The 53866-nt window shown below is 66.5% G+C and carries 66 protein-coding genes and 2 pseudogenes (1 of these 68 cut by a window edge); 54 read left to right on the plus strand and 14 right to left on the minus strand.

Annotation, left to right across the window (positions count from 1 at the left end):
- The 32 genes and pseudogenes from tuf to rplQ form a co-directional block, all read left to right on the plus strand.
- A pseudogene (gene tuf, locus Q0053_RS06795) lies at window positions 1-150 on the plus strand (elongation factor Tu); the annotation flags it as partial.
- A gap of 260 nt (window positions 151-410) precedes the next feature.
- Window positions 411-1559: a GNAT family N-acetyltransferase gene (locus Q0053_RS06800; protein WP_298097822.1), complete on the plus strand. Its 1149-nt coding sequence runs from the start codon at window positions 411-413 to the stop codon at window positions 1557-1559.
- 5 nt (window positions 1560-1564) lie between these two features.
- The gene (locus tag Q0053_RS06805; protein WP_298097825.1) at window positions 1565-2482 is read left to right on the plus strand and encodes a cupin-like domain-containing protein; all 918 of its coding nucleotides are present in this window, start codon (window positions 1565-1567) and stop codon (window positions 2480-2482) included.
- Between the two features lie 108 nt (window positions 2483-2590).
- Window positions 2591-3478, plus strand: a complete 888-nt coding sequence (locus Q0053_RS06810; protein ID WP_298097828.1) for a DUF2807 domain-containing protein — start codon at window positions 2591-2593, stop codon at window positions 3476-3478.
- 382 nt (window positions 3479-3860) lie between these two features.
- On the plus strand, window positions 3861-4166 hold the full coding sequence (gene rpsJ / locus Q0053_RS06815) for a 30S ribosomal protein S10 (RefSeq protein WP_003164367.1): 306 nt from the start codon (window positions 3861-3863) through the stop codon (window positions 4164-4166).
- 20 nt (window positions 4167-4186) lie between these two features.
- Window positions 4187-4948 carry a 50S ribosomal protein L3 gene (rplC, locus tag Q0053_RS06820; protein ID WP_298097831.1) on the plus strand — a complete coding sequence of 254 codons (762 nt, stop codon included), beginning with the start codon at window positions 4187-4189 and terminating at the stop codon, window positions 4946-4948.
- Complete coding sequence (gene rplD, locus Q0053_RS06825) at window positions 4948-5628, plus strand: 50S ribosomal protein L4 (RefSeq protein ID WP_298097834.1); 681 nt, start codon at window positions 4948-4950, stop codon at window positions 5626-5628. Before rplC ends, rplD begins: the two co-directional genes overlap by 1 nt.
- Window positions 5628-5933, plus strand: coding sequence for a 50S ribosomal protein L23 (locus Q0053_RS06830; RefSeq protein ID WP_298097836.1), 306 nt, complete (start codon window positions 5628-5630; stop codon window positions 5931-5933). The genes rplD and Q0053_RS06830 overlap by 1 nt, the downstream gene beginning before the upstream one ends.
- Before the next feature lie 4 nt (window positions 5934-5937).
- Complete coding sequence (gene rplB, locus Q0053_RS06835; protein WP_284223194.1) at window positions 5938-6771, plus strand: 50S ribosomal protein L2; 834 nt, start codon at window positions 5938-5940, stop codon at window positions 6769-6771.
- Window positions 6772-6773: 2 nt separating this feature from the next.
- Window positions 6774-7052 (plus strand): 30S ribosomal protein S19, encoded by a 279-nt coding sequence (gene rpsS, locus Q0053_RS06840; RefSeq protein ID WP_298097839.1) that lies wholly within the window; start codon window positions 6774-6776, stop codon window positions 7050-7052.
- 3 nt (window positions 7053-7055) lie between these two features.
- Window positions 7056-7436: a 50S ribosomal protein L22 gene (gene rplV / locus Q0053_RS06845; RefSeq protein ID WP_056450358.1), complete on the plus strand. Its 381-nt coding sequence runs from the start codon at window positions 7056-7058 to the stop codon at window positions 7434-7436.
- Entirely contained in the window at window positions 7436-8191 is a 756-nt protein-coding gene (gene rpsC / locus Q0053_RS06850) for a 30S ribosomal protein S3 (protein WP_298097842.1), read from the plus strand. The genes rplV and rpsC overlap by 1 nt, the downstream gene beginning before the upstream one ends.
- Window positions 8192-8194: 3 nt before the next feature.
- Window positions 8195-8638: a 50S ribosomal protein L16 gene (rplP, locus tag Q0053_RS06855; protein WP_298097845.1), complete on the plus strand. Its 444-nt coding sequence runs from the start codon at window positions 8195-8197 to the stop codon at window positions 8636-8638.
- The gene (rpmC, locus tag Q0053_RS06860; protein WP_298097848.1) at window positions 8635-8832 is read left to right on the plus strand and encodes a 50S ribosomal protein L29; all 198 of its coding nucleotides are present in this window, start codon (window positions 8635-8637) and stop codon (window positions 8830-8832) included. Before rplP ends, rpmC begins: the two co-directional genes overlap by 4 nt.
- Before the next feature lie 10 nt (window positions 8833-8842).
- The gene (rpsQ, locus tag Q0053_RS06865; RefSeq protein ID WP_055832150.1) at window positions 8843-9091 is read left to right on the plus strand and encodes a 30S ribosomal protein S17; all 249 of its coding nucleotides are present in this window, start codon (window positions 8843-8845) and stop codon (window positions 9089-9091) included.
- An 18-nt stretch (window positions 9092-9109) separates the two neighbouring features.
- Window positions 9110-9478: a 50S ribosomal protein L14 gene (rplN, locus tag Q0053_RS06870; RefSeq protein ID WP_055832151.1), complete on the plus strand. Its 369-nt coding sequence runs from the start codon at window positions 9110-9112 to the stop codon at window positions 9476-9478.
- 2 nt (window positions 9479-9480) lie between these two features.
- Window positions 9481-9789, plus strand: a complete 309-nt coding sequence (rplX, locus tag Q0053_RS06875; RefSeq protein ID WP_298097852.1) for a 50S ribosomal protein L24 — start codon at window positions 9481-9483, stop codon at window positions 9787-9789.
- The gene (gene rplE, locus Q0053_RS06880) at window positions 9789-10349 is read left to right on the plus strand and encodes a 50S ribosomal protein L5 (protein WP_298097855.1); all 561 of its coding nucleotides are present in this window, start codon (window positions 9789-9791) and stop codon (window positions 10347-10349) included. Before rplX ends, rplE begins: the two co-directional genes overlap by 1 nt.
- A 19-nt stretch (window positions 10350-10368) precedes the next feature.
- Window positions 10369-10674 carry a 30S ribosomal protein S14 gene (rpsN, locus tag Q0053_RS06885; protein ID WP_055832157.1) on the plus strand — a complete coding sequence of 102 codons (306 nt, stop codon included), beginning with the start codon at window positions 10369-10371 and terminating at the stop codon, window positions 10672-10674.
- A 14-nt stretch (window positions 10675-10688) separates the two neighbouring features.
- Window positions 10689-11087 (plus strand): 30S ribosomal protein S8, encoded by a 399-nt coding sequence (gene rpsH, locus Q0053_RS06890; RefSeq protein ID WP_292030131.1) that lies wholly within the window; start codon window positions 10689-10691, stop codon window positions 11085-11087.
- Window position 11088: 1 nt separating this feature from the next.
- On the plus strand, window positions 11089-11622 hold the full coding sequence (rplF, locus tag Q0053_RS06895) for a 50S ribosomal protein L6 (RefSeq protein WP_298097857.1): 534 nt from the start codon (window positions 11089-11091) through the stop codon (window positions 11620-11622).
- A gap of 3 nt (window positions 11623-11625) precedes the next feature.
- Window positions 11626-11988: a 50S ribosomal protein L18 gene (gene rplR, locus Q0053_RS06900; RefSeq protein WP_298097859.1), complete on the plus strand. Its 363-nt coding sequence runs from the start codon at window positions 11626-11628 to the stop codon at window positions 11986-11988.
- Window positions 11989-12000: 12 nt separating this feature from the next.
- On the plus strand, window positions 12001-12618 hold the full coding sequence (gene rpsE, locus Q0053_RS06905) for a 30S ribosomal protein S5 (protein ID WP_298097862.1): 618 nt from the start codon (window positions 12001-12003) through the stop codon (window positions 12616-12618).
- 2 nt (window positions 12619-12620) lie between these two features.
- The gene (gene rpmD, locus Q0053_RS06910) at window positions 12621-12818 is read left to right on the plus strand and encodes a 50S ribosomal protein L30 (RefSeq protein ID WP_056615260.1); all 198 of its coding nucleotides are present in this window, start codon (window positions 12621-12623) and stop codon (window positions 12816-12818) included.
- Between the two features lie 189 nt (window positions 12819-13007).
- A pseudogene (gene rplO, locus Q0053_RS06915) lies at window positions 13008-13454 on the plus strand (50S ribosomal protein L15); the annotation flags it as partial.
- A gap of 251 nt (window positions 13455-13705) precedes the next feature.
- On the plus strand, window positions 13706-15097 hold the full coding sequence (gene secY, locus Q0053_RS06920; protein ID WP_298097865.1) for a preprotein translocase subunit SecY: 1392 nt from the start codon (window positions 13706-13708) through the stop codon (window positions 15095-15097).
- A gap of 21 nt (window positions 15098-15118) precedes the next feature.
- Window positions 15119-15691, plus strand: a complete 573-nt coding sequence (locus tag Q0053_RS06925; RefSeq protein ID WP_298097868.1) for an adenylate kinase — start codon at window positions 15119-15121, stop codon at window positions 15689-15691.
- Window positions 15692-15749: 58 nt separating this feature from the next.
- Complete coding sequence (locus tag Q0053_RS06930) at window positions 15750-16478, plus strand: TonB family protein (RefSeq protein WP_298097870.1); 729 nt, start codon at window positions 15750-15752, stop codon at window positions 16476-16478.
- Between the two features lie 139 nt (window positions 16479-16617).
- A complete protein-coding gene (rpsM, locus tag Q0053_RS06935) occupies window positions 16618-16986 on the plus strand; it encodes a 30S ribosomal protein S13 (RefSeq protein ID WP_298097873.1) in 369 nt (122 codons plus the stop codon).
- Window positions 16987-16995: 9 nt separating this feature from the next.
- Window positions 16996-17385 carry a 30S ribosomal protein S11 gene (gene rpsK, locus Q0053_RS06940; protein ID WP_114816470.1) on the plus strand — a complete coding sequence of 130 codons (390 nt, stop codon included), beginning with the start codon at window positions 16996-16998 and terminating at the stop codon, window positions 17383-17385.
- A gap of 90 nt (window positions 17386-17475) precedes the next feature.
- The gene (locus Q0053_RS06945; protein WP_292030112.1) at window positions 17476-18495 is read left to right on the plus strand and encodes a DNA-directed RNA polymerase subunit alpha; all 1020 of its coding nucleotides are present in this window, start codon (window positions 17476-17478) and stop codon (window positions 18493-18495) included.
- Window positions 18496-18597: 102 nt separating this feature from the next.
- On the plus strand, window positions 18598-19017 hold the full coding sequence (gene rplQ / locus Q0053_RS06950; RefSeq protein ID WP_298097876.1) for a 50S ribosomal protein L17: 420 nt from the start codon (window positions 18598-18600) through the stop codon (window positions 19015-19017).
- Between the two features lie 73 nt (window positions 19018-19090).
- On the opposite strand, the gene Q0053_RS06955 is transcribed toward rplQ, so the two are convergent.
- The 4 genes from Q0053_RS06955 to Q0053_RS06970 all read right to left on the minus strand — a co-directional run bounded on the left by Q0053_RS06955 (window position 19091) and on the right by Q0053_RS06970 (window position 22866).
- The gene (locus Q0053_RS06955; RefSeq protein ID WP_298097879.1) at window positions 19091-20587 is read right to left on the minus strand and encodes a hypothetical protein; all 1497 of its coding nucleotides are present in this window, start codon (window positions 20585-20587) and stop codon (window positions 19091-19093) included.
- A gap of 64 nt (window positions 20588-20651) precedes the next feature.
- Window positions 20652-21524 carry a hypothetical protein gene (locus tag Q0053_RS06960; RefSeq protein WP_298097882.1) on the minus strand — a complete coding sequence of 291 codons (873 nt, stop codon included), beginning with the start codon at window positions 21522-21524 and terminating at the stop codon, window positions 20652-20654.
- Window positions 21514-22425, minus strand: coding sequence for an ABC transporter ATP-binding protein (locus tag Q0053_RS06965; protein ID WP_298097884.1), 912 nt, complete (start codon window positions 22423-22425; stop codon window positions 21514-21516). The genes Q0053_RS06960 and Q0053_RS06965 overlap by 11 nt, the downstream gene beginning before the upstream one ends.
- A gap of 48 nt (window positions 22426-22473) precedes the next feature.
- Window positions 22474-22866 carry a VOC family protein gene (locus tag Q0053_RS06970; RefSeq protein WP_298097886.1) on the minus strand — a complete coding sequence of 131 codons (393 nt, stop codon included), beginning with the start codon at window positions 22864-22866 and terminating at the stop codon, window positions 22474-22476.
- A gap of 81 nt (window positions 22867-22947) precedes the next feature.
- On the opposite strand from Q0053_RS06970, the gene Q0053_RS06975 reads away from it, so the two are divergent.
- Both Q0053_RS06975 and Q0053_RS06980 read left to right on the plus strand, forming a co-directional pair.
- Window positions 22948-24282 carry a TCR/Tet family MFS transporter gene (locus Q0053_RS06975; protein WP_298097889.1) on the plus strand — a complete coding sequence of 445 codons (1335 nt, stop codon included), beginning with the start codon at window positions 22948-22950 and terminating at the stop codon, window positions 24280-24282.
- A 55-nt stretch (window positions 24283-24337) separates the two neighbouring features.
- Window positions 24338-25717, plus strand: a complete 1380-nt coding sequence (locus Q0053_RS06980; protein WP_367276678.1) for a trypsin-like peptidase domain-containing protein — start codon at window positions 24338-24340, stop codon at window positions 25715-25717.
- Here Q0053_RS06980 and Q0053_RS06985 read toward each other — a convergent pair.
- Complete coding sequence (locus Q0053_RS06985; RefSeq protein WP_298097892.1) at window positions 25714-26127, minus strand: VOC family protein; 414 nt, start codon at window positions 26125-26127, stop codon at window positions 25714-25716. The two genes, Q0053_RS06980 and Q0053_RS06985, sit on opposite strands and share 4 nt — an antisense overlap.
- A gap of 70 nt (window positions 26128-26197) precedes the next feature.
- On the opposite strand from Q0053_RS06985, the gene Q0053_RS06990 reads away from it, so the two are divergent.
- The 3 genes from Q0053_RS06990 (at window position 26198) to Q0053_RS07000 (ending at window position 28812) form a co-directional block, all read left to right on the plus strand.
- Window positions 26198-27511 (plus strand): replication-associated recombination protein A, encoded by a 1314-nt coding sequence (locus tag Q0053_RS06990; RefSeq protein WP_298097894.1) that lies wholly within the window; start codon window positions 26198-26200, stop codon window positions 27509-27511.
- Window positions 27512-27572: 61 nt separating this feature from the next.
- A complete protein-coding gene (locus Q0053_RS06995) occupies window positions 27573-28046 on the plus strand; it encodes a hypothetical protein (RefSeq protein ID WP_298097897.1) in 474 nt (157 codons plus the stop codon).
- 40 nt (window positions 28047-28086) lie between these two features.
- Window positions 28087-28812 (plus strand): RluA family pseudouridine synthase, encoded by a 726-nt coding sequence (locus tag Q0053_RS07000; protein ID WP_298097900.1) that lies wholly within the window; start codon window positions 28087-28089, stop codon window positions 28810-28812.
- Window positions 28813-28879: 67 nt separating this feature from the next.
- Here Q0053_RS07000 and Q0053_RS07005 read toward each other — a convergent pair whose 3' ends face one another.
- Window positions 28880-30088, minus strand: a complete 1209-nt coding sequence (locus Q0053_RS07005) for a hypothetical protein (protein WP_298097903.1) — start codon at window positions 30086-30088, stop codon at window positions 28880-28882.
- A gap of 144 nt (window positions 30089-30232) precedes the next feature.
- Complete coding sequence (locus tag Q0053_RS07010; RefSeq protein ID WP_298097905.1) at window positions 30233-30673, minus strand: DUF2214 family protein; 441 nt, start codon at window positions 30671-30673, stop codon at window positions 30233-30235.
- A gap of 47 nt (window positions 30674-30720) precedes the next feature.
- On the opposite strand from Q0053_RS07010, the gene crcB reads away from it, so the two are divergent.
- From crcB to Q0053_RS07055, 9 genes are all read left to right on the plus strand, one after another.
- A complete protein-coding gene (gene crcB / locus Q0053_RS07015; RefSeq protein ID WP_298097908.1) occupies window positions 30721-31104 on the plus strand; it encodes a fluoride efflux transporter CrcB in 384 nt (127 codons plus the stop codon).
- Entirely contained in the window at window positions 31101-32135 is a 1035-nt protein-coding gene (locus tag Q0053_RS07020; RefSeq protein WP_298097911.1) for an RluA family pseudouridine synthase, read from the plus strand. Before crcB ends, Q0053_RS07020 begins: the two co-directional genes overlap by 4 nt.
- Window positions 32132-32806, plus strand: a complete 675-nt coding sequence (locus Q0053_RS07025; RefSeq protein ID WP_298097914.1) for an HAD-IA family hydrolase — start codon at window positions 32132-32134, stop codon at window positions 32804-32806. The genes Q0053_RS07020 and Q0053_RS07025 overlap by 4 nt, the downstream gene beginning before the upstream one ends.
- An 8-nt stretch (window positions 32807-32814) precedes the next feature.
- Window positions 32815-33588, plus strand: a complete 774-nt coding sequence (locus Q0053_RS07030) for an ATP12 family chaperone protein (RefSeq protein WP_298097917.1) — start codon at window positions 32815-32817, stop codon at window positions 33586-33588.
- A 78-nt stretch (window positions 33589-33666) separates the two neighbouring features.
- Window positions 33667-34116 (plus strand): hypothetical protein, encoded by a 450-nt coding sequence (locus Q0053_RS07035; protein ID WP_298097920.1) that lies wholly within the window; start codon window positions 33667-33669, stop codon window positions 34114-34116.
- Window positions 34113-34445: a transcriptional regulator gene (locus tag Q0053_RS07040; protein WP_298097923.1), complete on the plus strand. Its 333-nt coding sequence runs from the start codon at window positions 34113-34115 to the stop codon at window positions 34443-34445. The genes Q0053_RS07035 and Q0053_RS07040 overlap by 4 nt, the downstream gene beginning before the upstream one ends.
- A 99-nt stretch (window positions 34446-34544) precedes the next feature.
- The gene (locus Q0053_RS07045) at window positions 34545-36077 is read left to right on the plus strand and encodes an acyl-CoA carboxylase subunit beta (RefSeq protein WP_298097925.1); all 1533 of its coding nucleotides are present in this window, start codon (window positions 34545-34547) and stop codon (window positions 36075-36077) included.
- A 10-nt stretch (window positions 36078-36087) separates the two neighbouring features.
- Complete coding sequence (locus tag Q0053_RS07050) at window positions 36088-36519, plus strand: hypothetical protein (protein WP_298097928.1); 432 nt, start codon at window positions 36088-36090, stop codon at window positions 36517-36519.
- 433 nt (window positions 36520-36952) lie between these two features.
- Window positions 36953-37267, plus strand: a complete 315-nt coding sequence (locus tag Q0053_RS07055) for a GIY-YIG nuclease family protein (protein ID WP_298097931.1) — start codon at window positions 36953-36955, stop codon at window positions 37265-37267.
- Window positions 37268-37950: 683 nt separating this feature from the next.
- On the opposite strand, the gene Q0053_RS07060 is transcribed toward Q0053_RS07055, so the two are convergent.
- The 3 genes from Q0053_RS07060 to Q0053_RS07070 all read right to left on the minus strand — a co-directional run bounded on the left by Q0053_RS07060 (window position 37951) and on the right by Q0053_RS07070 (window position 39966).
- Window positions 37951-38706 (minus strand): pseudouridine synthase, encoded by a 756-nt coding sequence (locus Q0053_RS07060; protein ID WP_298097934.1) that lies wholly within the window; start codon window positions 38704-38706, stop codon window positions 37951-37953.
- A 44-nt stretch (window positions 38707-38750) separates the two neighbouring features.
- Window positions 38751-39257 carry a heme-binding protein gene (locus Q0053_RS07065; RefSeq protein ID WP_298097937.1) on the minus strand — a complete coding sequence of 169 codons (507 nt, stop codon included), beginning with the start codon at window positions 39255-39257 and terminating at the stop codon, window positions 38751-38753.
- A gap of 76 nt (window positions 39258-39333) precedes the next feature.
- Window positions 39334-39966 (minus strand): DUF938 domain-containing protein, encoded by a 633-nt coding sequence (locus Q0053_RS07070; protein WP_298097940.1) that lies wholly within the window; start codon window positions 39964-39966, stop codon window positions 39334-39336.
- A 204-nt stretch (window positions 39967-40170) separates the two neighbouring features.
- On the opposite strand from Q0053_RS07070, the gene Q0053_RS07075 reads away from it, so the two are divergent.
- Entirely contained in the window at window positions 40171-42018 is a 1848-nt protein-coding gene (locus Q0053_RS07075; RefSeq protein ID WP_298097943.1) for a phosphoenolpyruvate carboxykinase (GTP), read from the plus strand.
- A 46-nt stretch (window positions 42019-42064) separates the two neighbouring features.
- Window positions 42065-43075 (plus strand): FAD-binding oxidoreductase, encoded by a 1011-nt coding sequence (locus Q0053_RS07080; RefSeq protein ID WP_298097946.1) that lies wholly within the window; start codon window positions 42065-42067, stop codon window positions 43073-43075.
- Here Q0053_RS07080 and Q0053_RS07085 read toward each other — a convergent pair whose 3' ends face one another.
- On the minus strand, window positions 43076-43804 hold the full coding sequence (locus tag Q0053_RS07085) for a TonB family protein (protein WP_298097949.1): 729 nt from the start codon (window positions 43802-43804) through the stop codon (window positions 43076-43078). It lies immediately after the preceding gene.
- A gap of 197 nt (window positions 43805-44001) precedes the next feature.
- Between Q0053_RS07085 and Q0053_RS07090 the strand changes: the two genes are divergently transcribed.
- The gene (locus tag Q0053_RS07090; RefSeq protein ID WP_298097952.1) at window positions 44002-44799 is read left to right on the plus strand and encodes a transglycosylase SLT domain-containing protein; all 798 of its coding nucleotides are present in this window, start codon (window positions 44002-44004) and stop codon (window positions 44797-44799) included.
- Window positions 44800-44874: 75 nt separating this feature from the next.
- On the plus strand, window positions 44875-46017 hold the full coding sequence (locus tag Q0053_RS07095; protein WP_298097954.1) for a DUF2336 domain-containing protein: 1143 nt from the start codon (window positions 44875-44877) through the stop codon (window positions 46015-46017).
- Window positions 46018-46075: 58 nt separating this feature from the next.
- On the opposite strand, the gene Q0053_RS07100 is transcribed toward Q0053_RS07095, so the two are convergent.
- The 3 genes from Q0053_RS07100 to Q0053_RS07110 form a co-directional block, all read right to left on the minus strand.
- Window positions 46076-46552 (minus strand): Hpt domain-containing protein, encoded by a 477-nt coding sequence (locus Q0053_RS07100; RefSeq protein ID WP_298097957.1) that lies wholly within the window; start codon window positions 46550-46552, stop codon window positions 46076-46078.
- Between the two features lie 67 nt (window positions 46553-46619).
- Complete coding sequence (locus tag Q0053_RS07105; protein ID WP_298097960.1) at window positions 46620-47402, minus strand: NAD kinase; 783 nt, start codon at window positions 47400-47402, stop codon at window positions 46620-46622.
- A 31-nt stretch (window positions 47403-47433) separates the two neighbouring features.
- On the minus strand, window positions 47434-48576 hold the full coding sequence (locus tag Q0053_RS07110; RefSeq protein WP_298097965.1) for a DUF2336 domain-containing protein: 1143 nt from the start codon (window positions 48574-48576) through the stop codon (window positions 47434-47436).
- Window positions 48577-48720: 144 nt separating this feature from the next.
- Between Q0053_RS07110 and Q0053_RS07115 the strand changes: the two genes are divergently transcribed.
- From Q0053_RS07115 to Q0053_RS07130, 4 genes are all read left to right on the plus strand, one after another.
- A complete protein-coding gene (locus Q0053_RS07115) occupies window positions 48721-49485 on the plus strand; it encodes a class II aldolase/adducin family protein (RefSeq protein ID WP_298097967.1) in 765 nt (254 codons plus the stop codon).
- A gap of 26 nt (window positions 49486-49511) precedes the next feature.
- Window positions 49512-50234 (plus strand): hypothetical protein, encoded by a 723-nt coding sequence (locus Q0053_RS07120; RefSeq protein ID WP_298097969.1) that lies wholly within the window; start codon window positions 49512-49514, stop codon window positions 50232-50234.
- A 122-nt stretch (window positions 50235-50356) separates the two neighbouring features.
- Window positions 50357-51514, plus strand: a complete 1158-nt coding sequence (locus tag Q0053_RS07125) for an efflux RND transporter periplasmic adaptor subunit (RefSeq protein ID WP_298097971.1) — start codon at window positions 50357-50359, stop codon at window positions 51512-51514.
- On the plus strand, window positions 51514-53866 hold the 5' portion of the coding sequence (locus Q0053_RS07130; RefSeq protein ID WP_298098063.1) for an efflux RND transporter permease subunit. The gene runs 878 nt beyond the window's last position; the window shows 2353 of its 3231 coding nt (coding positions 1-2353); its start codon is at window positions 51514-51516; its stop codon lies beyond the right edge, outside the window. Before Q0053_RS07125 ends, Q0053_RS07130 begins: the two co-directional genes overlap by 1 nt.

Genomic DNA, 53866 nt, shown 5'->3' on the forward strand with positions numbered 1-53866 from the left:
GAAGGTGTCGAGATGATCATGCCCGGCGACAATGCCGAGCTGAACGTCGAGCTGATCACCCCGATCGCCATGGACCAGGGCCTGCGCTTCGCCATCCGCGAAGGCGGCCGCACGGTCGGCGCCGGCGTGGTGTCGAAGATCACCGAGTAAGCATGCTGGCGCGCTAACGCTCGCGACGCGGTCGCTCGCTTCTTGAGCGCTGCCTCAAGCCGCGAGCCTCCGCGAGGCGAGCACAGGCCAGACAAACAGGGCGGCCCCCGGGGAAATCCCCGGGGGCCGTTTTGCTGTGCGGGAGCTCCGAGGTGCCGCACAGACTTCCTTCACCATGAACGCTCACCGGCCTGAAACGGGCATCAGGCTAGGAGTTTCCGGGAAAGGCGATCCGTCATGGCTCGTCGAAGGACGGCCGAATGACTTCGCTCAAGGTTGATATCGCCGCCACAGAGACGCTGGGCGACGCAGACTGGGCGATCTGGCGTGCCATGCTGGAGGCCAATCCTGCGCTGGCCAGTCCCTATTTCCGACCGGAGTTCGCCCGGGTCGCCGGCGGAGCCTGCCCCGGGGCAGCGGTGGCGGTGTTCTCGCGCGGCGGTGAGACGGTCGGCTTCTTCCCGCATCAGCGGCGCGGCGGGGCGATGCAGCCGCTGGCGGCACCGATGAACGACTATCACGGCATCATCGCCTTTCCGGGCGAGGCCCCTTCGCTGGAGGAGGCCGCAGAGGTGCTGGGGGCTGCCCGTCTGAACCTGACCGCCTGGGTCGGGCCGACCGGGCTGGGTGAGGATCGGCGCACGGCCCAGGTCGAGCTGGACGATAGCGGCTATGACGGCTGGTACGCCGAGCGCCGCACGAGCTTCGGAAAATTCTTCAAGGACAAGGAACGTGCCCGGCGCAGCATGGAGGCTGAACTCGGGCCGCTGCGTGTTGAGCACGGGCTGCGCGATGCCGCCCTGCTCGACTGGCTGATCGACCTGAAGCGCGATCAATACCGGCGCACGGGTCGCCACGACATCTTCGCCTGTGGCTGGACCGCCGATCTGCTGCATGCCCTGCTGAAGGAAGAGGGCGAAGGCCTTGGTGCCTCCCTCGCTGCCCTGTGGGCCGGCGACCGGCTGACGGCGGTGGAGTATGCGCTGCACGCCGGCGACCAGTATCATTTCTGGTTTCCCGGCTATGAGCCCAGCCTCGCGCGCTGCTCTCCGGGCATCCTGCTGAGCCTGGACACCATGCGTCTGGCGTCGGCGCACGGCTATCGCACCTTCGACTTCGGGTTCGAGGGCGAGCACTACAAGAAGTATTTCTGCAACGGCTTCAAGGTGGTGCGCGAGGCGGTGGTGCTGAAGCCCGGCCTCGGCGCGACCATGAGCCAGGCGGCTGTCGGGGCGTTGAACCTGGCCGGATCCGGGCGCGGCGAACAGCTGCGCACCAGCGTCCGGCGTCGCTGGGCCGCCATCGAGGCCTGCGAGACCACGCCCGCTGCAAGAATGAAGGGTGCCATGCAGGCGGCGGGTGCCGCCCTTGCCAAGGCCCGCCCGTCCGCCATCCGCCTTCCGGCCTGAGACCGATGAAAAGCCATATCCAGACCCGCACCCGCTACGCCGGCCCGATCGCCGAAGCCGGGGTCCACCCCCACAGTCTGGTCGAACAGGGCTTCGCGACCGACGAAGCGCTGGCGGCCATGCTGGATCGCTATCCGGCCGAGCTGTTCGACATCAATCTGTATGACTATGACGACGAGGGTCAGGCCTCGCTGCGCACCGGCGTGCGCGGCAAGCTGGACGGTGCCGGGCTGCTGGCCGCGATCCAGCAGGGGCGGCTGTGGGTCAATCTGCGCTCGGTCGAGACCGGTTGGCCCGAACTGTGGGCCGCCGCCATGGGCGAGTTCGGCAAGGTCCGGGCGGCCTATCCGGGGCTGCGGGTGGTGAAGAACGCGGGTCAGCTGATCCTGTCCTCGCCCAAGGCGCGCGTACCCTACCATTTTGACCCCGCCGGGGTGGTGTTGTTCCATCTGCGCGGCCGCAAGCGGATCTTCGTCTATCCCGGCGACGAGTCCCACCTGGCCGAAGTCGATATGGAAAAGGTGGTGTCGCGCCAGACCGCCGAGGAACTGCCCTATGACCGCGCCTTCGAGGCCGATGCCCAGGTCATCGATCTGGAGCCGGGCCAGGCCCTGACCTGGCCGATCTATGCCCCGCACCGGGTCGAGAACCTCGACCGCTTCTGCGTCTCCCTGTCCATGGAGTTCCAGACCTGGCCGTCGCGCTTCCGCAACGGGGCCCTGTTCGCCAATGCCGTCCTGCGCAGCCGGGGTGGACGGCCGCGCATGACCGACCGCATGTCCACACCGGAGCTCGCGGCCCGCTGGGCCGCTTCGCTGGCCCTGAAGCGGGCAGGCACCCTGAAGAGCCGGCTGGAAACGTTCGAACGCGATTTCGAGCCGGAGGTCGGCGTCAAGGACGGGGCAGGGGCGTTGCGCGCCTGAACGCGCACCGGCCCGTTTCTTACAACGAGGTCATGACCTCGAATTAAAGTGACTTGGCGACAGGGCGGTCGCACCTTCCGGGCACAGTCCGGACAGGGAACCGCCACCATGAAACCCGTCATCGCTTCTGCCGTCATCACCGCTGCCGCCGTCCTGGCCGCCCCGGCCTTCGCCAAGCCGGGTCCCGAGATCGAAATCCGCCATGCCGTTGCGCGCGTGGCTGTGATCGTCGAGGACCGCACGGATGTCGCCGTTGAGGTCGAGCCGGGCACCTCGGGCCTTCCGGCCATCCGGGTATCCCGCGACGGCAATCAGGTCAGCATCGACGGCGGCCTGCGCCGCCGCGGCTTCCTCAACCGCAGCGACGGCATCCGGAACTGCCGGTCCGGCTCTGAGGAGGGGCAGCCCGGAGCCGGTGCCTCGGTTGAGGTCCGCGATATTGGCCGGATCAACCTTTCGGACGCACCCCTGATCGTCATCCGTACGCCCCGAAGCGTAAGCATCGACGCCTCGGGTGCTGTTTTCGGTTCCGTCGGGCGAGGGGCGGCCTCGGTCGACCTGGGCAACAGCGGCTGCGGGAACTGGAATGTCGCCAACACCGAGGGCCCGGTATCGCTCGGCATCTCGGGCACGGGCAATATCCGCGCCGGGACCTCAACGGCGCTCGAGGTCGGCCTTTCCGGCGCCGGGTCGGTGACCGCCGGCGCCACGGGGGCGCTGGACGTCTCCTTGTCGGGCGTCGGGAATGTCATTATCGCCCGTGTCGATGGCCCGGCAGACATCAGTGTCTCGGGTGCCGGGGATGTGGCGGTCCGGGCCGGCGCGGTCCCCAATCTGAGCGTCAGCGTCTCGGGCGTCGGCGATGTCGACTTCGAAGGTGTTGCCACGGACGTGGATGCTTCCGTCTCAGGGGCGGGCGACGTCAACATCGCCCGCGCGACCGGTTCGGTCGAACGTTCGGTCTCCGGCGTCGGGGACATTCGCATCGGCCGCTGATCACCCCCCTCAGCCGCCGCACGTGGGAAGGCCCGGGAGCGTGGAACCCTCCGGGCCTTCTTCACGTCTGCACATCGTCGAAAGACCGTCCCGACCCCGTTTCGCCGCTTGACGAAGCGGGACTCAATCGTCATAAGCGCCCACTCTTGTTGGACCGGCTGTGCATCCCGCGTGTTTTTGGGATGCAGACGCGGTTCGCAGGAACGACCTGAGACCCTGTTCTTTGCAGTGACCCAGGACTTCAACGGCCTTCGCGGTTCGCTGCGTGGGCCGATCGTTTTTGCGGACGTGCGTACTCTGAAGACCCTCGCGGTCTGAAGACTCCGGTCTTTGAAATGGTTCACAGGGACGCAGGTTCGCCTGCTTGGGAAATACGACCGATATGGATCAAAGCATCCGCATCAGGCTCAAGGCCTTCGATCACCGCGTCCTCGACTTTTCGACGCGCGAGATCGTCAACACCGCCAAGCGCACGGGCGCGACCGTTCGTGGTCCGATCCCGCTGCCGACCCTGATCGAAAAGTTCACCGTGAACCGCTCGCCGCACGTCGACAAGAAGTCGCGCGAGCAGTTTGAAATCCGCACGCACAAGCGTGTCCTCGATATCGTCGACCCCACCCCGCAGACTGTGGACGCGCTGATGAAGCTCGACCTGTCCGCCGGCGTGGATGTCGAGATCAAGATTTAATAAGAAAGAGGCGGGATCCGATGCGCACGGGCGTGATCGCCAAGAAACTGGGTATGACGCGTGTCTTCGCTGAAGACGGCGCGCATGTTCCAGTCACGATCTTGCAGCTGGATGGCTGTCAGGTCGTGGGTCAGCGGACTCAGGAGCGGGACGGCTACGTCGCCCTGCAGCTGGGTGCTGGCTCCAAAAAGGCCAAGAACACCAACAAGGCTCAGCGCGAATCTTTCGCCAAGCTTGAAGTTGAACCCAAGGCCTATGTCACCGAGTTCCGCATCGATGCGGACGCCATGATGGATGTGGGCTCCGAGTTCTCGGCGGACCATTTCGTCGCCGGCCAGAAGGTCGACGTCCAGGCCGAGACCATCGGCAAGGGCTTCGCCGGCGCCATGAAGCGCTGGAACTTCGGCGGTCTGCGGGCGACCCACGGCGTCTCGGTCTCGCACCGTTCGCACGGTTCGACCGGTCAGCGTCAGGATCCGGGCAAGACGTTCAAGGGCAAGAAGATGGCCGGCCACTACGGCACGGAAATCGTCACCACCCAGAACCTCACCGTGTTCCGCGTCGACGTCGAGCGTGGCCTGCTGCTGATCAAGGGCGCTGTCCCCGGTCACGAGGGCACCTGGGTCAAGGTTCGCGACGCCATCAAGAAGGCCCGTCCGGCCGACGCCCCGTTCCCCGGCGGCGTGAAGTCAAAGGGCGGTTCGGCTGCTGCGGCTCAACCGGCTGAAACGCCGGCTGAAGAGGCCCCGGCTGTCGAAACCACCGAAGGCGGTGAAGCGTAATGAAACTCCCGGTCATCAAACTCGACGGCAAGGCCGCCGGTGACGTTGCCCTGTCGGACGCCGTTTTCGGCATCACCGACATCCGCGGTGACATCCTGGCCCGTTACGTCAACTGGCAGCTGGCCAAGCGCCGTGCCGGCACCCACAAGGTCCAGACGCGGAACGAGAACTCGCGTACCGGCAAGAAGATGTACAAGCAGAAGGGAACCGGCGGCGCCCGTCACGGTTCGCGTCGCGCCCCGCAGTTCGTCGGTGGTTCGCGCGCCTTCGGCCCGGTCGTTCGCGACCACGGCTTCTCCCTGCCCAAGAAGGTTCGCGCCCTCGCCCTGCGTCACGCCCTGTCCGCCAAGGTCGTGGCCGGTGATCTGGTCGTCGTCGACAGCCTCACGCTGAAGGACGCCAAGACCGCCGGTCTGCGCGAAACCCTCGGCAAGCTGGGCTGGACCCGCACGCTGATCATCGCCGGTCCGGAAGTCGACACCAATTTCGGCCTGGCCGCCCGCAACATCCCGATGGTCAACGTCCTGCCGAACGCCGGCCTGAACGTTTACGACATCCTGCGCGCGGACAAGCTGGTGCTGACCAAGGCGGCTGTTGAAGCCATCGAAGCCACCTATGCCGACTACAAGCCCTCGCGCAGCGAAGTGGCCCGGTCGCAAGCCGTGAAGGGAGCCGCGTAATGGCCGGCGCTCAACCCACCGCCAAACACTACGACACCATCCTGGCTCCGATCATCACGGAGAAGGCCACGATCCTGTCGGAGCAGAACAAGGTCGTCTTCCGCGTTGCGGGGACCTCGACCAAGGACGAGATCGCCGCTGCGGTCGAGAGCCTGTTCAAGGTCAACGTCCTGAAGGTCAACACCCTGGTCCAGAAGGGCAAGACCAAGCGCTTCCGCGGCATCATGGGCCGTCGGGTCGACATCAAAAAAGCGATCGTGACGCTGGCTGAAGGCCAGTCGATCGACGTCACCACGGGGCTCTGATCAGATGGCCTTGAAAACCTACAATCCGACATCGCCGGGCCGTCGCGCCCTGGTGCTGATCGACCGTTCGGAGCTGCATAAGGGCCGCCCCGAGAAGTCGCTGACCGAAGGCCTGACCAAGTCGGGCGGCCGGGGTGCCGGCGGACGTATCGCCGTTCGCTTCCGCGGCGGTGGTGCCAAGACGCTGTACCGCAAGATCGACTTCAAGCGCCGGAAGTTCGCCACGGCGACCGTCGAGCGCCTGGAATACGATCCGAACCGGACCGCCTTCATCGCCCTCATCGTCTATGAGGACGGCGAAAAGGCCTACATCATCGCGCCGCAACGCCTGAAGGCGGGTGACTCGGTGGTCGCCGGCGAGAAGGTCGACGTGAAGCCGGGCAATGCGATGCCGCTGCGCTCGGTCCCGGTCGGCACGATCATCCACAACGTCGAAATGAAGCCGGGCAAGGGTGCCCAGCTGGCCCGCTCGGCCGGTGCCTACGCCCAGCTGGTCGGCCGCGACGCCGGCTACGCCCAGATCCGTCTGGGCTCGGGCGAGCTTCGCATGGTCCTGGACGGCTGCATGGCCACGGTGGGTGCGGTTTCGAACCCCGACCACATGAACCAGAACCTCGGCAAGGCCGGTCGTGTCCGTCACATGGGCTGGCGTCCGCACGTTCGCGGCGTTGCCATGAACCCGATCGACCACCCGCACGGTGGTGGTGAAGGCCGGACCTCTGGCGGTCGCACCCCGGTTACGCCGTGGGGCAAGGACACCAAGGGCACCCGCACCCGCAAGAACAAGGCGACGGACAAGTTCATCATCCGCACCCGCCACGTTAAGAAGGCTCGCTAAAGATGGCTCGCTCCTCCTGGAAAGGCCCGTTCGTCGACGGGTATCTGCTCAAGAAGGCCGACGCCGCTTCGACGTCGGGCCGCAAGGACGTGATCAAGACCTGGTCGCGCCGCTCCACCATCCTGCCGCAGTTTGTCGGCCTGACCTTCGGTGTCCACAACGGCCTCAAGCATGTGCCGGTGTCCGTCTCCGAGGAAATGGTCGGCATGAAGTTCGGCGAGTTCGCCCCGACCCGGAACTTCCCGGGCCACGCGGCGGACAAGAAGGCCAAAAGGAAGTAACTGATGGCCCAGACAAAAAACCCCCGTCGGGTCGCCCCGACCGAAGCGCGCGCCAAGCTGGTGAACGTCCGGATCAGCCCTCAGAAGCTGAACCTGGTCGCCCAGTCGATCCGCGGCCTGCCGGTGCAGAAGGCGCTGAACGAGCTGGAATTCAGCCGCAAGCGCATCGCCACCGACGTCCGCAAGGTGCTGTATTCGGCCGTTTCGAATGCCGAGAACAACCACAACCTCGACATCGACAACCTGGTCGTCGCCGAGGCCTTCGTGGGCAAGAACCTGGTGATGAAGCGTTTCGCGAGCCGTGCTCGTGGTCGCTCGTCGCGCATCCTGAAACCTTTCGCGGAGATCACCATCGTGGTCCGCGAAGCCGGTGAGGCCGCCTGATGGGTCAGAAAGTCAATCCGATCGGTCTGCGCCTCGGCGTCAACCGCACCTGGGACAGCCGCTGGTTCGCCCGCGGCCCCGAATACGCCCGGCTCCTGCACCAGGACCTCAAGCTGCGTACGTGGCTTAAGGAACGCCTGAACGCTGCCGGCGTGTCGCGCATCATCATCGAGCGTCCGCACAAGAAATGCCGCGTGACGATCTACGCCGCCCGTCCGGGTGTCGTGATCGGCAAGAAGGGCGCTGACATCGAGAAGCTCCGCAAGGACATCTCGGCGCGCACCGAGGGTGAGGTCCACCTGAACATCGTCGAAGTGCGCAAGCCCGAGACGGACGCCCAGCTGATCGCCGAGAACATCGCGCAGCAGCTGGAACGCCGGATCGCCTTCCGTCGCGCCATGAAGCGTTCGATGCAGTCGGCCATGCGTCTCGGCGCCAAGGGCGTTCGCATCAACGTGTCGGGCCGCCTCGGCGGCGCGGAAATCGCGCGGATGGAATGGTATCGCGAAGGCCGTGTGCCGCTGCACACCCTGCGCGCCGACATCGACTACGGCTTCATCCAGGCCAAGACGACCTACGGCATCATCGGTGTCAAAGTCTGGGTCTTCAAGGGTGAGGTGCTCGAGCACGATCCGATGGCCCAGGACAAGCGCTGGGCTGCCGAGGCTGCTGGTCCGTCGTCCAACGAAGGCCGTGAACGCGGCGGTCCCCGTGGTGATCGCGGTCCGCGCCGCGACCGGGCACGTGAGAGCTAAGTCATGCTGCAACCGAAGAAAACCAAATACCGCAAGGCCTTCAAGGGCCGCATTCACGGTGCTGCCAAGGGCGGCTTCTCGCTGAACTTCGGGTCCTATGGCCTGAAGACGGTGGAGCCGGAGCGCATCACGGCGCGTCAGATCGAGGCGGCTCGCCGCGCGATCACCCGCCAGATGAAGCGCCAGGGCCGTGTCTGGATCCGCGTGTTCCCCGACCTGCCCGTCACGGGCAAGCCGGCCGAGGTCCGCATGGGCAAGGGCAAGGGCGCCGTGGATCACTGGGCGGCGCGCTGCCACCCGGGCCGGATCCTGTTTGAAATCGACGGCGTGCCGGACGACATCGCCCGTGAGGCCCTGCGTCTCGGTGCCGCCAAGCTGCCGGTCCGTACGAAGGTGGTCACCCGCATCGACGCCGGTATCTCGAATGTGGAGCACGCAGGCGCATGACCAAGATCGCCGACCTCCGGGCACAGACGCCCGACCAGCTGTCTGACGAGCTGCTGAAGCTCAAGAAGGAACAGTTCAACCTGCGCTTCCAGGCCGCGACCGGCCAGATGGAAAAGACCCATCGCGTGTCGGAAGTGCGCAAGGACATCGCCCGCATTTCCACGCTCCTGCGTGCAAATCGCGCCGCGGTTTAAGGAAACGAAGATGCCGAAACGAGTTCTCGAAGGCGTGGTCGTCTCCGACAAGGGCGACAAGACGGTCGTCGTCGTCGTTCAACGCACGCTGCTGCACCCGGTCCTGAAAAAGATCGTGCGCCTGTCCAAGAAGTATCACGCTCATGACGAAGCCAACGCCCTCAAGGTGGGCGATCAGGCCCGCATCATCGAGTGCGCCCCCAAGTCCAAGCTGAAGCGCTGGGAAGTCCTGTCGGACTCCTCGGCCTCGGCTTCGTAATCAGAAAGATCTGATCCTATGATCCAGATGCAAACTAACCTGGAGGTAGCCGATAATTCGGGTGCTCGCCGGGTCATGTGCATCAAGGTGTTGGGCGGCTCCAAGCGCCGCTACGCCTCGGTGGGCGACACCATTGTCGCTTCGGTGAAGGAAGCGATTCCTCGCGGCCGCGTGAAGAAGGGCGACGTCGTGCGCGCCATCGTTGTGCGCACCGCCAAGGACATCATGCGCAAGGACGGCTCGGTCATCCGTTTCGACAAGTCGGCCGCCGTCATCGTCAACAAGCAGAACGAGCCGGTCGGCACCCGGATCTTCGGCCCGGTTCCCCGCGAACTGCGCGCCAAGAACCACATGAAGATCATCTCTCTGGCTCCGGAGGTCCTGTAGTCATGGCCGCCAAGATCAAGACCGGCGACAACGTCGTGGTGCTCACAGGCAAGGACAAGGGCCGCACCGGCAAGGTGACCAAGGTCCTGCCGACCACGAACCGCGTCATGGTGCAGGGGATCAATATGGTCCAGCGCCACACCCGCCCGACCCAGGCCGACCCCCAGGGCGGCATCAAGAACAAGGAAGCGTCGCTTCACCTGTCGAACGTCGCGATCGCCGACGCCAACGGCAAGCCGGCCCGCGTCGGCTTCCGCATGGAAGGTGACAAGAAGGTTCGCTTCGCCAAGACGACGGGAGACGTCATCTGATGGCCGAGACCAAATACACCCCGCGCCTCAAGGGCGAGTACAACGACCGCATCAAGGGCGTGCTGACCGAGAAGTTCGGCTACACCAACCCGATGCAGATGCCCCGGCTGGACAAGATCGTCCTCAACATGGGCATCGGTGAAGCCGTGGCAGACTCCAAGAAGGCCACTGCGGCCCTCAAGGACCTGGCCGCGATCGCCGGTCAGAAGCCTGTTGCCACCAAGGCCCGTAACTCCATCGCCGGCTTCAAGCTGCGCGAAGGCATGGTCATCGGCGGCAAGGTCACGCTGCGCGGCGACCAGATGTACGAGTTCCTCGACCGCCTGATCACGATCGCGCTGCCGCGCGTGAAGGATTTCCGCGGCCTGAAGCCGACCTCGTTCGACGGTCGCGGCAACTACGCCATGGGCCTCAAGGAACACATCGTGTTCCCCGAGATCAACTACGACCAGATCGACCAGATGTGGGGCATGGACATCATCGTCTGCACCACGGCCAGGACTGATGACGAAGCCCGCGCGCTTCTCACCGAGTTCAAGTTCCCGTTCGTGACGAACTGAGCGGGAAGGGAAAGAAACCATGGCTAAGAAAAGCGCCGTAAACCGCAACGAGATGGTCAAGGCCCTTGTCGCGAAATACGCCGACAAGCGGGCCGCCCTCAAGGCGACCGCCAACAATGAATCCCTGCCTCTCGAGGAGCGTTTCGAAGCGCGTCTCAAGCTGGCCAAGCTGCCGCGCAACTCGGCCGCCAACCGGATTCGCAACCGCTGCGAAGTGACGGGCCGTCCGCGGGCCTTCTATCGCAAGCTCAAGATGAGCCGTATCGCGCTTCGTGAACTCGGCAACCTGGGTCAGATCCCGGGTCTGACCAAGTCGAGCTGGTAAGGGGAGCGACAGACATGATGATCAACGATCCCCTGAGCGACATGATCGCTCGCATCCGGAACGCGCACATGCGCAAGCGTTCCAAGGTGCTCACCCCGGCCTCCCGCCTGCGCCAGCGCGTCCTCGACGTGCTGCAGGACGAAGGCTACATCCGCGGTTACGCCCTGGTTCAGAACCCCGGCGAGTTCCCGCAGTTCGAGATCGAGCTCAAGTATTTCGACGGCCAGCCGGTCATCGCCGAGATCGCCCGCGTGTCCAAGCCGGGCCGCCGCGTCTACTCCGCGATCTCCGACCTGAAGCCGATCAAGAACGGCCTCGGCATCTCGATCCTCTCCACGTCCAAGGGCGTCATGTCGGACACCGCGGCTCGCGAAGCCAAGGTGGGCGGCGAAGTCCTCTGCAGGGTCTACTAAGATGTCCCGTATCGGAAAACGCACCATTGAAGTGCCGAAGGGCGTGACCGTCACGCTCGACGGCCAGACGGTCTCGGTGAAGGGTCCCAAGGGCCAGCGCTCCTGGACGGTCGCCGACGAGATCGAGGTCACCCAGGCCGAAGACGGCCTGCACCTGGCGATCCGTGAGGACAACCAGCGTTCGCGGGCCATGTGGGGTCTGTCGCGGACCCTGGTCGACAACATGGTCGTCGGCGTCACCACCGGGTTTGAAAAGAGCCTGGACCTGGTCGGCGTCGGCTATCGTGCCGCGATGAAGGGCGATGCCCTGTCGCTGCAACTCGGCTTCTCCCACGAGGTCGACATCCAGCCGCCTGCCGGTGTCACCTTCGCGGTGCCCAAGCAGACGGAAATCAAGATCTCCGGTGCCGACAAACAGGCCGTGGGTCAGATCGCCGCCGTCATCCGCAAGCTGCGTCCGCCGGAGCCCTACAAGGGCAAGGGCGTCCGCTACACGGGCGAAAAGGTCCGGCGCAAGGAAGGCAAGAAGAAGTAGGTCATGGCTCTCTCTCTTCGACAACAAGCCCAGCGCCGCACCGAGCGCACTCGCCGTCGCCTGAAGGCTGTGGCCAACGGACGTCTGCGTCTGTCGGTGCACCGTTCGGACAAGAACATCTCGGCCCAGATCATCGACGACCTGAACGGCGTCACGATCGCTTCGGCCTCCTCGCTGGAAGGCGAGAAGGGCAAGAAGATCAAGGGTTCGAACGTCGCCGCCGCTGCCCTGATCGGCAAGCTGGTCGCCGAACGCGCCATGGAGAAGGGCGTCAAGGACGTCGTCTTCGATCGCGGCGGCTATATCTATCACGGACGGGTGAAGGCGCTGGCAGATGCCGCGCGTGAAGCCGGCCTGAATTTCTAAGGGACGCGACAGATGGCGCAAACACCCCAACGTGGCGGCGGCGGCAACGATCGCAATCGTCGTGACAACCGCAACGCTCCTGTCGAAGGTCCGGAATCGGACATCGTCGAAAAGCTGGTGCACATCAATCGCGTCGCGGCCACGGTCAAGGGCGGACGCCGGTTCTCCTTCGCGGCCCTGATGGTCGTCGGCGACGGCAAGGGCCGCGTCGGTTTCGGTCACGGCAAGGCGCGTGAAGTGCCGGAAGCCATCCGCAAGGCGACCGAGGAAGCCAAGAAGACCATGATCCGCGTTCCGCTTCGCGAGAACCGCACCCTGCACCACGACGGCAACGGCCGTTGGGGCGCCGGCAAGATCATGATGCGCGCTGCCCCTCCCGGCACCGGCGTCATCGCCGGCGGTCCGATGCGTGCCGTGCTCGAAACCCTCGGCGTCCAGGACGTCGTGGGCAAGTCGACCGGTTCCTCGAACCCCTACAACATGATCCGCGCCACGTTCGAGGCCCTCAAGGTCCAGTCGTCGCCCCGTCAGGTCGCGTCCAAGCGCGGCAAGAAGGTCGCCGATCTGATGGGTCGTCGCAATGACGGCGCCTCGGCTGTGGAAGCCGCGCCTGAAGCCCAGGAAGCCTGACCATGGCCAAGACCGAATCCAAAGCCACCGTCACCGTTCGTCAGACCGGCAGCCCGATCCGTCGCAAGTCGGACCAGCGCGCCACCCTGATGGGCCTGGGTCTCAACCGCATGGGCCGCGAGTCCACGCTGGAAGACACCCCCTCGGTCCGCGGCATGATCGCCAAGGTCGCGCACCTGACCGAGATCGTCGAGAAGTAGTCGCCATTGGGCGGTTGGTGTCATCACCGGCCGTCTGTTTGGCGAAGTGGTTAGTGACTGGTGATTAGTGGTTGGGATGTCGCAACGCGGGTGACCCGCAACCCCTAATCACCAGCCACTAATCACTCAAAACAAACACAGCCGAGTCCGCTGACACAGCGGGCGCTAGCACCCGAAAGGATCAGGCACATGAAACTGAACGAAATTCGCGACAACGAAGGCGCCCACAAGAAGCGCATGCGCGTCGGCCGCGGCCCGGGCTCGGGCAAGGGCAAGACCGCCGGTCGCGGCGTCAAGGGCCAGAAGTCGCGTTCGGGCGTCGCCATCGGCGGCTTCGAAGGCGGCCAGATGCCGCTCTACATGCGGATGCCCAAGCGCGGCTTCAACAACGCCAATGCCCTGAAGCTGGCCGAAGTGAACCTGTGGCGTCTGCAGGACGCCGTCGACGCCGGCAAGATCGACATCAAGGGCGAGATCAAGGGCGACGCCCTGGTGGCCGCCGGTGTGATCCGCCGAGTCAAGGACGGCGTTCGTATCCTCGGCACCGGCGAGATCAAGGCCAAGCTGAACCTGGTCGTCTGGTCGGCCTCGGCCGGCGCCGTCAAGGCGATCGAGGCCGCCGGCGGCACGATCGTCCAGGAGCGTATTGCCGCAGAAGCCAAGGCTGCTGCCCGCATCGAGAAGCGCAATGCTGCCAAGGGCAAGGCCCCGCCGGCCAAGGCCCCGCGCGGCGACGCGAACAAGATCTCGGCCCGCACCGCACGGACGGCCGCGAAGAAATAAGCTTGAAGGGCACCCTCGCTAAGCGGGTGCCCTTCGCCTATCTGGACGAAGGCGCGGGATTCACGTCCGATGCGCCGCGTTCTGACAAGTCGGGGTGACGAGACATGGCTTCGGCCGCCGAACAACTCGCAGCAAACATGAACATGGGCTCGTTCGCCAAGGCGACCGAGCTGCACAAACGTCTGCTGTTCACGATCATGGCGCTTCTGATCTATCGCATCGGCACCTATGTGCCGGTGCCCGGGATCAATTCCGAAGCCTTCCTGGCCTTCTTCCAGAACCCGGACAGCCAGCGCGGCGTGCTGGACATGGTCAACATGTTCTCCGGCGGGGCCGTTGAGCGGTTCGCAGTCTTCGCCCTGAACGTGATGCCCTACATCTCGGCGTCGATCATCGTCCAGCTGATGGGCGCCGTGTATCCGCCCTGGGAGAAGCTGAAGAAGGAAGGCGGCGAGAGCGGTCGCAAGCAGCTGAACCAGTACACCCGCTATCTGACCGTGGTGCTGGCCCTGTTCCAGTCGACCGGCATTGCCTTCGGCCTGAATGCGCAGCCCAATCTGATCGACCAGCCCGGTCTGTTCTTCATCGTCTCGACGGTCACCGTCCTGACCGGCGGCACCATGTTCCTGATGTGGCTCGGTGAGCAGGTGACGGCGCGCGGCGTCGGCAACGGCATCTCGCTGATCATCTTCGCCGGGATCGTGGCGGTCCTGCCGGGCACTGTGGCCCGCATGTTCGGCCTCGCCCAGCAGGGTCAGATCTCGGCCTTCACCCTGCTGTTCGTCGCCGCCATGTCGATCGCCGTGGTCGTCTTCATCGTCTTCATGGAACGCGCCCAGCGTCGGCTGCTGATCCAGTATCCCAAGCGCCAGGAAGGCAACCGGATGGCGGGTGGTGAACGCTCGTTCCTGCCGCTGAAGGTCAACACCGCCGGCGTCATCCCGCCGATCTTCGCCTCGTCGCTGCTGATGCTGCCGACCACGGTCGCCCAGATGACGGCCAATGCCGATCTACCCGCCTGGATGGGCTGGCTGCCGCTGGTCACCGCCCAGATGCAACACGGCCAGCCCGTGTTCATGGTGCTGTACGGCGCGCTGATCATCTTCTTCTGTTTCTTCTACACCTCGATCACCTTCAATCCGGAGGACACGGCCGAGAACCTGCGCAAATACGGCGGCTTCCTGCCGGGCATCCGTCCGGGCAAGCGGACGGCCGAGTATCTGGACTATGTCCTCACGCGCCTGACCGTGATCGGGGCGGCCTACATCACGGCGGTCTGCCTGTTGCCCGAGCTGATGATGGCCAACTCCGGCATGGGCTCTGCGGTCATCGGGGGCACCTCGATCCTGATCGTGGTGTCGGTGACCATGGACACCGTCGCCCAGATCCAGTCCCAGCTGCTGGCCCACCAGTACGAAGGCCTGATCAAGAAGGCCAAATTGCGTGGTCGGGGCCGGACAGCCGGCAAGGGCGTCTCCGCCCCCGCCCGGCGATAGAGCCGGTCGGGGAGGGCCGTCATGAACCTGATCCTGTTCGGACCGCCTGCGGCGGGCAAGGGTACCCAGGCCAAGAGACTGGTCGAGACCCGCGGCATGGTGCAGCTGTCGACCGGTGACATGCTGCGCGAGGCGATCGCCTCAGGTTCCGAACTGGGCCGCGAGTGTCAGGCGATCATGTCACGCGGCGATCTGGTGTCCGACGCCATCGTCATCGCCCTGATCGAGGCCCGGCTCAAGGAAGCCGGGGACGCCGGCGGGGCGATCTTCGACGGCTTCCCGCGTACTGTGGCCCAGGCTGTGGCCCTCGATGCCATGCTGGCCAAGCTCGGCAAGCAGATCGACCATGTCATCCGGCTGAAGGTCGATGATGCCGCCCTCCTGGACCGCGTCGCCGTGCGTTTCGCCGACCAGGGCCGCCCGGACGACAATCCGGACAGTTTCAAGGTCCGGCTGGACGCCTACAACCGCAACACCGCGCCGCTGCTGCCCTATTATGCGGACAGGGGTTTGCTGAGCGAGATCGATGGCATGGGCCCCATCGCGACCGTCGCCGCGGCCATCGACACTGTGCTGGACGGCGCCGTCGCCTGAGCCTGAACGGACCGGTTCCCTGTCCCGCGCGGCCGCCCGTGCGTGATAGTATCGTCCGGTGAAGTCTGAAGCCCCACTGCTGCACAGGGACCGGCTGCGCAAGCTGGGTGTCGTCCTCGGCGTCAGCGCCGCGCATCTGCTTGTCTTCAGTGTCATGGGGCGCACCGCCGAGCCGGCCCGGCCGCCGGTGCCGGCGTCCCCGATCCAGGTCTTCCTGTTCCGCCCGCCGCCCCCGCCGTCGCCGCCGTCCGTCAAGGCTGCGCGCGTTCCGGGCGGCTCTGCCCCGGCGGCACCCTCGCGGATCCATCTTCCGACTATGCCGGCCGACAGGCTGCCGGAACTGCCCGCGCCGCCGGTCCAGGCACCCGAGCCGGCCCTGGTCGTCGGACAGGCACCGGTCGCCGGCCCGATCCCGGCGATGGGGCAGGGGGGGGCAGGGGTCGGAACCGGCTCGGGCGACGGCAACGGCTCCGGATCCGGCGGTATCGGGCCCATGATCCTGCGCCCCGCCACCTCGGCCGAAATCGAGTCGGTCGCCCCGCCGCCGGTCCGGGGCAGGCGCCGGCCGGCGGGCCGGGTCGTGGTCAATTGCGTCATTCGCACCGACCAGCGTCTCGACGACTGCCGGATCGTCGAGGAAAGCCCTCGCGGTTTCGGGTTCGGCGAGCAGGCGCTGAGAGCCACCGCCTTCTTCCGCTTTCGCCCGCCCATGACCGCCGCCGGTCGGCCGATCGAGGGCCAGCGGGTCACCACCTTCGTCAGCATGGGCGGCCGCGACGGGCGCTGAGACCGGGGCCAGGGGGCGGTAACCCGTTGACGAGCCATGAATCCCCTGTATAAGGCCCGCTTCCGCGAAGGACGTCGGCGCTCCTGGTCTGTTGACCGGAGCGTTTGTTGCGTCCGTCAACGCGTATCTGGAGAGCTTCGTGGCCCGTATCGCTGGTGTCAACATCCCGACCAACAAGCGCGTAGAGATCGCGCTGCAGTACATCCATGGCATCGGCGCCCACGCCGCCAAGGAAATCACCGCCAAGGTGGGCATTGAGTCTGCCCGCCGGGTGAACCAGCTGACCGACGCTGAAGTGCTGCAGATCCGTGAGACGATCGACCGCGATCACACGGTCGAGGGCGACCTCCGCCGCGAGACCTCCATGAACATCAAGCGTCTGATGGACCTGGCCTGCTATCGCGGCCTGCGTCACCGCAAGGGCCTGCCGGTCCGCGGCCAGCGCACCCATACCAACGCCCGCACCCGCAAGGGTCCCGCCAAGCCGATCGCCGGCAAGAAGAAGTAAGACAGACACATGGCCAAGGAACCGGGTCGCGTAAAGAAGCGCGAGCGCAAGAACATCACCTCGGGCGTCGCCCACGTGAATGCGTCCTTCAACAACACCATGATCACGATCACCGATGCCCAGGGCAACGCGATCTCGTGGTCGTCGGCCGGACACATGGGCTTCAAGGGTTCGCGCAAATCGACCCCCTACGCCGCCCAGATGGCTGCCGAGGACGCGGGCAAGAAGGCCCAGGAACACGGCGTCAAGACGCTGGAAGTCAACGTCTCGGGTCCCGGTTCCGGCCGTGAGTCGGCCCTGCGCGCCCTGCAGGCGGTCGGCCTGACCATCACCACCATCCGCGACGTCACGCCGATGCCGCACAACGGTTGCCGTCCGCCCAAGCGCCGCCGCGTCTAAGCCTGCTTCGACCGACTATCTAACTCCGCCCGTGTCCTGCCGCCCCTGACGAGGAGCGAGGGACCGGCGCTCCGTTTTCGAGGGACACACATGATCGAACGTAACTGGCAAGAGCTGATCCGTCCCGAGAAGCCGCAGATCGAGGCGAGCTCCGACCCGCAGCGCAAGTCGCGCCTGGTTGCCGAGCCCCTGGAACGCGGCTTCGGCGTGACGCTCGGCAATGCCCTGCGCCGCGTGCTCCTGTCGTCGCTGCAAGGCGCCGCCGTGACCGCGATCCAGATCGACGGTGTCGTCCACGAGTTCTCGTCGCTGGAAGGCGTTCGGGAAGACGTCGTCGACATCGTGCTGAACATCAAGCAACTGGCGCTGCGCATGCACGCCGAAGGCCCCAAGCGCATGACCCTGCGCGCCACGGGCCCCGGTGCCGTGACCGCCGGCCAGATCGACGTCCCGTCGGACATCGAGGTGCTGAACCCCGACCACGTGATCTGCACGCTCGACGAGGGTGCCTCGGTGCGCATGGAACTGACCGTCCAGAACGGCAAGGGCTATGTCGCCTCCGAGCTGAACCGTCCGGAAGACGCCCCGATCGGCCTGATCGCCGTCGACGCCCTGTATTCGCCGGTCAAGCGCGTCGCCTATCGCGTCGAGCCGACCCGTCAGGGCCAGTCGCTGGACTATGACAAGCTGATCCTCGAGGTCGAGACGAACGGCGCGGTCTCGCCGGTGGACGCCGTGGCCTATGCCTCGCGCATCCTCCAGGACCAGCTGCAGATCTTCATCACCTTCGACGAGCCCAAGAAGGCCGTGGAAGCCGTCGACGGCAAGCCGGACCTGCCCTTCAACCCGGCCCTGCTGAAGAAGGTGGACGAGCTGGAACTGTCGGTGCGTTCGGCCAACTGCCTGAAGAACGACAACATCGTCTACATCGGCGACCTGATCCAGAAGACCGAGGGCGAGATGCTTCGCACCCCGAACTTCGGCCGCAAGTCGTTGAACGAGATCAAGGAAGTACTCGCGACGATGGGCCTCTCGCTCGGCATGGATGTGCCGAACTGGCCGCCCGAGAATATCGAAGACCTGGCCAAGAAGTTCGACGACCAGATCTAGTTTCAACCCTCCGCCCCAAGCCTTCGAGGCTGACGGAGCGGTTAGAATGTGAGAACCCCAGGTCCGGTCTTCCGGAAACCAGGGTGAGTAGGAGAGACCCCGATGCGCCACGGCGCCGCCTATCGCAAGCTCGGTCGTACGAGCGCACACCGGACCGCCATGTTCGCCAACATGGCCGCGTCGCTGATCAAGCATGAGCAGATCACGACCACGCTTCCCAAGGCGAAGGAACTGCGTCCCTTCGTCGAGAAGCTGGTCACGCTCGCCAAGAAGGGCGACCTGCATGCACGCCGTCAGGCCATCAGCCACGTCCGTGACGTGCCGCAGGTGGGCAAGCTGTTCGAGACGATCGGCCCGCGCTACGCCGACCGCAACGGTGGCTACATCCGCATCATGAAGGCCGGCTACCGTCACGGCGACAACGCCGCCATGGCCGTGATCGAGTTCGTCGATCGCGACACCGCCGCCAAGGGCCTGGACTCGGGTCCGGTCTATGCCGTCGAGGGCGACGAAGAAGCGTAAGCTTCCACCTCGGGTTCCGAACAATGGGGCGGCTGGTGCAAACCGGCCGCCCTTTTTGCTGTCCCGAACCGGATCAGACCCAGGGATCCGGATCAGACGCGGATGATCGCCATCCGAACGTCGGGTCGGCTCCGGTCACACCCTGATCGCCCAGAAGCGCGATGACCCGCTCCCGGGCATTGCTCCCCGGGTGGGCCGGTCCGCCCTCCTGCAAGGTCGAGCGGTCAAGGTCGGCGGGCTGGACCAGGGGGGTGGGTTCCTTGCCCCAGCCGTCGCTCTCATCCGGGAGACCCGGCAGGACCTGGGGCCCATCAAACCCTCGATCGTACATGCGGCTGAGATCGATTTCCCCGCCGTTGCTGAACCGGATGACTTCAACGCCCGTCAACCAGTCTCCTCCGTCAGGTCCCTTCAGAATGAAGTCGTCGCCAGCCGTCAGCAGGCGGTAGTCGGCGCGGGAGCCCTGAACCCAGAGGGTGTCACGCCCGGCACCACCGTCGATCAGGTCGTGACCCGGGCCGCCCTCGAGCCGATCATCGCCCGCGCCACCGAACAGGGCGTCTTCGCTCGACAGGCCTGTCAGCGTGTCTGCGCCTGACGTGCCGAGCAGGGCACCTGTGCCGGCGGTGCCTGCCATCAGCCTGACATAGGCCTGGGTCAGGAGCGGGTGTGCGTTCAGCAGGGCGACCGGGTCGGCGAAGGTGGCTCGGGCTGCGGCGTCGCCCCCAAGGTGTCCGTCAATAAACCGGTCGATGAAGCCGGCGATGGAGGCCGTCAGCCCCGGGATCGCCGTATTGCCCCCGATGTCACTATGGGCCGCGTCCCGATAGACCAAGGCATAGCTTTGGGCAGCATCGCCATTCCGGAAGGCGTCAAGGCGCCCATTCCAGTCTGTCAGGCCGCCGAGCTCGGTATCGGCTGTGCCGGTGATGGTCAGCAGGGGAACGACGATATCGTCCCATGAGGTACTGGTCAGATTGGCCCAGGAGCTTTCCTCCCCCTGCGGCGAAAGCAGGATAGCGGCCTGGAATCGCGGATCAGCGACACTTGTCAGCCCATAGGCGTTGCCGACGGGCGGATTTGCATAGCCCGGCCGATCGGAATCCAGCCCCGCCAGAAGCGCGGCCGTAAAGGCACCGTGGCTGTGGCCTGCGACCACCGGCGACGAAAGATCGACCGTATAGCCGGACAAACCCGTGACGAGGGTCTGGGCCATGTCGAGAGCGAACTGCATGTCTGCAGCGCGGTGCAGGCCGGAGGCGGGATTGTCGATCGGGAACTGGCTCGTCAGCCACGAGGGATAGGTGCCGACACTGTCGAGATGGGTCGGAAGAATGACGATGTAGCCGAGGTTTGCGAGGGCCTGGGCGGTCGTGCCGGACCCACCGTTCGCTCCGCCGCTCCCACCCTGACCGTGACTGTAAACGATCACCGGATAGGTCCCGGGCCGGTCCGGCGCGAATACCGTCAGCATGACGTCGCGCGGCGCGGTGATGGTCGTGCCCGCCTGATTGACATAGGTGACCACGTGATCAGGGTCGCGCAGGGTTCGGCTGATCGAAACGGGCAAGGCAGGCTCCTGTGGTTAGACCCTGATACGGTTCGGGCGGCTCGATTCCGTTGGAGGCGGCCGGCTATTCCTTCGACAGATCCTGCCTCCGGAACCAGGCGAGGGCCCCTGCCAGCGGGACCAGGGTCCACAGGGTGAGGCTGACCCAGGCCTTCAGCAACAGGCCATCCGGCAGGGCTGCAGCGCGCACCCCGCCCGCGATCGCCGCCTGGATCGCATCGGTCGCGGCACCCGGATTGACCAGCACCGACAGCCAGGCATCAGGCATGACGCCCATTGGCCCGAGCATCTGGGGTGAGAAGAACTGGGCGATACCGAACACCAGCGGCACGAACAGCGCCGCCAGCAGCGAGCGGGTGACCACCGCCGCCAGCATGCCCATCATGGCGAACTGCAGGATGCGCAGCCCTGACAGGGCCGCGAAGCCCAGGAACTGGCCGGCCATCTCTCCGGTCAGGGCGAAGGTCAGGCTCCGTTCGAACACCGCCGCCTTGATCAGGTTCTCGATCACGCTCGCCACCAGCATGAAACCCATGGCGGTCAGGGCCAGCACGGCCACGACGGCCAGCTTGGCCAGCAGCAGGTTGATCCGGCTGTTGCGCGCGGTGATCAGCCGCCAGGTCTCCCAGCGATAGTCGCCGGCATAGAGGGTCGCCGCCCCGATCAGGACGAACAGCAGCACCAGCGGATTGGCCAGATTACCCGCTGCCGTGACCAGGGCATCGGCCATGTCCAGCGTCCCGCCGGCCAGGGCCGCCTTGAGCTCCTCCGGCATCTTCTCGTCGCCCAGAATTTTGGTCTCGCTGCCCTTGAGCACGAAACTGGTCAGGGCTCCGATCGCCACCGAGAGGATCGGCACAAAGGCGAGGCTCCAGAACAGGGCGGTCCTGTTCCTCGACAGGCGGAAGCCTTCGGCACGAATGGCGTCAACCAGCATGGATCGTCTCCGGCGCCTGCACGGCCCCCGTCTCGGTGAAGAAGATGGCCTCGAGGTCCGTCCCGACCCAGCGGGCCTCGTTGATCTCGACCCCGGCCTCGACCATGGCGCGGATCAGGGCGGGGCCCTCGGCGCGGGGAATGTCGGCCAGAACGGCCTCGCCATCGCGGGTGCCCCTTGCGCCCAGCACGGCCAGAACCTTGTCGACCGGCCCGGCCGAGAGGCGCAGGCGCTCGCCGACGGCCGTCAGTTCGCTGACCGCGCCTTCACGCACCAGCCGGCCCTTGTTCAGGATCGCCACCCGGTCGCAGACCCGCTGGACCTCCAGCAACTGGTGGCTGGCCAGGATGACGGTCATGCCGTCGTCATGGGCCAGGCTGCGGATCAGGGCGCGCATCTCCTGGATGCCGGGGGGATCCATGCCGCTGGTCGGTTCATCCAGAATGATCAGCTCGGGCTTGCTGATCAGGGCGGCGGCGACGCCGAGGCGCTGCATCATGCCGACCGAGAAGCCCCGCACCTTGCGGTCCGCTGCCTCGGACAGCCCGACCCGCTCCAGCCAGTGGGGAATGTCCGCCGTCCCGGCGATGCCGTGCTCCAGCGCCAGCCATTGCAGCACCTGCCGGGCGGTCAGATAGGGGGGATAGCGCGGGGTCTCGATCATCGAGCCTGTCAGGCGCATGTGGGCGATGTCGCCGACCGGCCCGCTCATGATGGTCGCCGTCCCGTCCGTCGGCCGGATCAGGCCCAGCAGGATGCGAAACAGGGTCGACTTGCCGGCCCCGTTGGGCCCCAGCACGCCATAGACCCCGCCTCGCGGGATCGAGAGGTCCAGCCCGTCGAGGGCCCGGACGGTTCCGTAGGTCTTGGTCAGACCCCTGGTTTCGATCACAGCTGTCATGGGCGCAGCTTGGCCCTGCCGGTCCGCTCTACGCAAGGCGGCATGGCATTAAGCTTTCGCAACCTCGGCGGGCCGAATCTCCATGCCGAAGACGATCAGCTCACCGTCGGGAGCCAGGACCAGCAATTCGCGCTGGCCATAGGGTTTGTCGGCCGGCCCATGCACATCGCCCGGCGGCAGGGTGTCGAGCTTTGGCTTCAGCTCTGCGTAAAGGGCGTCCACGTCCAGAACGTCGATATAGTAGGCGAACCGTCGGCGGCCCGCCGCAGTCGAACCCTCTTCGGCTTCCAGCAGCCGGAAGCCGACCGTCTCCCGGTGGATGTAGGCATAGCCCGGCTGACGGAACGGCACGGTGAAGCCGAGGATTTCGGTGAAGAAGTCCAGCGCCTTCTGCAGGTCGGGGACATGCAGGAAGGGTGTCACCTGTTCGAACTGGGTCATGGCGGCCTCCGTCCCCAACCTGCCATGGGGCTGACGACAACGCACCTGTCCGCTAGAAGGCCCTCCCGCCCGGAACGCCCCATGTCTGTCCTGTCCCGTCTCCGCACCCAACGCGCCGCCCTTGCCTTCATCTTCGTGACGGCGGTGCTCGATATTGTGGCGATGGGGATCATCATTCCGGTGCTGCCGGTCCTGATCGAGGATTTCGTCGGCTCCAACGCCCGCGCGGGCATCATCAACGGCGTCTTCGTGGCCCTGTGGGCGGGGATGCAGTTCCTCTGTTCCCCCATCATCGGCTCGCTCTCGGACCAGTGCGGCCGCCGGCCGGTGATCCTGATCAGCTGTGCCGGCCTGTCGCTCGACTATATGTTGATGGCCCTGGCACCCGACCTGTGGTGGCTGGCGCTGGGGCGGATCATCGCCGGCATCACCTCATCCAGCTTTACCACCGTCTATGCCTATATGGCGGACATCACCGCCCCGGAGAAACGCGCCCGCGCCTTCGGCCTGATCGGCGCCGCCTTTTCCGCCGGTTTCGTGCTGGGGCCCTTGCTGGGCGGCGTCCTCGGCGAGTTTGGCCCGCGCGTGCCCTTCTGGGTCGCGGCAGCCCTGTCGGCGGTGGCCTTCTTCTACGGCCTGCTGGTCCTGCCCGAGAGCCTGCCGGTCGAAAAGCGCATGAAGTTCAGCTGGAAGAGGGCCAACCCCGTCGGGGCCCTGATCCTGCTCAGGCGGAATACGGAGCTCGCCGGCCTCTCGGTCGTGAATTTCCTTCTCTATTTCGCCCACCACCTCTTCACCGCAGTCTTCGTTCTGTATGCCGCCTATCGCTACAGCTGGGGGCCGAAGGAAGTCGGTCTGCTGCTGGCCCTGGTCGGGGTGCTGGACATGCTGGTTCAGGGCGTCCTGGTCGGACCGGTCGTCAAGCGGCTGGGGGACCGGATGACCATGGTGCTGGGGCTGGTGGGCGGCACCGTCGGGATCGCGGCCATGGGCTGGGCGCCCGACGGGCTGATCTTCATCCTCGCCGTGCTGCCCAATTCCCTGTGGGGCCTCGCCATGCCGACCCTTCAATCGCTGATGACCCGTCATGTCGGCGAGGACGAGCAGGGCCAGTTGCAGGGCGCGAACATGAGCGTCGCCTCGATCGCCGGCGTCATGTCGCCACTGTTCTTCGGCTGGATCTATTCCTTCTCCGTCGGCGACGGGGCGGTCGGGACGCGCGCCTGGATCGCGGAAACATTCGCGCCGGCGTCGGGCTGGATTCAGCTTGCCGCCGTCCGGATCCTGACCGATCCGGGGCTGGCCTTCTATCTCGCGGCGGTGTCCCTGCTGCTCGCCGCCCTGATCGGCTGGTGGGTGGGGCGGCGAGCGGAACGTCAGGCACCGGCCGCGGTGCAGGATGCGCCCCTGCCTTGATACGGTCCAGAATTCGTAGCGGAATGGCGTGGCCTCAATGCCCCAGACTCCCCGGATGACCATGAAGATCCAGACCGTCGCCCTCGCTGCTGCCCTGTTCCTTTCGGCCTGCAGCCAGTCGAACGACAGCCAGGCCCAGGACGCCGTCTTTGCCGAGAACCGCGTGGTACCCGGTGATGCCCTGGCCATGAAGTCCAGCTTCGCGCCCGTGGTTCGCACCGCCGCCCCGGCGGTCGTCAACATCTCGGCGCGCGGTGTCCAGCAGGTTCGGGATCCCTTCTGGGGCATCCCCGGCCAGCGTCAGACCGGCTCGGTCGGTTCTGGCGTGATCGTCCGCCCCGACGGGGTGGTGGTGACCAACAACCACGTGATTGCGAACATGCAGCAGATCCGGGTCACCCTGAACGACCGGCGCGAGTTCAACGCCCGCGTCGTGCTGGCGGATGAGCGTTCCGACATCGCTGTGCTTCAGCTTGAAGGCGTCAACGAGCGCCTGCCGACCCTGAACATCGACGATCGGGAAGAGCAGCAGATCGGCGATCTGGTGCTGGCCATCGGCAATCCGTTCGGCGTCGGCCAGACGGTGACCAATGGCATCATCTCGGCCCTGAACCGAACCGAAACAGGCATTTCGGACAGCGGCTCCTTCATCCAGACCGATGCGGCCATCAACCCGGGCAACTCCGGCGGCGCGCTGGTCGACATGGACGGCGACCTGATCGGTATCAACACCGCCATCTTCTCGCGCTCGGGCTCCTCGTCCGGCGTCGGCTTTGCCGTACCGGCCGCCATGGTCAAACGCGTGGTCGATTCCGCGGTCGGCGGCGCCACCGCCGTGGTCCGGCCCTGGCTGGGCGTGAAGGGTGAGAGCGTGTCAGCGGACATGGCCCGCAGCCTCGGCCTCGAGCGGCCGCAGGGCCTGGTCGTGACAGAGGTCTGGCCGAATGGCCCCGGTGTCCGCGCCGGGCTGCGCGAAGGCGATGTCATCACCGCGGTCGACGGTGCCGAGGTCAACGACCAGGGCGGGCTGAATTTCCGTGTCGGCACCCGCGCCCCGAACGACACCGTCGAGGTCACCGTCCTGCGCGACGGTCGCCGTGAGACCGTGAGCGCCCGGGTGCAACCGCTGCCGGGCGATGCCGGCACCGAAAATGCGACGATGGTTCGCTCCGGCGTCCTTTCGGGGGCCCAGGTGCTGGCCCTCAATCCCGCACTGGCCGACAGTCTCGGCGGGGATCCTTTCGCCAGCGGAGTGATTGTCGGACGGGTCCAGCGCGGCAGTTACGCCCACCGGGTCGGGCTGCAGGGCGGCGATATCATCCTGACCGTCAACGGACGGGCCGTCACCGATGTGCAGCAGCTGATGGACGTCGGTCGCGGCTCGGAACTGACCATCAACCGCCGCGGTCAGCGGATCAGCGGGGTGATCCGTTAGGTCCGGATCGGCGCCGCGATCGACCAGGTGTGGCCGAACGGGTCCATGACCCGGCCATAGCGGTCGCCCCAGAACTGGTCGGCCAGCGGCATCAGCGGCACGGCACCGGCGGCCAGCGCCCGGTTCCACCATTCGTCAGCGTCATCGACCTGCAGGTGCAGGGCAAAGCCCTTGGGCACGACGTCCGCCTCATTGCCATATTCGGGAAACTCATCCGACAGCATGACCAGGCCATCGTTGATCAGCAGGCGACTGTGCAGCAGCCGCTCGCCGTCGTCGGCCAGGTTTCGCAACAGCTCCTCGGCTCCGAAGGCCGCCTGATAGAATTCAACGGCCGCCTGACCGCCGCGCGAGGGTATGGTCAGATAGGGGATGACACCGCCGGGCGGCACGAGGTCGGATTCGGCCATGTCGCTCTCCTTTGCCGGGCCCACACTAACGCGTGAAAAGCGCGCCCGGAACGCCTAACTGTGGGGGTGCATGACCGATCTGTTCGAAGCCTCCGGCATCCATCCTCCTGACGCGCCCCTGGCCGACCGGCTGCGACCGCGCACGCTGGAAGAGGTCGTGGGCCAGGACCATCTGCTGGGCGAGGGCGGACCGATCCGGCGTATGGTCGAGGCCGGGCGTCTGGGCTCGATGATCCTGTGGGGGCCGCCGGGCACCGGCAAGACCACCATCGCCCGCCTGCTGGCCCAGGCCGCCGGTTATCAGTTCCAGCAGATCAGCGCGGTCTTCTCCGGCGTTGCCGACCTGAAGAAGGCCTTCGAGGCCGCCCGGATGCGCCGTGCCGCCGGCCAGTCGACCCTGCTGTTCGTTGACGAGATCCACCGCTTCAATCGCGCCCAGCAGGACGGATTCCTGCCGTTCGTGGAGGAGGGGATCGTCACCCTCGTCGGGGCGACCACGGAAAATCCTTCGTTCGAACTGAACGGGGCCCTGCTGTCGCGGTCACAGGTCTATGTGCTCAGGCGGCTGGACGATGCGGCTCTCGATCAACTGTTGATTCGAGCCGAGGCGCAGGAGGGCAAGGCCCTGCCGCTGACACCGGAATCCCGCCACGCCCTGCTGGCGCTCGCGGATGGTGACGGGCGCTATCTGCTGACCATGTCCGAGGTCCTGTTCGACCTGACCGCGACAGAGCCCTTGGACGTACAGGCCCTGGCCGGCATCCTGCAGAAGCGGGCGCCGGCTTACGACAAGAGCAGAGAAGAGCACTATAACCTCATATCTGCACTGCATAAATCGGTTCGGGGTTCTGACCCCGACGCGGCCCTCTACTGGCTGGCGCGGATGCTGAACGGCGGCGAGGACCCGCTGTATCTGGCCCGTCGGATCGTGCGCATGGCGGTCGAGGACATCGGCGAGGCCGACCCCCTGTCCCTGCTGGTCGCCAATGCGGCCAAGGACACCTACGACTTCCTCGGCTCTCCCGAAGGCGAACTGGCCCTGGCCCAGGCCGTCGTCCACCTCGCCACCGCGCCCAAGTCCGTCGGCGTCTATGAGGCCTTCAAGGCGGCCAAGCGGGCGGCGGCCGAGACCGGCTCGCTGATGCCCCCGGCCCACATCCGCAACGCCCCGACGAAGCTGATGAAGTCGCTCGGCTACGGTCAGGGCTATCAGTACGACCCGTCCACCCCCGAGGGTTTTTCGGGTGCCAACTTCTTCCCCGACGGGATGGAGCGTCGCGTGTTCTACGCCCCGAAGGGGGAGGGGCATGAGGCCAAGGTCAAGGAGCGGCTGGAGCGGTGGGCGGCGATGCGGGCGGCCCGGCCCGGCGAGGCCGGGGGCTGAAGTTTCCCTCGCGGCAAATTTGATCTACAATTTCGCGATCGATCAACCTTGGGAGGGGACCATGACCGATATGACCGTGAAGACGCCCTGGCACCTGTGGGCGGTGGGCGTCATCGCCCTGCTGTGGAACGCCTACGGCGGCTACGACTATACGATGAGCATGACCCAGGGGGCCGCCTATCTGGCCTCTGCCGGCATGACGCCGGACCAGATCGCCTACTATGAGGCCATGCCGGTCTGGATGACTGCGATCTGGGCCATCGGTGTCTGGGGCGGGGTGCTGGGCTCGCTTCTGCTGCTGCTGCGCAACAAGCTGGCCTTTCCGGTCTTCGCCGTCTCCTTCGGGGCCTTCCTGTTCAGCCTGCTCTACACCTATGGCCTCAGCGACGGTGGCAAGGTGATGGGCTTCATGATGCAGGACGGGGTCAAGGTGGCCTCGTCGATGATCATCATCGTCAACGTCGTCATCGCCGCCGGCTGCGCCTTCTTTACCCGATACGCCTGGATGATGGCGAAGGGCGGCGTCCTGCGTTGAGGGGCTGACGGACGGTCGGTCTTTCGCCTATGCAGGCGCGGTGACCGACCGTACCCCCGTCTCCCTGAGCGAAGCCGACATCGCCGCCGTCCGCTCATGGGTGATCCATGAGGATGAGGCGGTGATCGCCTTCAACAAGCCCGCCGGCCTGTCCAGCCAGGGCGGCCGCATCCAGGCGCATACTCTGGACGACCTGCTGTGGGCCTTTGCCCGCTCGAACGGAAAGCGGCCTGACCTGGTGCATCGGCTGGATCGCGACACCTCGGGCGTCATTCTCGCCGCCCGGACCAAACCCGCGGCGGGCTTTCTCGGAAAGGCGATGCAGGCGCGGCGGTTCAGGAAGACCTATCTGGCGCTGCTTTCGGCGGCGCCGGAGCCGAGGTCCGGGACCATAGATACACCGCTGCTGCGGCAGGAGATCGGCCGCGAGAGCTATATGCGGGCCGTCACCGCGGACACGCCGGGTGCCCAGGCCGCCCTCAGCCGTTACCGCACCCTGTCGGCGTCCGATGACGGCGCCCTGGTCGAACTGGACCCGGCGACGGGCCGGATGCACCAGCTGCGGGTCCATATGGCCTCGATCGGTCGTCCCCTGGCGGGCGACGCCCGCTACGGTGGGGCCCTGACCTTTGCCGGCCGCCCTGCGCCGCGCCTGATGCTGCATGCCGCCAGACTGACCTTCCCCCATCCGGAAGGCGGCTACCGCACGGTGGAAGCCCCTCCGCCGGAGGATTTCGAGGCGCTGAAGGCCGCAGCAGGGCTTTAGCCCGCCCGGCCGGCTTTCGGACGGCGGCCCGTCACCCGCCAGCCGTCACCGGCGGTGGAGCCGGCGCTCAGCGTCCGCCGCGGGACAGCTGGCGATATTCGACCAGACGCTCCTTGTCGCGCCGCACCTGATCCGAGACGGCGTGGTCGACGTCCAGCGAGGCGTAGCGAACCCAGCCTTCGACGCCCAGCTTGTCCTGGATCGCCGCCACCGGCGTGCGCCAGCGGAAATAGGACAGCCAGCTGACCAGCACGCCCAGCACGGCGGCCAGGCCCTGCAGCACACGGAAACCCGCCTCGCCGGTCTCCGGTACGGGTTCCAGCGCCAGCACCACCAGACCCACGATCAGCACCAGAGGCGTCAGGATCCGCTGGGCCCAGCGCATCCAGTAGCGTTCGCGGCGAACCCGCCACAGCTCCATCTGGACATGCTTTTCTAGGTATTCCATCCGCGCGCCCAGCCACATGGTCAGCCGGGTCAGATACTGCGCCCGCTGGCCCCAGCCCTTGCCGTCCTGCTGGAACTGGGTCTCGGCCTGGTCGGCCATGGCCCGGGCGCTGGTAAACAGGTTCTGCAGCTCACGGGTCCGTTGCACGATCTCGCGCGACAGTTCGTAGGAGTCGTTCTCGAGCTGGAACCGGTACTGGATGAACAGCACGGCCTGCAGGCCCCAGTAGAGGCCGAGCGCCGCGATCATGGCCCCGGCGGCCAGACCCAGCCCCATCGCCGCCGATCCGGTCCAGCCCGTGAACAGGCCCGGCCCGAGGATGGCGAGGGCGGCAAAGGCGGCAAGGGCCCCGGCCTGGCTCAGCCGCTTCACCGTGACGTGCATCAGCAGCGCCTGGAATACCCGCCGGCCATAGCCGTGGATCCGGCTGCGAATGTCGGCGTCGACCGGGAACCGCTCCTCGATCTGGCGGCTGAACAGGACGTGGAACCGGTCCGGCTTCCCGTCCGTCTCCCAGAAGGGAAAGATGTCGAGCGGCTGGTTGAAATACTCGTCGATGTGAGAGCCCACGATCGCCTCGGCCTCGGGCGTCGCGGCAAAATACTCGCTCTCGGAAATGGGGCGCAGAATGCCGTCGCCGCCGCGCAAGGCCTCGCGGCCGTGGCTCGGGGTCGGTGGCGGAACCGCCCGGTGCGGGCTGTCCTGGGCTCCGGGCGGCGGGGGATTTGGCGCGGCCTGCAGCCGGGCATCCTCGCCGTGACCGCCATGGCCCCCGTCATGCGGAGTCCCGTGGCCGTCATGACCGTGGTTGTGAGCGTCGTGCGACATGGCGCTTCGGCGGTCCCTTGAACTGTCAGCCCTGAACTATGGCAGATCGCGCCGCAGGGCGGGCGGCGTTCCCCTCGGGCGCGAAGCGGCACCCAAGGCTGAATATCGGCGTTAACCCTGCCTCCCGGTCAAGTGAAGTTTCAGTCAGAACGGATATCGCGCCATCGCGGCGGCACAGCCGAGCAACGGAATCAACAGCAGGGCTTCCAGCCTGATCCATGTCCGCACCCGCTTCATCTCCGGGGCGGGGGGCGTGAAGGTTTCCGCGCCTGCCGCTGCCCTGCGCCAGCGAATGAACAGCAGCGTCGGCCCGATCGAGACCAGGCCCAGAACGACAAACAGGCCCATCTTGCCCCAGAAGAACGGATTGGCTTCGTAGAAGGCCCATCCCTTGCCGCCCCAGATCACCCGGCAGATGCCGATGACGACCGCGAGACCGGCGACCAGGCCGTAACCGGCGTCGACTCTCGTCAGTCGGGCGGGATGGATGGTGGCGTCCTTCAGCATCACCCCCTCCATGGCCAGCAGGGCGATGAGTCCGAAAACGGTGATGTGGTGGACAATGGCCAGTCCAAGATCGAGCAAGCGCGCCTCCTTCGTTTTGCCGCCGGGTCGAGTATAAGCCCCGCATCATGACACGTTTTCTGATCGTTGCATCCGGGGGTGCCCTCGGCGCTGTCGCCCGCTACGGGGTCGGACGTCTGCTGCCCGCCGGCGGCTGGCCGTGGGCCACGCTGACGGTCAATGTCGCCGGCGGCCTGCTGATGGGGCTGCTGGCGGGCTGGCTTGCCTTCCGCGGCGGGGTGCAGGGCGAGTCCATCCGCCTGTTCGCCGCCGTCGGAGTTCTCGGAGGCTTCACCACCTTCTCGGCCTTTTCGCTGGAGGCGGCGCTGTTGATCGAGCGCCGTCAATTGGCCATGGCGGGTGGCTATGTCCTCGCCTCGGTGATCCTGTCGATCGCCGCCCTGTTTCTCGGCCTGATGGTCGCCCGCCGCGCCTTCGGAGCCGCCCTTTGACCGATGAACCCATCCAGGACGCCCCTGACGCTCCCAAGCGCGAGGTGCTGACCATCTATGTCGCCGAGGCCGAGGACGGCATCCGGCTGGACCGCTGGTTCCGCCGGCGCTGGCCGCACCTGTCCAACATCCAGGTGCAGAAGATGGCCCGCAGTGGCCAGATCCGCGTCGACGGCGCCCGTATCAAGCCCGAAGGCCGCCTGACCGCCGGCGCCGCCGTGCGCGTCCCCCCGATCCCCGACGACACCTCGCGCCAGGCCGGCGACGTCCACACCCTGTCCCCGCAGGACATCAAGTTCGCCAAATCCCTCGTGCTCTACGAGGACGACATGGTCATCGCCATCAACAAGCCCCACGGCCTCGCCGTCCAGGGCGGCACCAAGACCAGCCGCCACGTCGACCGCCTCCTGTCGGCCTGGGGGGAGGGGATGGACCGCCCGCGTCTGGTTCACCGCCTCGACCGCGACACCTCCGGCGTCCTCCTGCTCGGCAAGGGCCCCGAGGCGGCCAAGCGGCTGGCCGGGGCCTTCGCCCGGCGTCAGGCGAAGAAGACCTACTGGGCCATCGTCATCGGCAACCCCAAGCCCTCGGCCGGCCAGATCGACATGCCGCTGAAGAAGACCGGCATCAACGACTTCGAGATGATGCGCCCCGCCGACCGCAAGGACCCCCGCGCCGAACCGGCCGAGACCGCCTTCGCCACCATCAGCCGCGCCGCGCACCGGGCCTCCTGGATGGCCCTGCGCCCCTTCACCGGCCGGACCCACCAGCTGCGCGCCCACATGGCCGGCATCGGCCACCCGATCCTGGGCGACCCCAAATACGGGGACGAAAAGTCGAAGGAGCTGTCCGGCCCGCTGAAGCTCCAACTCCACGCCCGCAGCATCGAGCTGGAACATCCGCGCGGTGGCATGCTGAAGGTCGAGGCCCCCCTGAGCCCCGAAATGCGCGCCGGCTTCATCCATTTCGGCTTCGAGGAGGCCGAGGGCAATGAGAGCGATCCGTTCGAAGGGGTGAAACGGCAGCGATGAGACCCCTCGCCGTCTTCGACATCGACGGAACCCTCGTCGACAGCCGCGCCTCGATCCATCGGGCCGCCTGCGAGGCCGCGCGCGACATCGGCCTGCCCGAGCCGGACTATGACCGTGTCCGCCAGATCGTCGGCCTGTCGCTGGAGCACGCCATGGCGGTGCTGGAGCCCGGGCTCGATGCGCCGACGCTGGCCCACTTCGTCGCCGGCTTTCGCGCCAGCTTCAACCGCATGTACCAGGAAGGGCACGAGGAACCCCTCTATCCCGGAGCCATGGAGACCATCCGCCGCCTGCACCGCGACGGCTGGCGGCTGGCGCTTGCGACAGGCCAGAACCGCCGCGGCGTGGCCCGCAACCTGGCCCGCGAGGGCTGGGCCGACCTGTTCCTCTCGTCCCACTGCGCCGAGGACGGCCCGGGCAAGCCCGATCCGGCCATGCTTCATGCCGCCATGGCCGCCTGCGACGCCTGTCCGGCCACCACCCTGATGATCGGTGACACGGCCCATGACATCCAGATGGCCATCAACGCCGGTGTCCTGCCGCTGGGCGTCGCCTGGGGCTTCCACACCATCGAGGAACAGCAGGCCGCCGGGGCCCGCCACGTCGCCCGATCGTTCGCCGAACTGACCGTGGTGCTGGACGGCTTCGCCGACCTGACCCGCGCCGCCTGAGACCCCGTATGAGCCATATCCCGCCCCTCGATCCCAACGTCGCCGCCCGCAAGGGCTTCCGCGAGTCCGAGGAGCGTCTGAAACGCTTCTGGAAGGCGGTCGATGTGGCGGAAGGGCAGGGCGGCCAGGGGCCGTTCTGGGCTGTGACTCTGGACGGCCGCACGCCGAAGACCCCTGCCCATGCCCCCTTGCGGCTGCCGACCGAGGCCGCGGCCCGTCTGGCGGCCGAGGAATGGGCCGCCCAGGGCGAGTTCATCGACCCTGCGACCATGCCCGCCACCCGTCTGGCCTCGACCGCCATCGACCGCGTCCCCCAGGTCCGCGAGGCCGTGGCCGACGAGATCGCCGCCTTCGCCGGGACGGACCTGCTCTGCTATCTCGCGGAGCATCCGACCTCGCTGGTGGCCGAACAGGCGCGGGCCTGGGGGCCCTGGCGCGACTGGGCCGCGCGCACGCACGGCATCCGGCTGGAAGTCGCCGAAGGCATCGTCCACCGCCCTCAGGACCAGCAGGCGGTGGCGCGGACGCGGGCGCTCGCCCTGGCCCTCGACGATTTCGCCCTGACCGGCCTGGCGACGGCCACCCCCCTGCTGGGCTCGGCCGTCCTGGCCCTGGCCCTGCAGCAGGGCGAGATCGGCGGCGAGGCCGCTTTCGAGCTCAGCCGCCTCGACGAGGCCTTCCAGGAACGCCGGTGGGGCGTCGACGCCGAGGCCGCCGAACGCACCGCCGCCCGCCGGGCGGAGGCCGTCCTGCTGGAGCGGTGGTTCCGCGCGCTCGGCTGACTTTCCAGTCTGGAAAATAATCACTTGCCATCACGGAAAGTGATGCTACGCTTTCCGTATTGGAAAGTGAGGTCCCGAATGGCCGATGACATCGATCCCCGCGAGGCCCTGGCCTCGATTCACGAAGCCCGGGCCGGTGTCGCCCGCAGCATGGACTATCCGCCGGCCTGGGACATCGTCTTCGGCCTCCTCATCGCGGCCATGGTGACGGCGCAGGGCCTGCCGCAGATTTCAATCGGGCTCGTCCTCCTGGGCACGCTGGCCGGCCTCTACTGGATGGTCAAATGGTGGCGCGACCGCTTCGGCTGGTGGGTCAGTGCCTATGCGCCGAAGAGGGCCCGCTGGGTCGCCGTCGCGATGTGGCCGCTGCTCCTCTGCAGCCTCGGCCTGTCGTGCTGGACCCGCCTGTTCGAGGGGCCTTTGTGGGCGCCGTTCCTGGGCGGCGCGGTAGCCTTCGTCACAACGATCGTCTTCGGCCGCTGGTGGGCGCACGTCTATCGCAGGGAGCTGGCCGAGGGCGGTCAATGACCACCCGGCCGGCACCCGCCTTCGACGCGGTCATCCACGCCCCCGGGCGGCTGCAGATCTGTGCCATCCTCTCCAGCGTCGACAGCGCCGAGTTCGCCATGCTGCGCGACGCCCTCAAGGTGTCGGACTCGGTCCTGTCCAAACACCTGAAACAGCTGGAGGATGCGGGCCATGTCGCCCTCACCAAGGCCGCCGAGAACGGTCGTCAACGCACCTGGATCAGCCTGGCCCCGTCCGGCCGCAAGGCCTTCGCCGCCCACGTCGCCGAGCTCCAGCGGCTGGCGGCGATGACCGCCCCCGCGCCGCTGGGGCAGGGATTCTCAGGGTAGGGGCCTGGCTGTGATGAACCCGCCGACCGCGCCACCTGGCCGTCCCCGCTTGCCTCCGCCCCCGGCCCTCCTTAAGCCTCGCCCTCAAGGAGACGCCGTATGAAGACCATCCTCGACCAGCTCGAAGCCCGCCGTGCCGGGGCCCGCCTCGGTGGCGGTGAAGCCCGCATCGCCAGCCAGCACGCCAAGGGCAAGCTGACCGCGCGCGAGCGGATCGACGTCCTGCTCGACGAGGGCTCCTTCGAGGAGACCGACATGTTCGTCGAGCACCGCTCGACCCAGTTCGGCATGGAGGCCCAGCGCATCCCCGGCGACGGTGTGGTCACCGGCCGCGGCACCATCGGTGGCCGTCTCGTCTATGTCTTCTCCAAGGATTTCACCGTCTTCGGCGGTTCGCTGTCGGGGGCCCATGCGGCCAAGATCGTCAAGATCCAGACCATGGCCCTGACCAACGGCGCCCCGATCATCGGCCTGTTCGACGCCGGCGGCGCCCGCATCCAGGAGGGGGTCGAGGCCCTGGCCGGCTATGCCGACATCTTCCTGCAGAACACCCTGGCCTCGGGCGTCATCCCCCAGATCAGCGTCATCATGGGCCCCTGCGCCGGCGGCGACGTCTATTCCCCCGCCATCACCGACTTCATCTTCATGGTGAAGGACACCTCCTACATGTACGTCACCGGCCCCGATGTGGTGAAGACGGTCACCAATGAGGTCGTCACCCACGAGGATCTGGGCGGCGCTCGCGTCCATTCGCAAAAGTCGGGCGTCGCCGACGGCGCCTTCGAGAACGATCTGGAGGCCCTCAGCGAGGTCCGCCGCCTGATCGGCTTCCTGCCCCTCTCGAACCGCGAAAAGCCGCCGGTCCGCGACAGCTATGACGACCCGGAGCGCGACGAGGCCAGCCTCGACACCCTGGTCCCGGCCAATCCGAACCAGCCCTATGACATCAAGGAACTGATCCTGAAGACGGTCGACGAGGCCGAATTCTTCGAGATCGGCCCCGATTTCGCGAAGAACATCGTCACCGGCTTCGGCCGCCTCGACGGCCAGACCGTCGGCGTCGTCGCCAACCAGCCCCAGGTCCTGGCCGGCGTTCTGGACATCGACTCCAGCCGCAAGGCCGCCCGCTTCGTGCGCTTCTGCGACGCCTTCGACATCCCGCTGGTGACCTTCGTCGACGTGCCCGGCTTCATGCCCGGCACGCGCCAGGAATACGGCGGCCTGATCAAACACGGTGCCAAACTGCTGTTCGCCTATGCCGAGGCCACCGTGCCCAAACTGACCGTCATCACCCGCAAGGCCTATGGCGGCGCCTATGACGTGATGAGCTCCAAACACCTGCGCGGCGACGTCAACTACGCCTGGCCCAGTGCCGAGATCGCCGTCATGGGGGCCAAGGGCGCGGTCGAGATCATCTTCCGCAAGGAGGCCGGCGACCCCGAGGCGCTGGCCGCCCGCGAGGCCGAATACAAGGAGAAGTTCGCCAATCCCTTCGTGGCGGCGGGCCTGGGCTATATCGACGACGTGATCATGCCGCACGGGACGCGGCGGCGGCTGATCCGGGCGCTACGGACGCTGAAGAACAAGTCGCAGGAAAACCCGTGGAAGAAGCACGATAATATTCCGCTGTGAGGGGGCTGACATGAAGCTGCGTGACGGGATCGAAGTAGGAGAGGACAGCATCACCTTCTCCGGTCGCTCCGGGAAGCAACTGCTCCTTTCCTTGCTGCTTCGAACGAAATTTCGTGAACCCTACGAGGATATCACTCTCCTCAATGACTGGATTGCAGACCTTGCAAATCGGCTCGCGGCGGAACTACAGACCGGTGAACAGCAGACCTTTGCGGATGACGCCCAAACCCGTCTTGAGATCGCCGGGCTGATCGCCAGCAAAGGCGCGTCGCTAGGATGGTGGCAGATGTCTCCCGAGGCGCAGGTCGCCTGTCTGCAACTAGCCGCCGCGCCCTACCGAATGACCTCCGAGAGTCTGGAGGAGATCATGCTCTCCGTGGAGGACCAGGTCGAAAGCGCTCGTAGACTGGTCGCGGCGGCGGATCAGAGCAATCGCCCCTGACCAACCTCCTCTTCCTCTGCTCCCGCAACCGCCTCCGCTCCCCCACGGCCGAGCAGGTGTTCGCCCACTAACCCTCCTTGTCATCCCCGACGAAGCGAAGCGGAGATCGGGGACGGCATGCGCCTCCCCCCTGACCCCTCCCGGACAGCCCGAAGGGCTGAGCCGGGAGCCGGGTGGCGGCGACGCAAATGCATGACATCTGGCAGGGGCGTTCAGCCTCGGTCCCGCCTGTCCGGGTGTCCGCGAGCTGTCGCCCGGCTCAGCCCAAGGGGGCTGTCCGGGCGTGTCCAAAGAGGGGTGCGGTCCGTCCCCGATCTCCGCTTCGCTTCGTCGGGGATGACAAGGGAGCGATCTCCACTTCGCTGTATCGGGGATGATAAGCCTCGAATACAATCTTGACGATTGTATATGTGCCCGACAAAGTCGTGTCGTGATGGGAAAGACCGACCACAGCTACTGGGTCTACATTCTGGCCAGCGGACCCTGCGGCTGGCTCTACGTCGGCATGACCGACGATCTGATCCGGCGGATCGGCGAGCACAAGCACGGCCAGATCGACGGCTACAGCCGCGCGCATGGAACCGACCAGTTGGTCTGGTTCGAGCACCATCGCTACGTCGATCAGGCCATCCTGAGGGAAAAGCGGATCAAGCGCTGGCTAAGGCCATGGAAATTCGCCCTGATCGAAGAAGCCAATCCCCTCTGGACGGATCTGTATCCGGACTTGCTGGAAGGAAGGGCCCATTGACCAACCTCCTCTTCCCCTGCGCCCGCAACCGTCCCGGATAGCGCCTGCGGCGCTTCCGGGATGACAAGGTATTGTGCCCGCGCCTTGTCATCCCCGACGAAGCGAAGCGGAGATCGCTCTCCTTGTCATCCCCGACGAAGCGAAGCGAAGATCGGGGACGACGCGCCTCTCCCCCTGATCCCTCCCGGACAGCCCGCAGGGCTGAGCCGGGAGACGGGTAGACGTCACTCCGGCGGTGCCCGCTCACACAGACCGTTCGAAGGCCGCCCTTCGCCCGGCTCAGCCCAAGGGGGCTGTCCGGGCGTGGCCAAAGAGGGGGACTCACTCCGTCCCCGATCTCCGCTTCGCTCCGTCGGGGATGACAAGGGGGCACCATCCTCATGCAGAGAAGGGCCCGGATACCGCCCCCCCAAACAGTGTCTTCTCGCCCCCTATAATCTCGCCCCTCTCAACCCCGAAAGGCGCCGTCCCGACCCCGCAGACGACGGCTCGCAGCCCCCTGCGACCGCATCTGACGTAGCCATATGCATACTGGTCAAATGCCCGCCGGGCCGGTCTTTGACAGTCTTTCACAACACCGCCGCGTCCGCCCAGGACCCGGCGCAGGCCCTCGGACCGAAGGCGGCGGCTTTCCGAAAATCCGGCCCGCAATTTTCCCGGCGAAACCGTACCCTTTCGACCCTTCAGCCGACCAGCGCCGCCCGCTCTTCCGCGGTCAGCATCCGCCATTTGCCCTCGGGCAGATTGTCGAGTTTCAGCGGGCCGATCCGTACACGGATCAAATCGACGACCTCCAGATCGACCATCTCGCACATCCGCCGGATCTGGCGGTTGCGGCCCTCGCGCAAGATGAATTTCAGCCGGAAGGACTCCATCCGGCTGACGTAGGCGGGCTTCAGCTGGCGACCGTCCAGCATCAGGCCGTGGCGCAGGATTTTCAGCTTCTTCTCGGTGATGTCGCCCGTCACCCGAACCAGATATTCCTTGTCGAGGTCGGACTGCGGCCCGATCACCGCCTTGGCCACCACCCCGTCCGATGACAGCAGCAGCAGGCCGCGGGAATCCTCGTCCAGCCGTCCGATCGGGGGCAGGGAGACCTCGTCCGCGGGGGTCACACCTTCGCCGACCCGGTTGTTGTCGGTGACCAGTCGGACCGCGGGCCGTTTGTTGGGCTCGGGCTGACCCGAGACATAGCCCATCGGCTTGTGCATCACGATGGTCACGCCCTCGGCCAGGGCAGCGGTGGCACGGTCGTTCAGGGTCAGGGTCTGGCCGGGCTCCAGCTTGCGGCCCGCATCGGCGACCACCACACCGTCGACCGAGACCAGGCCGTCGGCGATCAGGGCATCGGCTTCACGGCGCGAGCAGACGCCGGTCTGGCCCAGCCATTTGTTGATCCGGACCGGCTCTTCGCCGTCATAGGTTCTGGAAAACGCCATGCCGGTCCCTAGCCCCCGGGCGCAGCGGGGTCCAGCCGCCGCGATCAGCCCCCGAAGACGGCCGCAATGGCCGCGCGCGCGATCTCGTCGTCCTGGGCCGAAGAGGCTCCCGACACCCCGATCGCGCCGATGATCCGGCCGTCGACGACGATGGGCACGCCCCCGGCAACCGGGACCATGCCGTCGAGCGCCAGCAGCGCCGTCCGCCCGCCGGCCAGCCGCTCCTCCGATACCGAGGTCGCGGTCCGGTAAAGGGCGGCGGACCGGGCCTTGGCCTGGGCGACGGCGATGGAGCCATACTGGGTGTCGTCCATCCGCCCGAAGGCGACCAGCGCGCCCGAAGGCTCGACGATCGCGAAGGCCATGCGGAACCCGCGCGCCGAGGCGGCCGCGGTCGCCCGGTCGATCAGGGCCTGGGCCGTCTCCAGCCCGATCGGCGCGCCATAGGGCGGGGCCGGAGCAGCGGCCACCGGAGCGGGCGTCGCCGGCGTCTGCGCCCAGGCCGGAGCAGCAAACGCCAGAACAGCCACAGCAAGCAGGAGAGGTTTCATGACAGTGCTTTCAATCGGGGATTTGGCCAGGCTGTCGGGGATGCCGCCACATCGCCGCCGTCGGCACAAGGGGCGCTCAGGTCCGGCGGAACAGAAACATCAGATTGTTGGCCGGCATTTCGATCCGGCGCGTGAGGGCCAGTCCCCTTGCCTTGGCCGCAGCCACGACCGCATCCCGGTCCCGCAGGCCCCATGCCGGATCCCGGGCCTTCAGGCTCTCGTCAAAGGCCGCATTGGAGGGGGCCAGCGGCGCGTCGACCTCGCGGTACGGGCCGTAGAGGATCAGCAGTCCGCCGACGGCCAGCCGGCTCCCGGCCAGGGCCATCAGGCCTTCGGTCGCGGCCCAGGGGCTGATGTGGATCATGTTGATGCAGACCACGGCCGGCAGCCGGTCCTCCGGCCAGGTCGTCGGGTCCAGCACATCGAGCGGCAGGGGCTCGCGCAGATTGGGCAGGTCCGCCGTCGCCGCCCAGGCCGCGATACTGGCCCGCGCCTCGGCCGACGGGTCGCTTGGCGTCCAGTCGAGGCCGGGCAGGGCTCCGGCGAAGGCGAGGGCGTGCTCCCCCGACCCGGCGGCGATTTCCAGCACCGCGCCCCGATGCGGCAGATGGGCGCGCAGCACCTCGAGAATCGGCCCGGTGTTCCGGGCCACGGCGGGAGAGGCGAGGCCTCCCCGGGGAGTCGTCCCGATCGGTTCCATGGTCTGCATGGCTGCCCGGATACATCGCGCCCCGGCTCACGGCGACCGGAAATATGCAGGGCCCTCCGGGGGCCTCGCTCGCGAGAGGTTGAAACGTGCATCGGTTGACGCCGCGTCGCCTAAGATGTCATTCCGCGCCTGAAACATTGCGTGATGCCACGCAAGGGAGGCCACGGCGGCGCAGATCGCCGGGCGACGTTCAGGAGAGTGATAGTGACCGCATCCGCCATCCAGGGCCTTCACCCGGCTCCCACCCGACATGCCGGCCTGATCGCCTGGGTCGAGCAGATCGCTGCCCTGACCAAGCCTGCGCGGGTTCATTGGTGCGACGGTTCGGAGGCCGAGAAGGCCGCCATCGTCGCCGATCTGATCGGCAAGGGCACCCTGCGCGAGCTCGACCAGACCAAACGCCCCGGCTGCTACTACGCGGCCTCGGACCCCAAGGACGTCGCCCGCGTCGAGAGCCGGACCTTCATCTGCTCGGCCGACAAGGTCGATGCCGGCCCGACCAACAACTGGTCCGACCCGGTCGAGATGCGCGCCCGCCTGAATGGCCTGTTCGACGGCTGTATGGCCGGCCGGACGATGTATGTGGTGCCTTTCTCCATGGGGCCCCTGGGCTCGGAGCTCAGCGCCCTCGGCGTCGAGATCACCGACAGCGGCTATGTCGCCATCTCCATGGGGATTATGACCCGCATGGGCCAGCCGGTGCTGGACCTGATGGGCGACGCCGGCGTCTTCGTGCCGGCCGTCCACACGCTTGGTGCCCCGCTGGCCGAGGGCCAGGCGGACGTGCCGTGGCCCTGCAACGAGGACAAGTGGATCGTCCACTATCCCGAAACCCGCGAGATCTGGTCCTACGGTTCGGGCTATGGCGGCAACGCCCTGCTTGGCAAGAAATGCTACGCCCTGCGCATCGCCTCGGTCATGGCCCGCGACGAGGGCTGGCTGGCCGAGCATATGCTGATCCTCAAGCTGACCGATCCGAAGGGTCGTGCCAAATACGTCGCCGCCGCCTTCCCCTCCGCCTGCGGCAAGACCAACCTCGCCATGCTCCAGCCGACCATCCCTGGCTGGAAGGCCGAGACGATCGGCGACGACATCGCCTGGATGCGCTTCGGCGACGACGGCCGCCTGTACGCCGTGAACCCGGAAGCGGGCTTCTTCGGCGTCGCCCCGGGCACGAGCCGCAACACCAACGGCAACGCCCTCGCCACGATGGCGACCAATACGGTCTTCACCAACACGGCTCTGACCGCCGACAACGACGTCTGGTGGGAAGGACTCTCCAAGTTGGCCCCCGAGGGCCTGACCAACTGGAAGGGCGTCGCCCACGACCCGGCCTCGGGCGAGCCTGCGGCCCACGCCAACGCCCGCTTCGCCGCCCCCGCCTCGCAATGCCCGACCATCGCGCCCGAGTGGGAAGACCCCAGGGGCGTGCCGATCGACGCCATCCTGTTCGGCGGCCGCCGCGCCTCGGCCGTGCCGCTGGTGACGGAAGCCTTCGACTGGGAGCACGGCGTGTTCATGGGCTCGTCGGTCGCCTCGGAAGGCACCGCCGCCGCCGAAAACGCCATCGGCACCCTGCGCCGCGACCCCTTCGCCATGCTGCCCTTCTGCGGCTACAACATGGGCGACTATTTCGCCCACTGGCTCTCGATGGGCGGCAAGACCGAGGCGGCCAAGCTGCCGCGCCTCTACTTCGTCAACTGGTTCCGCAAGAACGAGGAAGGTCAGTTCGTCTGGCCCGGCTTCGGCGACAATGCCCGCGTCCTGAAATGGATTGCCGAACGCCTCGACGGCGAGGCGGGGGCTGTTGAGACGCCGGTCGGCCTCGTCCCGAGCCGCGCGGCTCTGGATCTGTCAGGGCTGACCTTGTCCGACGCGGATCTGTCGATCCTGCTCGACGTCGACGCCGACGTCTGGGCCGAGGAAGCCGCCCTGATCCCGGACTTCTATGCGCAGTTCGGTGACCGTCTGCCCGCGGCGCTGTGGGATCAGCACGCGGCTCTCACCGCCCGTATCGGCGGCGCCCGCGCTGCCGCCATCGCCGCCGAGTAGCGATCGCGACTTGCATTCGGAGTGCGGGCGGTCGATCTGATCGCCCGTGGCTTCCTCTCCTGATGTGATCGTGATCGGCGCCGGCGTGCTAGGCCTCTGCACGGCGGCCGAGCTGGCTGCGCGCGGCCATGCGGTGACGGTCATCGATCCCGGTGCTCCGAACGCCTCCTCCATCGCTGCCGGGATGATCGCTCCGGCGCTGGAATCCCTGCTGGACGACGTCACCGCCGATCGCGCCGCCTTGCTCAGGCGCGCTCGCGACCTATGGCCGGCCTTTGCGGAGGCGCATGATCTGAACCTCTTGCGCGAAGGTGCGGACTGGCGTGGCGAGGCCGCGGCTGATGCTGTGCTTCGTCTCCGCTCGCTCGGCTTTGACGCCCGCGGACACGGGAACGTCCTGATTACACCGGATGACTGGCGCATAGAGGTGGCTTCGGCCCTCAAGGCGCTGGCGCGGACACCGGGTCTGACGATGGTGCGGGGCGAGGTCTCGCGCCTGACGGCTGACGCGCGCCATTGGCGGGTCCAGTCGGGCGATGGCCGCGTCTGGTTCTGCGCCACCCTGATCCTCGCCACAGGGGCCAGCGAGGCGATCGCGGGCCTGCCCGTCTCCGTCGCCGCCGGGGTGTCCGCGATCACGCCGATCCGGGGCCAACTGACCTTCGTTTCCACGGCAGCCCCGTCCCGAGTGATCAGAGGCCCCGGCGTCTATGTCGCACCCTGTGACGGCGGCGTGGTCATCGGCGCCACCATGGAGCCCGGACGCCGCGACCTCGATCCTGATCCTGCAGAGGCCGGTCGGCAGGTCGCGGCCGGTCTGGCGCTTCTGGCGGCAACGGGCGAGCCCGGTCCGACCCGGGTCGGTATCCGCGGGGCGACCGCTGACGGGCTTCCGTTGGCGGGACTGTCGGGTGAACCGGGCCTGCACCTAGCCCTGGCCCCGCGTCGGAACGGTTGGCTGATGGGGCCCCTGGTCGCCCGGGTCGCGGCGGATGGAATCGAAGGCAGGCCGCCCCTGGCGGACGCCGCCGCCCTCGATCCGCGCCGGTTCGCCTGATCAGTCTTCCGGCGGGGCGAAGCGCAGGTTGATGTTCACACGCGAGCCTTCCGCCGCCCCGTTGACGGTGCGGGGATTGACCCGGAAATGCCGGGACAGGCCTTGCGCCGCCCGACCGAAGCCGTAGCCGCCGGGTGTCTCACTCTGGACGTTGCAATCGGTCACGGCCCCTGTGGGCAGGACGAGACAGTTCAGGGAGGCCGATCCCGCCATGCCTGCAGCGATCGCGCGCTCCGGGTAGGCCCGCATCAGCTGGTCGGCTGAGGGCTGGCGCGACCAGCTGGGATTGCGGATGACCGCCGCTGGAAGCGCCGGAGCGGACTCGGCCGTGCTGTTCGGGATAGGGGCCGGAACCTCTGTATCGAAGGTCAGAACCGTGCCTTCGGTCGGCTTTGTGTCAGTCATCACAGCCGTGAAGGTTTCCGTTGGCGTGAGTGGCCGCGGCGTATCGTTGAGCGTAGGATTCGGGGCCGGCGGCGTCTCCGACGGGGTCACCGGCTCGGGCGGCTTTGGCCGATAGTTGAAGACCTCGATGATCGGGCCCTCAGGGCGTTCGGGAGCAAGTGGCATCTCGAACCGCTGATAGTAGATGGCCGTCCCGATACCGACGTGAGCCGCAACGACAATGCCGACGGCCACCCAGGTCGTCCGGGACCACCGGGGTGCTCTGCGTTCGTTATAGTCTATGGGGCTCACCAGTCCGGGGCCGCCTGCTGTCTTGGTCATCATGGCCGTCACATCCCTGTTTGTCGCCGTCCCCGAAGCGCCCCATGATGAAGTTGAGCGCTGACGTTACGGCAGGTTTGGGGCAGGGCCCGCCTTGAAAGCGCCACGGTGGGACGGGGATCGACGGGAGGTTAACGAGTTGTGGGCGCGCGGCGCGTCGTTAAGATTCGATTAACCATAGGCGTCCACCTTTACGGTCCATGAATGTCGGACCGATTCCATCTACTGGCGGGGTTGAGGCTGCCATTCGGCGCGCCTCGAACGCGACGGGTGTGGACGCTGATTTTCTTGTCCGAACGGCACGGCGCGAGAGCGCGATGAACCCGTCGGCAAGGGCCCGGACCTCTTCGGCAGCGGGCCTTTTCCAGTTTATTGAACAGACCTGGCTTGGCACGGTCAAAGCCCACGGTGCCAAGCATGGCTACGGGCAGTACGCTGACCTGATCTATCGCAGCGGGGACGGGCGCTGGCGTGTCGAGGGCTCGGCACGCAATGTCGTGCTGGACCTCCGTTTCGATCCTCAGGCGGCCTCTACCATGGCGGCGGAACTGACGGCGTCGAATGCGGCCTATCTGCGAGGCCGGTCCGGGCGCGAGCCCGGAGCCGGAGACCTCTATGCCGCGCATTTTCTGGGGCCGGGGGGGGCAGCCCAGCTGATGGATGCCATGGAGCGCCGGCCCGGGGCCAGTGCCGTTGCTCTGTTCCCGGAGGCAGCTGCGGCCAACCGGTCCATATTCTACCGCGACGGTCGGCCCGCGACTGTGGCCGAGGTGCATGCCAACCTCCAGCGCAGCGCCGGACAAGGGGCACCGGCCTCAGCGGCGGGCTCGCCGCAAGGGGGCGTGGATCTGGGTCAGCGGGACCAGATGCTGGCGGCACGGCTTGATCGCTTGAAGCAGGACCAAAGCCTGTTGGCTCTGCTCATGGGGCAGGACGGCGACGGGAAGGGCGGCGGCTTCGGTGGGGCTTTCGCTCCGGAAGCAAGCAGGAACATCTGATCCCGAATGCGGTGATGGTGAACCGTCCGTTAAGGATGTCGGGCCGATGTTGTCAGTCGATTACTGGATCCGCCGATGACCGCCTACCGCGCCCGCTTGACCGAGACCGACATTCGCCGCCTGATCAAGGCGACTGATGCGGATGAGCGCGCCGCCGCCACCCATAAGCTGTGCCGCAGCATGGACAAGGCTGAGCTCCAAGGCGAGGATCGCGAGTCAGCGCAGAAGATTCTTCGAATGCTGGCTCAGGATGCCGCTGAACTGGTTCGGCGGGCCATGGCGGTGACGCTGAAGTCGTCTGATCTGATTCCGCGTGATGTTGCCCGCAAGCTGGCGGCCGATGTCGACAGCGTCGCACTTCCCGTGATTGGTTTTTCACCGGCCTTTCTGGATGAAGATCTGATCGAGATTGTCTGGGCAGGATCCCCTTTGCGGCAGGTGGCGGTGGCGGGGCGTCCCGGAGTTGGCCGCGATGTAGCGAAAGCCCTGGCCGAGCTTGGCTGCGAGCAGGCCGTTCGAATGCTCGCGGCCAATGACAACGCCGATGTGGCAGAATCGGCACTGGCGCGCTGTATCGACCGCTTCGGGGATTCACCCGAGATTGTCGCTGCTCTCGCCTATCGTCAGGTGTTGCCCTTGTCCGTCACCGAACGGCTGGTGGAGCTGGCTTCCGAATCCGTTCGCGAGCATCTCGTCACCCGCCACGCGGTGGCACCGGAGACCGCGATCCGGCTTGCCGCCTTCGCTCGCGAGCGCGCCACGGTCGATCTGGTCGACCAGGCTTCGAACCATGGGGACCTGCCGCAGTTCGTCGCCGGTCTGAACGCTCGCCGTGTCCTGACAGCTTCGCTGCTCCTCAGGGCCGTGGCGCGGGGTCAAATGGCCTTGTTCGAGCATGGGGTGGCGGAGCTGGCCGGTACACCGCATGCCCGGGCCTGGCTGATGATCCATGATGCCGGTCCCTTGGGGCTGAAGGCAATCTATGATCGGGCAGGGCTGCCGCCGCGCCTCTTTCAGGCCTATCGCGCCGGAGTCGATACCTGGCGAGCGCTGCAGGCAGAAGGCGCGGACACCTCGGGAGACGGGTTTCGACATCAGATGCTGGAGCGGTTCCTGACCCAACGTCCGAACGCATCCCGGGAGGATCTGGCCTATCTGATGGAGCGGCTGGATCATGAGCCCCCGACAGAGAGGGCTCAGAGCAGGGTCGCCGCCTGATATCAGGACGCCTGCCCGTTTGCAGGCGTCAGCATCGCCTTGAGCCCTTCAGCGACTCTCACCTCAAATGCTCTGTAACCCGCGCTTCCAGCGTTTCCGCCAGCATCTTGCCGGTCGGGTGATCGTCGGTCTGGATCTCATCGCGAACGACGGCCTTGATGGCGTCAATATGGGCGTCGAGCAGTACCATGGGGGCCGCCATACGCTTGGCCGGATCGTCCATCATCTTGCAAAGGGAGCCCGCCAGGCGCGTTACCAGCGGGTATTGATAGGTGCTGCCCAGCCCCTTCAGATCATGGGCGCGGAAATAGAGGGCTTCGGCCGTAGCGGGATTATAGCCGGAGTCGCGAATATCAGCCCGGGCGCCGTCAAGCTTCTCGAGCTCGTCTTGCAGCCATTGTCCAAACTGGGACGACATTGCCTGCAGGGCCTGTTCGGCCTTGGCAATTGCCCCGGCATCGATACCCCCAAAGCTTCCACCGACCTTCATACGGAGGGTATTGGGCGGGCGAATGACCTGGGCCGGATTGCTCACGAATGACTCCTGCGTACGAACTGCCGGAACCCTCGCACTCACGTCATTAAAAAGGGGTGCATGGTCGTCAGGACGCGAACTGCTCCGCGAGGACCCGCTCCTCGAAAGAACGGCCTGCGTCGAACAGCATCGTCAGGGCGATGTCACGGCGCTCATGCACCTCAACCCGGGAGACGGATCGGACCTCGAGATCATCAGCGGTGGCGCTGACTGGCCGCTTCCCTGACTCCAGCACCTCGAAACAGACTTTCGATTGGTGCGGCAGCAGGGCCCCCCGCCAACGCCGGGGGCGGAAGGCGCTGATCGGGGTCAGGGCCAGCACCCGGGAGTCGAGAGGAATGATCGGCCCGTGAGCCGAAAGATTGTAAGCGGTCGATCCCGCCGCGGTAGCAAGCAGGCATCCGTCGCAAGACAGCTCATCAAGCCGCACGCGACCGTCAACCTTGATCCGCAGTTTTGCGCTCTGTCGAGTTTGGCGAAGGAGCGAAACCTCATTGATCGCCAGGCCGCTGTGGGCCTGCCCGGCTTCGGTCCATGCGTCCATCTGTAGCGGATGGATCACCGCGCGCCCGGCCCCCGCCAGCCGCTCGATGAGGCCTTCCTCCTCGAAATCGTTCATCAGAAAGCCGACCGAGCCCCGGTTCATGCCGAACACAGGGGTTCCCAGATCCATGACCGTGTGCAGGGTCTCCAGCATGAAGCCGTCACCGCCCAGCGCCACAATCACGTCGGCGTCGACGCGATCAATCGAGCCATATCGGGCAATCAGTCGGTCACGCGCCGTCTGGGCCTCGGGTCGATCCGAGGCGACGAAGGCGATGCGGGCAGGGGCCAGATCTGGTTCGGTCACGAAACCACGCAAGCCGAGGCCGACGACGAAGTCAAACGACGGTTCGCTGTTGGTCTTGGCTGGCAGCCATCAACGCCTTGAAAGCCCGGCTGGCTGAACCTTGGGACAGGGCCCCTCGAAGCCAGACAGGCTCGCCCTGGTCGCCGGGCAGGAAATCGTTGAATTTGCGCAACTCGGCCAACAAGGTCGGAAACACCGCCCGATCGATCCCGACTGCGGCGCAAGCGTAGTAGAGCGCTTCTGGTGACGGTGCTGAAAGTGCCCGGCGAACCTGCTCATCCGTGAAGCCACCCAAAGCGGACAGACCGTGCGCAAAAAGGCTCAACCGTTTTTCGCGGACGGCCCGGATCAGGAGACCAGCTCGCAACTGCCCGGCCGCCTGCAGTTTGTTGATCAGTCGCCGCTCCATCTCATCGCGCTCGCCCTGATCTACGGCGGCCTTTGCAGGGGGCGGGGGATGCACAATACCGCCAACGACCTCATTAACAGCCGCTCCCAAGGCCTGCTCATCAACGTTGAAACGGGCAACGATCGATTGGCGCAAGGCCGTCCCGACCCACTGGTACATCTGCTCTGCCAGCGCTTCAGTCAGCCGGGGATGGCGGGTGAGCGGCCCACGCAAGGCTGCGATTCGACGTGAGTGTTCAACCAGCCGCCGTACGCCCTCCAAGCTGATCCCGGCTGAATGATTGGTCGACAGTGCCATGAGCACAGCGGGCTCGGCCTGGTCGATAACGGCATCCGCCACCCGACCGCTGATCCCCGGGCGGCGCGCCACAGCGATCTGATGTTCCAGCGATGCCTCGATCAGCACGCGCAACAGGTCGTCATCCTGGAGGACAGGGCTGCACTCGAGGATTGGCCGGGCGATTTCGATCTCGTCCAGCGCCAGAAGATTCACCAGCGCGGCGGGAGCCCATTCCGCGTGGGCCAGCCTTTCCGAAAGCGCCTTTCGCACCTCTCGCTCGGCACGACGGGCGAGTGTGAGAAATACCTCGCCAAGGACCGATGACAGCTCTTCGGACGGAGGGCTGCTGTCACAGAGCGCCGCAACGCCCAGCAAGAGGCGCTGGCGGGCTTCGGTGCTGGAATTCCGGGCCAAAGCCAATAGCTCGCTTGGCCGCGGCGCGGCATCTGCGTTGCGACTGGCGGGCACGGGCTGAACGAGTACCACGGGCGTCTCCGGCGCGCCGGTAACGAGCCGGCACATTTTCAACTAGTCCGGGCCCCACTAAGACTGGGTTAACGGAAGCTGAATCTTGACGTCGGCTCCGCGCGGCGCGAGCGTACGCGGAGAAGTAGCATAAGGGACCAAGGCATGGCTGACAGTGCGGCTGTTTCATTGAAAACCAGTGTGTCCGAGGCGGAGTGGTCCGCCCGTGTAGAGCTGGCGGCGCTTTATCGTCTGGTGGCGCTGCATGGGTGGGACGACATGATCTTCACCCACATCTCGGCCCGCGTGCCCGGGCCGGAACACCATTTTCTGATCAACCCCTATGGCTGGTACTTCGAGGAGATGACCGCCTCCTGCCTGGTCAAGGTCGACCTGGAGGGCAATATCGTTCAGGACACGACCAGCTTCATCAACCCGGCCGGTTTCACCATCCATTCGGCGATTCATGGAGCGCGCGAGGATGCGCATTACGTCATCCACCTTCACACAGTGGCCGGTGTCGGGGTGGCGGCTCAGAAGGAAGGCCTGCTGCCGATTGGCCAGAACGCCTGCCTGCTTCAACATCAGGTCGCCTACCATGGCTACGAGGGCCTGGCGCTGAACCATGAAGAACGCGCACGACTTGTGGAGGATCTGGGCGACAAGCCGCTCATGCTGTTGCGCAACCACGGTACGCTCGCGGTTGGCCAGACGGCCGCGGCAGCCTGGATCGGGATGTTTTTCCTTGAGCGGGCCTGTGCCCAGCAGGTAGCGGCCCTGTCCGGCGGGCGGAAGCATGTGCTTTTTGCGCCTGAGGCCGCCCAGGCAGAAACGAAGGAACAGGGTCGGGGAATCGGCCTTGTCGCTGGCCTGGCCTGGCCGGGTGCCTTGCGTATGCTGGACCGTAAATCGCCGGGCTATGCCGTGTGAGACGGACCGGCGGACTTCTGGCCGCGATGGCCTTGATGGCGGTCGCCGGACCCACGGTCGCCGGTCCCTGGACCCAGCCACAGGGCCGGGGGGAGTGGATCGTCAAGTTCGAGGATATGCGGGCCGACCGCGGCTTTGATCCTGATGGTGCGCTGGCCGACCTGCCGGCCGAACGGCGGGACACAGGCCTCGGAGTGTTCGCCCAGTACGGCGTCACCGACAGACTGACCTTGCAGGTCAAGGGCGACTGGCAGTCGGGCGAGGACGCCTTCATTGCCTATGACGGTCGGGGACCGCTCGAGATCGGCCTGAGCTGGCAGGTTTGGCGTGACGAGCGTGCTGCGGTCAGCGTGTATGCGGGCTATGCGGACGGCGGGGAGGGACGCAACGCTGGCTATGCCGCCCCTGGTGTCGGTGATAGCGACTGGGAATTACGTGCCGCCGTCGGTCGCTCATTTGGTGGCGCGTTCGTCGATCTGCAGGCGGCACGAAGGCTACGGGAGGGGCTGTCTGACGAGACCCGTTTTGACGCCACCGCGGGTGTGCATGTCAGCGAGGACTGGATGTTGCTCGCGCAGGCATTCGGTGGTCAGGCCGATGACGACGGCGCGCGCTGGCTTTCGCTCGAAGCGTCCATTGTCCGTGACTTTGACGAATGGAGCCTTCAGGCTGGTTGGCGGCAGGCTGTGGCGGGCCGTGAAACACCGGCGAGCGGCGGCCCGGTCATCGCCCTCTGGCGGCGCTTCTGACCGCGATATAGCCGCTCACCTTTTGGCGACGGAAACAGCAACGACTTCCGTTACAGGTTCTGTAGTTGCGTCGACCGCGTGAACCGCTAAGTCGGCTCTTTCCTCCGCCCGAGAGCCCAAGTGTGATCAAACGCCATTTCTTCCTCGTCGCCGCGATTGTGCTGTTGGGCCTGATGATCGTGGCTGTCGTCCTCAGGATGGCCTTCTCCGGTGATGAGAAATCCGGCGGCGGCCCGGGTGGAGGCGGCGCTGGCGGTGGGCGCGGTCAAGCCGTCTCCGAGGCGGTGATCGCCACCCGGTCTTTCACCGATGAAATCCGGGTTCTGGGCGTGGCGCGCGGGCGCCGTTCGGTCAACATCACTTCGTCGACCAGCGAGTTGATCACCCGTGTCCTTTTCACCGACGGCCAGAGGGTGGCTGCCGGCGCGCCGCTCGTGGAGCTCCAGGCGCGCGAGGAGGATGCGGGCATCATTGAAGCGCGCGCCCAGGTGGCCCAGGCCCAGCGGCAATTCGATCGCTACAAGACCCTGGCAGACCGCGGCATTGCCCCTCGCGTGACTGTCGAGGACGCTGAAACAGCACTGGCGACAGCACAAGCCTCACTGACAGCGGCCCAGGCCCGACGGGGGGACCGCCTGATCAGGGCTCCGTTCGCGGGGGTCCTTGGGCTCAGCTCTGTGACAGCCGGCACCCTGGTCAATCCGGGCGGCATCATCACCACGCTGGATGATATCGACGTTGTGCGCGTCGACTTCCCGGTTCCCGAGCGTTACCTCGGGGTGCTTCGAGCGGGGACCCCCATTCGGGCGACCATCGACGCCTATAACGATGAGGTCTTCAGCGGCCGCATCGCTCTGATAGACACACGAATCAACGAACAGACCCGAGCCGTTACCGCACGCGCCGAAATCCCCAATCCGGGTGGCCGGATCCGGCCGGGTATGGCCGTCCGTGTCGCCGTCCAGCAGGGGCAGCGCATGGCTCCCGGCGCACCGGAAGCGGCCGTCCAGTATGAGGGAGACGGTGCCTTTGTCTATCGGATCGCCGGCGGCGAGCGCGGATCGACCGCCCAACGGGTCGAGGTCGAGACCGGTTCGGTTGAGGGCGGGTTTGTCGAGATCCTGTCCGGACTGAACGTCGGCGATCGTATTGTCGGCTCGGGTCTCAACCGTATCCAGCCCGGAGCGCCTGTCCGGCTTGGCGGGCAGGGTGGACGACAGGGTGGGCGGCTCCCGGATTCCGGCTCAGCTCCGGTTGCGCCGCGGAGCGCAACGCGATGATGCTCTCCGATCTCGCGGTCCGTCGTCCTGTATTCGCGGCGGTTGCGGCGATCGTGCTCTGCGTGATCGGCGCAGCGGCGTTCTTCTTCCTGCCGGTGCGCGAACTGCCCGATGTGGACCCGCCGATTGTTTCGGTCAGCACCAGCTATGCCGGGGCGTCTGCCGAGGTCATCGAGAGCCGGATCACCGAGCCGATCGAACAACAGATTGCGGGAATCCAGGGCGTCGAGCGTATCAGTTCGTCCAGCCGTGACGGTCGCTCGAACGTCTCGATCGAATTCTCGCTGGACCGCAACATTGACGACGCGGCCAATGATGTGCGTGACCGGGTTTCGCGTGTCGTCGGGCGGCTGCCGGACCAGGCCCAGCCACCGGAAGTGTCCAAGGCTGACAGCGACAGCCAGCCGATCATGATCCTGTTCCTGCGCTCCACGGCGATGAACCGGCTGGAGCTGACGGACTATGCGGATCGGTATCTGATCGACCGGCTGGCGACTGTGCCGGGCGTGGCGCAGGTGCAGATCTACGGCGAGCAGCGCTATGCCATGCGCATCTGGCTGGACGCCGGCGCACTCGCGGCCCGTGGGTTGACGGTCAGCGATGTCGAGTCTGCCCTGACGGCGCAGAACGTAGAACTGCCTGCCGGCCAGCTGGAGTCGGGCCAGAAGGACTATACCGTCCGGGTCGCCCGCACCTATGCCCGGGCCGAGGACTTCCGCCAGCTTCCGATCGGTACCCGCGGCTCGGGTGCCGTCGCAGCGACCCAGAGCGGTGGCGCGACAGCCCTGCCCAGCGGCGCTTCCGGTGCGATCCAGGGCCAGTCCGGCTATGTCACGCGGCTGGGCGACATCGCCCGCATTGTCGAGGCCCCGGCGGAGGATCGTCGTCTGTTCAGAGGCAACGGGCAGGACCAGATCGGTCTGGCCGTCACCCGTCAGGCCCAGTCAAACGACCTGGCGATCTCCAAGGGCGTCCAGGCCATGCTGGAGACGGTCCAGCCGAGCCTGCCGGAAGGCACGGAGCTGGTCGTCGGATCGGACAACTCGGTCTTCACCTCGCACGCGATCGATGAGGTCTGGATCACGATCGGTATCTCGATGGCGCTCGTGGCACTGGTGAATTTCATCTTCCTCGGGAGCATGAGGGCCGCCTTCATTCCGTCAATCGTGGCCCCGATCTGTCTGCTCGCGACCTTTATCGTTCTGGCCCCGATGGGCTTTTCCCTGAACCTGCTGACCTTGCTGGCGCTGGTTCTGGCCATTGGTCTGGTGGTCGATGACGCCATTGTGGTGACCGAGAACATCCAGCGCCGACTGGATCACGGGGAACCCCCGTTGGTCGCAGCCGAACGCGGCGCCCGCCAGGTGTTCTTCGCTGTTGTGGCGACCACGGTGGTTTTGCTGGCGGTGTTCGCCCCCCTTCTTTTCCTGCCGGGCTATGTCGGCCGGCTGTTTGTGGAACTGGCCGCGGCGATTGCGGCGGCCGTGGCCTTCTCGGCCTTCCTGGCCCTCACGCTCTCGCCGATGCTGGCATCGCGCATTCTGCGGCCGGCCCAGAGCGGCGGCTGGGTCTCACGTATCGTTGACCGCGCCATGGATGGACTGCGCAATTCCTACCAGAACTCGCTGCAGGCGATGGTGGGCAAGCGGATCGCCGTGATGGGCATGGTCGGATTGATTGTGGTGGTGGCCGGAGGGGCGGCCTTCATGTTCCTGACCCTGCCGAACGAGCTTGTGCCGGCAGAAGACCGCGGGCGCGTGCAGATCCGGGTTCAGGGGCCCGAGGGTGCAGGGTTCGACTACACACGCAAAATCGTGATGGGGATCGAGCCCATCCTTGCCGAGTACAAGGCCAGCGGGGAGGCAAGCAGTTTCCTGATCTCCGCGCCCGGGTTCGGTGGCGGCAGCTTCAACTCGGGCAACGGCAGCCTGGTCCTGAGCGACTGGTCCGAACGCGACCGTTCCGCGGCCGACATCGCCCAGGAATTGAACGGCAAGCTTCGCGGTCAGACTGACGCCCAGGTCAACGCATCGGTCCCCGGTGCCTTCCAGCGCGGTGGTGGTGGTGGAGGTGGTGGTGGATCCAACTCCATCGAAATGGTCGTCACCGGGGCCGAATACGAGGACATCTACAAATGGCTTCAGCCGGTGCTGGCGGCGTCGCTTGAGAACCCCGGTTTCTCGCGGCCACGGCTGAACTACGAGCCCAACGCACCGCGCTTGCTGGTGGATGTTGATCCGGAAAAGGCCGCGGCCCTCGGGGTTTCGTCACAGGCCGTCGGGCGGACGCTTGAGACCATGTTCGGCTCGCGGCGCGCCACCACCTACCTTCGTGGCGGGCAGGAATACGACG

The organism is Brevundimonas sp. (assembly GCF_027487935.1).
GTDB lineage: Bacteria > Pseudomonadota > Alphaproteobacteria > Caulobacterales > Caulobacteraceae > Brevundimonas.

Bases quoted from the DNA above. Each gene is read 5' to 3' on its own strand.
- rpsS (WP_298097839.1), top strand. From the start codon at position 6,774: ATGGCTCGCTCCTCCTGGAAAGGCCCGTTCGTCGACGGGTATCTGCTC.
- Q0053_RS06990 (WP_298097894.1), top strand. From the start codon at position 26,198: ATGACCGATCTGTTCGAAGCCTCCGGCATCCATCCTCCTGACGCGCCC.
- Q0053_RS07120 (WP_298097969.1), top strand. From the start codon at position 49,512: ATGGCCTTGATGGCGGTCGCCGGACCCACGGTCGCCGGTCCCTGGACC.
- Q0053_RS07095 (WP_298097954.1), top strand. From the start codon at position 44,875: ATGACCGCCTACCGCGCCCGCTTGACCGAGACCGACATTCGCCGCCTG.
- Q0053_RS06995 (WP_298097897.1), top strand. From the start codon at position 27,573: ATGACCGATATGACCGTGAAGACGCCCTGGCACCTGTGGGCGGTGGGC.
- crcB (WP_298097908.1), top strand. From the start codon at position 30,721: ATGACACGTTTTCTGATCGTTGCATCCGGGGGTGCCCTCGGCGCTGTC.
- Q0053_RS07045 (WP_298097925.1), top strand. From the start codon at position 34,545: ATGAAGACCATCCTCGACCAGCTCGAAGCCCGCCGTGCCGGGGCCCGC.
- Q0053_RS07090 (WP_298097952.1), top strand. From the start codon at position 44,002: ATGAATGTCGGACCGATTCCATCTACTGGCGGGGTTGAGGCTGCCATT.
- Q0053_RS06960 (WP_298097882.1), bottom strand. From the start codon at position 21,524: ATGCTGGTTGACGCCATTCGTGCCGAAGGCTTCCGCCTGTCGAGGAAC.
- secY (WP_298097865.1), top strand. From the start codon at position 13,706: ATGGCTTCGGCCGCCGAACAACTCGCAGCAAACATGAACATGGGCTCG.
- rplP (WP_298097845.1), top strand. From the start codon at position 8,195: ATGCTGCAACCGAAGAAAACCAAATACCGCAAGGCCTTCAAGGGCCGC.
- Q0053_RS06980 (WP_367276678.1), top strand. From the start codon at position 24,338: ATGACCATGAAGATCCAGACCGTCGCCCTCGCTGCTGCCCTGTTCCTT.
- rpsK (WP_114816470.1), top strand. From the start codon at position 16,996: ATGGCCAAGGAACCGGGTCGCGTAAAGAAGCGCGAGCGCAAGAACATC.
- rplQ (WP_298097876.1), top strand. From the start codon at position 18,598: ATGCGCCACGGCGCCGCCTATCGCAAGCTCGGTCGTACGAGCGCACAC.
- Q0053_RS07115 (WP_298097967.1), top strand. From the start codon at position 48,721: ATGGCTGACAGTGCGGCTGTTTCATTGAAAACCAGTGTGTCCGAGGCG.
- rpmC (WP_298097848.1), top strand. From the start codon at position 8,635: ATGACCAAGATCGCCGACCTCCGGGCACAGACGCCCGACCAGCTGTCT.
- Q0053_RS06800 (WP_298097822.1), top strand. From the start codon at position 411: ATGACTTCGCTCAAGGTTGATATCGCCGCCACAGAGACGCTGGGCGAC.
- rplD (WP_298097834.1), top strand. From the start codon at position 4,948: ATGAAACTCCCGGTCATCAAACTCGACGGCAAGGCCGCCGGTGACGTT.
- rpsN (WP_055832157.1), top strand. From the start codon at position 10,369: ATGGCTAAGAAAAGCGCCGTAAACCGCAACGAGATGGTCAAGGCCCTT.
- Q0053_RS07030 (WP_298097917.1), top strand. From the start codon at position 32,815: ATGAGCCATATCCCGCCCCTCGATCCCAACGTCGCCGCCCGCAAGGGC.
- Q0053_RS07065 (WP_298097937.1), bottom strand. From the start codon at position 39,257: ATGAAACCTCTCCTGCTTGCTGTGGCTGTTCTGGCGTTTGCTGCTCCG.
- Q0053_RS06805 (WP_298097825.1), top strand. From the start codon at position 1,565: ATGAAAAGCCATATCCAGACCCGCACCCGCTACGCCGGCCCGATCGCC.
- Q0053_RS06810 (WP_298097828.1), top strand. From the start codon at position 2,591: ATGAAACCCGTCATCGCTTCTGCCGTCATCACCGCTGCCGCCGTCCTG.
- Q0053_RS07055 (WP_298097931.1), top strand. From the start codon at position 36,953: ATGGGAAAGACCGACCACAGCTACTGGGTCTACATTCTGGCCAGCGGA.
- Q0053_RS07050 (WP_298097928.1), top strand. From the start codon at position 36,088: ATGAAGCTGCGTGACGGGATCGAAGTAGGAGAGGACAGCATCACCTTC.
- Q0053_RS06985 (WP_298097892.1), bottom strand. From the start codon at position 26,127: ATGGCCGAATCCGACCTCGTGCCGCCCGGCGGTGTCATCCCCTATCTG.
- rpsQ (WP_055832150.1), top strand. From the start codon at position 8,843: ATGCCGAAACGAGTTCTCGAAGGCGTGGTCGTCTCCGACAAGGGCGAC.
- rpsE (WP_298097862.1), top strand. From the start codon at position 12,001: ATGGCGCAAACACCCCAACGTGGCGGCGGCGGCAACGATCGCAATCGT.
- Q0053_RS07085 (WP_298097949.1), bottom strand. From the start codon at position 43,804: ATGATGACCAAGACAGCAGGCGGCCCCGGACTGGTGAGCCCCATAGAC.
- rpsC (WP_298097842.1), top strand. From the start codon at position 7,436: ATGGGTCAGAAAGTCAATCCGATCGGTCTGCGCCTCGGCGTCAACCGC.
- Q0053_RS06965 (WP_298097884.1), bottom strand. From the start codon at position 22,425: ATGACAGCTGTGATCGAAACCAGGGGTCTGACCAAGACCTACGGAACC.
- rplV (WP_056450358.1), top strand. From the start codon at position 7,056: ATGGCCCAGACAAAAAACCCCCGTCGGGTCGCCCCGACCGAAGCGCGC.
- Q0053_RS06945 (WP_292030112.1), top strand. From the start codon at position 17,476: ATGATCGAACGTAACTGGCAAGAGCTGATCCGTCCCGAGAAGCCGCAG.
- Q0053_RS07005 (WP_298097903.1), bottom strand. From the start codon at position 30,088: ATGTCGCACGACGCTCACAACCACGGTCATGACGGCCACGGGACTCCG.
- rpmD (WP_056615260.1), top strand. From the start codon at position 12,621: ATGGCCAAGACCGAATCCAAAGCCACCGTCACCGTTCGTCAGACCGGC.
- rplR (WP_298097859.1), top strand. From the start codon at position 11,626: ATGGCTCTCTCTCTTCGACAACAAGCCCAGCGCCGCACCGAGCGCACT.
- Q0053_RS06830 (WP_298097836.1), top strand. From the start codon at position 5,628: ATGGCCGGCGCTCAACCCACCGCCAAACACTACGACACCATCCTGGCT.
- rplF (WP_298097857.1), top strand. From the start codon at position 11,089: ATGTCCCGTATCGGAAAACGCACCATTGAAGTGCCGAAGGGCGTGACC.
- Q0053_RS07070 (WP_298097940.1), bottom strand. From the start codon at position 39,966: ATGCAGACCATGGAACCGATCGGGACGACTCCCCGGGGAGGCCTCGCC.
- Q0053_RS07060 (WP_298097934.1), bottom strand. From the start codon at position 38,706: ATGGCGTTTTCCAGAACCTATGACGGCGAAGAGCCGGTCCGGATCAAC.
- Q0053_RS06970 (WP_298097886.1), bottom strand. From the start codon at position 22,866: ATGACCCAGTTCGAACAGGTGACACCCTTCCTGCATGTCCCCGACCTG.
- Q0053_RS07025 (WP_298097914.1), top strand. From the start codon at position 32,132: ATGAGACCCCTCGCCGTCTTCGACATCGACGGAACCCTCGTCGACAGC.
- rplN (WP_055832151.1), top strand. From the start codon at position 9,110: ATGATCCAGATGCAAACTAACCTGGAGGTAGCCGATAATTCGGGTGCT.
- Q0053_RS06925 (WP_298097868.1), top strand. From the start codon at position 15,119: ATGAACCTGATCCTGTTCGGACCGCCTGCGGCGGGCAAGGGTACCCAG.
- rplE (WP_298097855.1), top strand. From the start codon at position 9,789: ATGGCCGAGACCAAATACACCCCGCGCCTCAAGGGCGAGTACAACGAC.
- rplB (WP_284223194.1), top strand. From the start codon at position 5,938: ATGGCCTTGAAAACCTACAATCCGACATCGCCGGGCCGTCGCGCCCTG.
- Q0053_RS07040 (WP_298097923.1), top strand. From the start codon at position 34,113: ATGACCACCCGGCCGGCACCCGCCTTCGACGCGGTCATCCACGCCCCC.
- rpsH (WP_292030131.1), top strand. From the start codon at position 10,689: ATGATGATCAACGATCCCCTGAGCGACATGATCGCTCGCATCCGGAAC.
- Q0053_RS07035 (WP_298097920.1), top strand. From the start codon at position 33,667: ATGGCCGATGACATCGATCCCCGCGAGGCCCTGGCCTCGATTCACGAA.
- Q0053_RS06975 (WP_298097889.1), top strand. From the start codon at position 22,948: ATGTCTGTCCTGTCCCGTCTCCGCACCCAACGCGCCGCCCTTGCCTTC.
- rplX (WP_298097852.1), top strand. From the start codon at position 9,481: ATGGCCGCCAAGATCAAGACCGGCGACAACGTCGTGGTGCTCACAGGC.
- rplC (WP_298097831.1), top strand. From the start codon at position 4,187: ATGCGCACGGGCGTGATCGCCAAGAAACTGGGTATGACGCGTGTCTTC.
- rpsJ (WP_003164367.1), top strand. From the start codon at position 3,861: ATGGATCAAAGCATCCGCATCAGGCTCAAGGCCTTCGATCACCGCGTC.